This window comes from Sphingobium sp. AS12 (assembly GCF_019097845.1).
GTDB lineage: Bacteria > Pseudomonadota > Alphaproteobacteria > Sphingomonadales > Sphingomonadaceae > Sphingobium.
In genome coordinates this window covers 53972-107706 of the sequence record NZ_JAHRGM010000046.1, presented here as the reverse complement: position 1 = coordinate 107706, position 53735 = coordinate 53972, and the positions used below count along the sequence as shown (strand labels likewise).

General features: G+C 63.7%; 63 protein-coding genes and 1 pseudogene (2 of these 64 running past the window's edge). 11 read left to right on the top strand and 53 right to left on the bottom strand.

Annotation, left to right across the window (positions count from 1 at the left end; translation table 11 throughout):
* The 3 genes from KRZ98_RS16905 to KRZ98_RS16895 form a co-directional block, all read right to left on the bottom strand.
* A protein-coding gene (locus KRZ98_RS16905) for a lactate dehydrogenase (protein WP_217674605.1) crosses the window boundary here: on the bottom strand, positions 1–4060 show its 5' portion. It extends 1088 nt beyond the left edge of the window; 4060 of the gene's 5148 nt are visible here — the first part of the coding sequence; the start codon lies at positions 4058–4060; the stop codon falls past the left edge of the window.
* An 87-nt stretch (positions 4061–4147) separates the two neighbouring features.
* Positions 4148–5386 (bottom strand): hypothetical protein, encoded by a 1239-nt coding sequence (locus tag KRZ98_RS16900; RefSeq protein ID WP_217674604.1) that lies wholly within the window; start codon positions 5384–5386, stop codon positions 4148–4150.
* Positions 5387–5418: 32 nt separating this feature from the next.
* Complete coding sequence (locus KRZ98_RS16895; protein WP_217674603.1) at positions 5419–6225, bottom strand: hypothetical protein; 807 nt, start codon at positions 6223–6225, stop codon at positions 5419–5421.
* Between the two features lie 312 nt (positions 6226–6537).
* Between KRZ98_RS16895 and KRZ98_RS16890 the strand changes: the two genes are divergently transcribed.
* Complete coding sequence (locus tag KRZ98_RS16890) at positions 6538–7011, top strand: hypothetical protein (protein ID WP_217674602.1); 474 nt, start codon at positions 6538–6540, stop codon at positions 7009–7011.
* A 177-nt stretch (positions 7012–7188) separates the two neighbouring features.
* Here KRZ98_RS16890 and KRZ98_RS16885 read toward each other — a convergent pair whose 3' ends face one another.
* The 16 genes from KRZ98_RS16885 to KRZ98_RS16815 form a co-directional block, all read right to left on the bottom strand.
* Entirely contained in the window at positions 7189–7416 is a 228-nt protein-coding gene (locus KRZ98_RS16885) for a hypothetical protein (RefSeq protein ID WP_217674601.1), read from the bottom strand.
* A 148-nt stretch (positions 7417–7564) separates the two neighbouring features.
* A complete protein-coding gene (locus tag KRZ98_RS16880; RefSeq protein WP_217674600.1) occupies positions 7565–8323 on the bottom strand; it encodes a PRTRC system ThiF family protein in 759 nt (252 codons plus the stop codon).
* Positions 8313–8972 carry a PRTRC system protein A gene (locus KRZ98_RS16875; RefSeq protein ID WP_217674599.1) on the bottom strand — a complete coding sequence of 220 codons (660 nt, stop codon included), beginning with the start codon at positions 8970–8972 and terminating at the stop codon, positions 8313–8315. Before KRZ98_RS16875 ends, KRZ98_RS16880 begins: the two co-directional genes overlap by 11 nt.
* Positions 8972–9802, bottom strand: coding sequence for a PRTRC system protein B (locus KRZ98_RS16870; RefSeq protein WP_217674598.1), 831 nt, complete (start codon positions 9800–9802; stop codon positions 8972–8974). The genes KRZ98_RS16875 and KRZ98_RS16870 overlap by 1 nt, the downstream gene beginning before the upstream one ends.
* Before the next feature lie 7 nt (positions 9803–9809).
* Positions 9810–10757, bottom strand: coding sequence for a hypothetical protein (locus KRZ98_RS16865; protein WP_254798588.1), 948 nt, complete (start codon positions 10755–10757; stop codon positions 9810–9812).
* Complete coding sequence (locus KRZ98_RS24215; RefSeq protein ID WP_254798587.1) at positions 10750–10974, bottom strand: hypothetical protein; 225 nt, start codon at positions 10972–10974, stop codon at positions 10750–10752. Before KRZ98_RS24215 ends, KRZ98_RS16865 begins: the two co-directional genes overlap by 8 nt.
* Positions 10975–10976: 2 nt before the next feature.
* A complete protein-coding gene (locus KRZ98_RS16860) occupies positions 10977–11183 on the bottom strand; it encodes a PRTRC system protein C (protein WP_217674596.1) in 207 nt (68 codons plus the stop codon).
* Between the two features lie 44 nt (positions 11184–11227).
* Positions 11228–11662, bottom strand: coding sequence for a PRTRC system protein E (locus tag KRZ98_RS16855; protein WP_217674595.1), 435 nt, complete (start codon positions 11660–11662; stop codon positions 11228–11230).
* A gap of 36 nt (positions 11663–11698) precedes the next feature.
* Positions 11699–13312 carry a PRTRC system ParB family protein gene (locus tag KRZ98_RS16850; protein ID WP_217674594.1) on the bottom strand — a complete coding sequence of 538 codons (1614 nt, stop codon included), beginning with the start codon at positions 13310–13312 and terminating at the stop codon, positions 11699–11701.
* Positions 13313–13642: 330 nt separating this feature from the next.
* Positions 13643–13942: a hypothetical protein gene (locus tag KRZ98_RS16845; RefSeq protein ID WP_217674593.1), complete on the bottom strand. Its 300-nt coding sequence runs from the start codon at positions 13940–13942 to the stop codon at positions 13643–13645.
* Positions 13939–14838: a hypothetical protein gene (locus KRZ98_RS16840; protein ID WP_217674592.1), complete on the bottom strand. Its 900-nt coding sequence runs from the start codon at positions 14836–14838 to the stop codon at positions 13939–13941. The genes KRZ98_RS16845 and KRZ98_RS16840 overlap by 4 nt, the downstream gene beginning before the upstream one ends.
* Positions 14839–15076: 238 nt before the next feature.
* A complete protein-coding gene (locus KRZ98_RS16835; RefSeq protein ID WP_217674591.1) occupies positions 15077–15493 on the bottom strand; it encodes a hypothetical protein in 417 nt (138 codons plus the stop codon).
* 36 nt (positions 15494–15529) lie between these two features.
* Positions 15530–15838, bottom strand: coding sequence for a hypothetical protein (locus KRZ98_RS16830; RefSeq protein ID WP_254798585.1), 309 nt, complete (start codon positions 15836–15838; stop codon positions 15530–15532).
* A gap of 91 nt (positions 15839–15929) precedes the next feature.
* The gene (locus KRZ98_RS16825) at positions 15930–16559 is read right to left on the bottom strand and encodes a hypothetical protein (protein ID WP_217674590.1); all 630 of its coding nucleotides are present in this window, start codon (positions 16557–16559) and stop codon (positions 15930–15932) included.
* Between the two features lie 106 nt (positions 16560–16665).
* The gene (locus KRZ98_RS16820) at positions 16666–17031 is read right to left on the bottom strand and encodes a hypothetical protein (RefSeq protein ID WP_217674589.1); all 366 of its coding nucleotides are present in this window, start codon (positions 17029–17031) and stop codon (positions 16666–16668) included.
* Positions 17024–17371 (bottom strand): hypothetical protein, encoded by a 348-nt coding sequence (locus tag KRZ98_RS16815; protein ID WP_217674588.1) that lies wholly within the window; start codon positions 17369–17371, stop codon positions 17024–17026. The genes KRZ98_RS16820 and KRZ98_RS16815 overlap by 8 nt, the downstream gene beginning before the upstream one ends.
* 328 nt (positions 17372–17699) lie before the next feature.
* Here KRZ98_RS16815 and KRZ98_RS16810 point away from each other — a divergent pair, with 328 nt between their 5' ends.
* On the top strand, positions 17700–18725 hold the full coding sequence (locus KRZ98_RS16810) for an IS110 family transposase (protein WP_217674587.1): 1026 nt from the start codon (positions 17700–17702) through the stop codon (positions 18723–18725).
* Positions 18726–18930: 205 nt separating this feature from the next.
* On the opposite strand, the gene KRZ98_RS16805 is transcribed toward KRZ98_RS16810, so the two are convergent.
* From KRZ98_RS16805 to KRZ98_RS16720, 18 genes are all read right to left on the bottom strand, one after another.
* Positions 18931–19224, bottom strand: a complete 294-nt coding sequence (locus tag KRZ98_RS16805; RefSeq protein WP_217674586.1) for a hypothetical protein — start codon at positions 19222–19224, stop codon at positions 18931–18933.
* A 541-nt stretch (positions 19225–19765) separates the two neighbouring features.
* Positions 19766–20566 carry an N-6 DNA methylase gene (locus KRZ98_RS16800; protein WP_217674585.1) on the bottom strand — a complete coding sequence of 267 codons (801 nt, stop codon included), beginning with the start codon at positions 20564–20566 and terminating at the stop codon, positions 19766–19768.
* 377 nt (positions 20567–20943) lie between these two features.
* On the bottom strand, positions 20944–22122 hold the full coding sequence (locus tag KRZ98_RS16795) for a hypothetical protein (protein ID WP_217674584.1): 1179 nt from the start codon (positions 22120–22122) through the stop codon (positions 20944–20946).
* 172 nt (positions 22123–22294) lie between these two features.
* Positions 22295–22603, bottom strand: a complete 309-nt coding sequence (locus KRZ98_RS16790) for a hypothetical protein (RefSeq protein ID WP_217674583.1) — start codon at positions 22601–22603, stop codon at positions 22295–22297.
* Positions 22604–22669: 66 nt separating this feature from the next.
* Positions 22670–23317: a hypothetical protein gene (locus KRZ98_RS16785; protein WP_217674582.1), complete on the bottom strand. Its 648-nt coding sequence runs from the start codon at positions 23315–23317 to the stop codon at positions 22670–22672.
* A 118-nt stretch (positions 23318–23435) separates the two neighbouring features.
* A complete protein-coding gene (locus KRZ98_RS16780) occupies positions 23436–23939 on the bottom strand; it encodes a hypothetical protein (protein ID WP_217674581.1) in 504 nt (167 codons plus the stop codon).
* 124 nt (positions 23940–24063) lie between these two features.
* Positions 24064–24543, bottom strand: a complete 480-nt coding sequence (locus KRZ98_RS16775; protein ID WP_217674580.1) for a hypothetical protein — start codon at positions 24541–24543, stop codon at positions 24064–24066.
* Positions 24544–24649: 106 nt separating this feature from the next.
* A complete protein-coding gene (locus KRZ98_RS16770) occupies positions 24650–25012 on the bottom strand; it encodes a DUF3768 domain-containing protein (protein WP_217674579.1) in 363 nt (120 codons plus the stop codon).
* 57 nt (positions 25013–25069) lie between these two features.
* The gene (locus KRZ98_RS16765) at positions 25070–25972 is read right to left on the bottom strand and encodes an ArdC family protein (protein ID WP_217674578.1); all 903 of its coding nucleotides are present in this window, start codon (positions 25970–25972) and stop codon (positions 25070–25072) included.
* Between the two features lie 147 nt (positions 25973–26119).
* On the bottom strand, positions 26120–26560 hold the full coding sequence (locus KRZ98_RS16760) for a hypothetical protein (protein ID WP_217674577.1): 441 nt from the start codon (positions 26558–26560) through the stop codon (positions 26120–26122).
* 2 nt (positions 26561–26562) lie between these two features.
* Entirely contained in the window at positions 26563–26823 is a 261-nt protein-coding gene (locus KRZ98_RS16755; protein WP_217674576.1) for a type II toxin-antitoxin system prevent-host-death family antitoxin, read from the bottom strand.
* Between the two features lie 96 nt (positions 26824–26919).
* Positions 26920–27219 carry a hypothetical protein gene (locus tag KRZ98_RS16750; protein WP_217674575.1) on the bottom strand — a complete coding sequence of 100 codons (300 nt, stop codon included), beginning with the start codon at positions 27217–27219 and terminating at the stop codon, positions 26920–26922.
* Between the two features lie 55 nt (positions 27220–27274).
* Positions 27275–27493, bottom strand: a complete 219-nt coding sequence (locus KRZ98_RS24210; protein WP_254798583.1) for a hypothetical protein — start codon at positions 27491–27493, stop codon at positions 27275–27277.
* Between the two features lie 167 nt (positions 27494–27660).
* Positions 27661–28080 (bottom strand): DUF2958 domain-containing protein, encoded by a 420-nt coding sequence (locus KRZ98_RS16740; protein ID WP_217674573.1) that lies wholly within the window; start codon positions 28078–28080, stop codon positions 27661–27663.
* Positions 28077–28601, bottom strand: coding sequence for a hypothetical protein (locus tag KRZ98_RS16735; protein WP_254798581.1), 525 nt, complete (start codon positions 28599–28601; stop codon positions 28077–28079). The genes KRZ98_RS16740 and KRZ98_RS16735 overlap by 4 nt, the downstream gene beginning before the upstream one ends.
* 121 nt (positions 28602–28722) lie before the next feature.
* Positions 28723–28917: a hypothetical protein gene (locus KRZ98_RS16730; RefSeq protein WP_217674572.1), complete on the bottom strand. Its 195-nt coding sequence runs from the start codon at positions 28915–28917 to the stop codon at positions 28723–28725.
* A 153-nt stretch (positions 28918–29070) separates the two neighbouring features.
* On the bottom strand, positions 29071–29259 hold the full coding sequence (locus tag KRZ98_RS16725) for a hypothetical protein (protein WP_217674571.1): 189 nt from the start codon (positions 29257–29259) through the stop codon (positions 29071–29073).
* Between the two features lie 114 nt (positions 29260–29373).
* Entirely contained in the window at positions 29374–30399 is a 1026-nt protein-coding gene (locus KRZ98_RS16720; protein ID WP_217674570.1) for a hypothetical protein, read from the bottom strand.
* A gap of 126 nt (positions 30400–30525) precedes the next feature.
* On the opposite strand from KRZ98_RS16720, the gene KRZ98_RS16715 reads away from it, so the two are divergent.
* The gene (locus KRZ98_RS16715) at positions 30526–30777 is read left to right on the top strand and encodes a hypothetical protein (RefSeq protein ID WP_217674569.1); all 252 of its coding nucleotides are present in this window, start codon (positions 30526–30528) and stop codon (positions 30775–30777) included.
* A gap of 33 nt (positions 30778–30810) precedes the next feature.
* Here the strand turns inward: KRZ98_RS16715 and KRZ98_RS16710 are convergent, their stop codons facing one another.
* Positions 30811–32118 (bottom strand): hypothetical protein, encoded by a 1308-nt coding sequence (locus KRZ98_RS16710; RefSeq protein ID WP_217674568.1) that lies wholly within the window; start codon positions 32116–32118, stop codon positions 30811–30813.
* 264 nt (positions 32119–32382) lie between these two features.
* On the opposite strand from KRZ98_RS16710, the gene KRZ98_RS16705 reads away from it, so the two are divergent.
* Positions 32383–32847, top strand: coding sequence for a hypothetical protein (locus tag KRZ98_RS16705; RefSeq protein ID WP_217674567.1), 465 nt, complete (start codon positions 32383–32385; stop codon positions 32845–32847).
* A 38-nt stretch (positions 32848–32885) separates the two neighbouring features.
* Here KRZ98_RS16705 and KRZ98_RS16700 read toward each other — a convergent pair whose 3' ends face one another.
* From KRZ98_RS16700 to KRZ98_RS16680, 5 genes are all read right to left on the bottom strand, one after another.
* Complete coding sequence (locus KRZ98_RS16700; RefSeq protein WP_217674566.1) at positions 32886–33584, bottom strand: hypothetical protein; 699 nt, start codon at positions 33582–33584, stop codon at positions 32886–32888.
* 606 nt (positions 33585–34190) lie between these two features.
* The gene (locus KRZ98_RS16695) at positions 34191–35426 is read right to left on the bottom strand and encodes a replication initiator protein A (protein WP_217674565.1); all 1236 of its coding nucleotides are present in this window, start codon (positions 35424–35426) and stop codon (positions 34191–34193) included.
* Between the two features lie 154 nt (positions 35427–35580).
* Entirely contained in the window at positions 35581–36669 is a 1089-nt protein-coding gene (locus KRZ98_RS16690) for a ParB/RepB/Spo0J family partition protein (protein ID WP_217674564.1), read from the bottom strand.
* A gap of 31 nt (positions 36670–36700) precedes the next feature.
* Entirely contained in the window at positions 36701–37891 is a 1191-nt protein-coding gene (locus KRZ98_RS16685) for an AAA family ATPase (protein WP_217674803.1), read from the bottom strand.
* Between the two features lie 184 nt (positions 37892–38075).
* Complete coding sequence (locus KRZ98_RS16680; RefSeq protein WP_217674563.1) at positions 38076–38993, bottom strand: hypothetical protein; 918 nt, start codon at positions 38991–38993, stop codon at positions 38076–38078.
* A 321-nt stretch (positions 38994–39314) separates the two neighbouring features.
* On the opposite strand from KRZ98_RS16680, the gene KRZ98_RS16675 reads away from it, so the two are divergent.
* The 5 genes from KRZ98_RS16675 (at position 39315) to KRZ98_RS16655 (ending at position 41953) form a co-directional block, all read left to right on the top strand.
* Entirely contained in the window at positions 39315–39518 is a 204-nt protein-coding gene (locus tag KRZ98_RS16675) for a hypothetical protein (protein ID WP_217674562.1), read from the top strand.
* 130 nt (positions 39519–39648) lie between these two features.
* The gene (locus KRZ98_RS16670; RefSeq protein ID WP_217674561.1) at positions 39649–39996 is read left to right on the top strand and encodes a hypothetical protein; all 348 of its coding nucleotides are present in this window, start codon (positions 39649–39651) and stop codon (positions 39994–39996) included.
* Positions 39993–41153 carry a tyrosine-type recombinase/integrase gene (locus KRZ98_RS16665; protein ID WP_217674560.1) on the top strand — a complete coding sequence of 387 codons (1161 nt, stop codon included), beginning with the start codon at positions 39993–39995 and terminating at the stop codon, positions 41151–41153. The genes KRZ98_RS16670 and KRZ98_RS16665 overlap by 4 nt, the downstream gene beginning before the upstream one ends.
* Before the next feature lie 57 nt (positions 41154–41210).
* Entirely contained in the window at positions 41211–41474 is a 264-nt protein-coding gene (locus KRZ98_RS16660; RefSeq protein WP_217674559.1) for a type II toxin-antitoxin system VapB family antitoxin, read from the top strand.
* Positions 41471–41953, top strand: coding sequence for a PIN domain-containing protein (locus KRZ98_RS16655; protein WP_217674558.1), 483 nt, complete (start codon positions 41471–41473; stop codon positions 41951–41953). The genes KRZ98_RS16660 and KRZ98_RS16655 overlap by 4 nt, the downstream gene beginning before the upstream one ends.
* A 362-nt stretch (positions 41954–42315) precedes the next feature.
* Here KRZ98_RS16655 and KRZ98_RS16650 read toward each other — a convergent pair whose 3' ends face one another.
* On the bottom strand, positions 42316–44997 hold the full coding sequence (locus tag KRZ98_RS16650) for a TonB-dependent receptor (RefSeq protein ID WP_217674557.1): 2682 nt from the start codon (positions 44995–44997) through the stop codon (positions 42316–42318).
* A gap of 184 nt (positions 44998–45181) precedes the next feature.
* On the opposite strand from KRZ98_RS16650, the gene KRZ98_RS16645 reads away from it, so the two are divergent.
* Complete coding sequence (locus KRZ98_RS16645) at positions 45182–46009, top strand: DUF6528 family protein (protein WP_368389842.1); 828 nt, start codon at positions 45182–45184, stop codon at positions 46007–46009.
* 322 nt (positions 46010–46331) lie between these two features.
* Positions 46332–47492, top strand: coding sequence for an ROK family transcriptional regulator (locus KRZ98_RS16640; RefSeq protein ID WP_217674555.1), 1161 nt, complete (start codon positions 46332–46334; stop codon positions 47490–47492).
* A gap of 638 nt (positions 47493–48130) precedes the next feature.
* On the opposite strand, the pseudogene KRZ98_RS16635 reads toward KRZ98_RS16640, so the two are convergent.
* The 9 genes and pseudogenes from KRZ98_RS16635 to KRZ98_RS16595 form a co-directional block, all read right to left on the bottom strand.
* Positions 48131–48409: pseudogene (locus KRZ98_RS16635) on the bottom strand (transposase); the annotation flags it as partial.
* A gap of 125 nt (positions 48410–48534) precedes the next feature.
* Complete coding sequence (locus tag KRZ98_RS16630; protein WP_217674554.1) at positions 48535–49692, bottom strand: DUF1501 domain-containing protein; 1158 nt, start codon at positions 49690–49692, stop codon at positions 48535–48537.
* A gap of 4 nt (positions 49693–49696) precedes the next feature.
* Positions 49697–51253, bottom strand: a complete 1557-nt coding sequence (locus tag KRZ98_RS16625; RefSeq protein WP_217674553.1) for a DUF1800 family protein — start codon at positions 51251–51253, stop codon at positions 49697–49699.
* A gap of 67 nt (positions 51254–51320) precedes the next feature.
* Positions 51321–51812 (bottom strand): periplasmic heavy metal sensor, encoded by a 492-nt coding sequence (locus KRZ98_RS16620; RefSeq protein ID WP_217674552.1) that lies wholly within the window; start codon positions 51810–51812, stop codon positions 51321–51323.
* Positions 51809–52249: a hypothetical protein gene (locus KRZ98_RS16615; RefSeq protein ID WP_217674551.1), complete on the bottom strand. Its 441-nt coding sequence runs from the start codon at positions 52247–52249 to the stop codon at positions 51809–51811. The genes KRZ98_RS16620 and KRZ98_RS16615 overlap by 4 nt, the downstream gene beginning before the upstream one ends.
* Positions 52236–52796 (bottom strand): RNA polymerase sigma factor, encoded by a 561-nt coding sequence (locus tag KRZ98_RS16610; protein WP_217674550.1) that lies wholly within the window; start codon positions 52794–52796, stop codon positions 52236–52238. Before KRZ98_RS16610 ends, KRZ98_RS16615 begins: the two co-directional genes overlap by 14 nt.
* Before the next feature lie 21 nt (positions 52797–52817).
* A complete protein-coding gene (locus tag KRZ98_RS16605; RefSeq protein ID WP_217674802.1) occupies positions 52818–53180 on the bottom strand; it encodes a signal transduction protein in 363 nt (120 codons plus the stop codon).
* Positions 53180–53395, bottom strand: coding sequence for a hypothetical protein (locus tag KRZ98_RS16600; RefSeq protein WP_217674549.1), 216 nt, complete (start codon positions 53393–53395; stop codon positions 53180–53182). Before KRZ98_RS16600 ends, KRZ98_RS16605 begins: the two co-directional genes overlap by 1 nt.
* 228 nt (positions 53396–53623) lie before the next feature.
* Positions 53624–53735 carry the 3' end of a hypothetical protein gene (locus tag KRZ98_RS16595; protein ID WP_217674548.1) on the bottom strand. Its footprint extends 200 nt past the window's final position, so 112 of the gene's 312 nt are visible here — the last part of the coding sequence; the start codon falls outside the window, past its right edge; it ends in the stop codon at positions 53624–53626.

Below are 53735 nucleotides of genomic sequence, written 5' to 3'. Positions count from 1 at the left end.
GGTCATTGAACAGACGCTGCTTCGCGCTGTGCTTCTTATAGTGCTGGATGAACGCGATCTGGTCGGCGGGAACACCCATCTCGATCAGTCTTTCGCGGATCCAGACGTAGGCGGAGAAGCCCCGCGTTTCGAGTGCGGCCTCGGTGCCGAGATCGGAGAAGATCATCTGCACGGCGCCGGGAAGCGGATAGGGTCTCCCGGTCTCCGGGTTCGTGTATCGGTAGTCGCGCGTCTCTGCCCAGATGCGGAAGGCGTTCTCAATCAGGAGATTGAGCTTGTTGCCCTCCTCGTTGCCCATCATCGGATCGACGAAGCGCAGATCGATCGCGGAGTGCCTGCCGTCGGTGATCACCGAGAGGAGGATGTCGTCGCCCTTTTGCGGGCGTCCGCTGCGGCTCTCGATCGCCTTGATGCGCTGGGCGAGCGTCTTCTGATAGGCTTTGAAGGGCGCGCCCGACTTAGCGACGACGATCTGCCGCTTTCCGCCCTTGATGGTCGGCAACCGGACATATTGACGCAAGTCGTCCTTCAGCACGACGTCGGCAACGGTGCGGTACATCGCCATCAGGTCGGCGACGTTCACGAATTCGGAGAAGCGCGTCACCGGCTTGTAGCTGCCGCTCGGCTGTAGTTCGAGTTCGGTCCGCGTATCGCCGAAGTTGGATGCCCAGGCGTCGAACTCGTGCAGGCCCTTTGCGTAGAGTTCGTCATGCTGCAGGTAGCGTTGCAACGTGTACATCTCGCCCAGGGTGTTGGTGATGGGCGTGCCCGACGAAAGGATAAGCTCGCGTCCGGGATTGATGCCGGCGAGATAGCGGCTCTTCACGAACAGGTCCCAGGCGCGCTGGGAACCCGACGGATCGATGCCTTTGAGGTCGCCGAGATTGGTCGAGAAAGTGAGTTTGCGGAACTGCTGGGCTTCGTCGACAAGTATCTGGTCGATACCGATCTCGCCGATATGGACGAGGTCGTCTTTGCGCGATTGCAGGTTCTCGAGCCTCCGCTTCAGCCCTTCCTTCAGCCGCTCGACACGCTTGCGCGAGACGCGGTCGTCGCCGTCGATGTTCGAGATCAGCGTTTCGTAGCTGGCCATCTGGTCTTCGATGATTCCGCGCTCGAACGCCGTCGGGGTCGGGATGAACTTGAACGCGTCATGGGTGATGATGATCGCGTCCCAGCTGCCGGTCGTTGCGCGCGCGAGGAACCGCTGACGCTTCTCGCGCACGAAGTTGGTATCGTCCGCGACAAGGATCTGCGCGGTCGGGTAGAGCATGAGAAATTCGCGCGCGATCTGGGCGAGGCAATGGTTCGGCACCGCGATCATCGGCTTGTTGGCAAGGCCGAGACGGCGCTGCTCCATCACGGCAGCGCAAAGGCTGAAGGTTTTTCCGGCACCGACCGAATGGGCGACATAGGTCGAGCCCGCGGACACGATCCGCCAGATGACGCGCTTCTGATGCTCGCGCATCCGGATTGTGGTCGATGCGCCCGGCAGTTGTAGATGCTTGCCGTTGAAGGACCGGGGCACGAGGTTGTTGTAGGCATCGTTATAGATGCGCACGAGCCGGTCGGCGCGCTCGCTCTCCTGCCAGACCCAGGTCTCGAAGGCCGACTTGATGGTTGCGAGCTTCTCTTTGGCCGCTTCGGTGTCGGTCGTGTTGAGTTCGCGGCGCTCCGAGCCGTCCGCTTCGTGGATGACATCGTAGATCTTGGGGATGCTGGAGTTGAGGGCGTCTTCGAGCAAGTCTGCGGCGCCGCGGCGCGCCGTGCCCCAGGTCGAAGTGGAACTGACGTGTCCTTGGAACGGGATCTTGTCGACCGTCCAACTCGCCAGCTCCACGGTATGATAGATGCGGGTGGTGACCTCCATGGTCTCGGCGATGAATGCTTCGATGACGTCCGTCGGAATCCAGGGCGCGCCTAGCCGCGCGGTGATCTCGCTCGGCCTGAGATCGACCGGCTGGACCGCCTCGAGCGCGGTCGCGGTCGCATTGAAGCGCGTATCGGCTTCGGCCTTATCGCGCGCCAAGGCGAGCTTGGTTCGGACAGGACCCGAAAGGGCCTCGTCGGCGGGCACCCAGTTGTCGAAATTCGGTGTGCTGCGGATGGGGTCGAGATAGATATCGTCGGCAAGATCGGCGATCGCCTCCGCCTCGGTCACGCCGAGCAGGCTGGCAATCAGGGCGATGTCGACGCGGCCGCGCTCATGCAGCGAGAGCGCCAGCGCATCCTGCGCCGAGTGAATTTCTTGTGTAACCGGCGGCTTGACGACGCGCTCGGTGAAGATCGGGCCGGGCGAGCCGGCATCGTTCTGCTCGTCGTAATTCTCGATCGAGGCAACCAGCCAGACGTCGGGATCGTCGAGGAACGGCTGAAGGTTCGGGCGGCGCTGAAACTCCTTTTCGGCGGCGGTTTCCGGATCGGTGCGGATGCTGGTGACGGTCCGGTTGATCGGCCCGTGCTTATTGGTGAACTGCTTGTAGTGGGTGAGCAGCTTCTCTTGGAGCCCGGCATAGGGCTGGTCATTGAGCTGCGCGCGCAGGATCGCGCGAACCGTATCGCGGATCGGAATGAGCGCTTTGATGATATTGGCGTGCTTGGGAAAGAGGCCGGCCCCTCCCCTGCCCGATTTCACCCCGACCCTTGTCGCGGCACCGCCCACGATCTGGTGCAGGATGCCGTCCGATACGAGATAGCTGCCTTCCTTGAATGCGGCCTCGTCGGCAGCGGTGCCGATATCGTGGTTCTGGGTGACGTCGATCCGTTCGCGCAGGGGTGTCGTGCGCTCGGCCGCGCGAAAAACGCCTGCGTGTTTGGATGCGATCGCCGACAAGGTGGCCACGAGCATCGTGGGAAGGTCGATGTCCGGCGCTGCGGCGCAGGAATATTCCATGCCGAACTGCCCACTTCGCCATTCATGCGTGCCCAGCACATGATCGGGGTTGTCGAGGAAGTAGCTGTTGATCCGCAGCGGCCCGAAGCCTTCGTCGCTATCGGGGACGTCGGCCAGGTCGATCCAGTTGGACGTTCGCCAGAGAGCCCCGGGCGCGCGCTTCTGGAAGAGAAGGATATCGACGACGACATCGGTGCCCGCCTCTTCCTTCATCGCCTTGCTGGGAAGGCGGACGGCGCCGAGGAAATCGGCGATGCTGTCGATATGGAGGCGGGCTTTGGGATCACTCTTGTCCAGCGAGTATCGTGATGTCACGAACAGGGCGATGCCGCCGGGCCGAAGCTGGTCGATCGACTTTGCGATGAAGAAGTCGTGAAGCGACAAGCCGAGCCGGCCAAGCGCGGTCTTGTCGTGGATGGTGAGGTTCGAGAACGGTGGATTGCCGATTGCCAGGTCGAAGTCGCGCGGCAGCGATGCCTTGTCGAAGTCGAGGCAGCGAATGAGCTGGTTGGGATAAAGGGCTTTGGCGACGCGAGCGGTGACAGGGTCGTTCTCGATGCCGACGAACAGCGTGTCGCTCGCCAGATAGTCTGGTCGCAACCCCATGAAGAGGCCGCTGCCGCAGCCCGGCTCAAGAACCTGGCCACCGTCGAAGCCGAGGATGCGGGCGGCCTCCCACATGGCGCGGATGATGTATTCGGGTGTGTAGTGGGCATATTGTGTTGCCCGCATCAGCGACTGGAGTTCAGCAGCGGCCGTTTCGGCGACCAGGCCCTGCCCCAGTTCTTCCCAGCCCTCACGATATTCGTTCCCGCGTCGCGCGAAGATGTTGTTGGCAAGCTCGGACGCCCCGAAGCCGATGAACTTCGCAATGAGCGCTTGCTCGGCGGCTGTCGCCGGGCGCTGCTCGCGATCGAGGAGGTTCAGGAGCCTGATCGCCTCGATATTGTCGTGCGCCCTCTCCTTCCACGAGGATGCGAGGTTTCGTCCCGCGGCGAAGCAAAAATCGACCAGTTCGGCGGACGCTGGTGTCGGGTCTACTATCGTGGGCGGTGGAAGTAGCGGAAGTTCCGGGCTATTGGAGGAACTGCGAGGTTCGACCGGTGCGGCGGGCTGATCGAAGTCGAGGCACAGCTGGAGAGCCAGCGCGGATGCACTGTTTCGCATGGGATGCTTCCTTTTTGATGGGCGCGAGGGCGCGGCAGCCCCGCTGGGATTCAGGTCCTGGGGGCGAACCGGGCGCCGGGCATCCGCTCAGCCCAGGCGAAGCGAGGCGGCGTATTGGCGGAGCAAATCGGCCATCGCGGTTCGAGCATGGCGCTTGTTGCCGATGACGATCTCGGGATGGAGCCGCTGGCCGAGCGCGGTGCGGTAACCGAACGCGGGCCCGCCGCTTGCATCATCGACGACAATGCGGTGACCGCGGGAGCCTGCCGGACCCGCGTAGCGGGCGGTGAAATCGCCGAGGCGTCCCGACAGCCCGGCGGCCATCTTGCTCCAGCGGATATGGCCGGCGGCGAACTGCTCGCCTGGAGCGCGGCCGCGAGCAAGCCAGAGGCGGAACTGTGCGCGCTGCTGGAGCACCGAATTGCGTGTCCGCTCCATCGTTCGGACCAGCGGCAGGAGACCCGCATCGGCATCGATGCGCGCAATTTCCGCGTCGTCGGCAGCGACCAGAATATCGCTGTAGTCCCCCGCGTGCAGCCGTTCACGGAGATCAGCTCCATCGTCAGGCGCTTCGTGCGCCGGCGTCGATAGCGATCGCAGGCCATTCGCGGCGCTGATCACATAGAGCGTCGCGGCATCGTGTCCGGGCCGTTCGCGCAGCATGGAGAGGATACCGAGCGTGCCGCTCGCGCATTCGGACGCGCCGAGCAGAATCAGGCGCCTGTGCCATGAAGCGGGAGGCGGGACGTCGGTCGGCATTGGCCATTGGCTCGGAAGCGGTCGTGCGGCTCGCGGGCTATCCGCGTGCACGGGCTTCGACGACGTGGCCACGAAGGCTCTCCGTGCAGCGTCGAAAATGTCGTCCGGTTGGCCGCCGCCATCGCGGAAGCCGTGGTCATAGGCGTGCCGACGTCGATCGATATCGGAGGCTCGCTCGGATCCTTTGAACCGCGAATCCCAGCCGGCCCGAGCGGCATGATGGCCCTCGGCATAGGTGACGGCGGCGTTCCATTCATAGCCATGGGCGTCGCGGGCGCGCAGAATGACGGCATAGCGCCCATCGTCGGTCCCGTCGGCGACCTGGCGCTCGGCGAAGGCGAAATTGGTGCGTTGACGTTCCGCCTCGGTTTCACGAGTCATCGCGTCATGGAGCGGACGCAACATCGCCACGCGCTCGCGGGTGCGGGTCATCCGCGCGTCCAGAGGCGCATCGTTCGGCAGATCGGGGAAGCAGTTCCACGCTTCGGCCAAAGCCGCGGCGTGGTGCGGCTGGCGGCCGCGCGCGATCCAACATCCCGCATCCGCGGGATCGAAGTTGTCAGTCATGGCGAGGTTCCCTTGCGCGACCACGTGTGGCGTCAGGCGGCATCCATGAACGGAAATTCCGGATGCGCAGGCGGGAGTTGCTTCGGATAGGGCTTGCGCGGGAGCGCTCGGCCCTGCCGCCGCGCCGCGGGGGTAAGCTCGAAGCAATAGGCGTATAGGCCGAGTGTTTGTTCGGCGACCAGGATGCGGTCGCGCCGCAGCCGAGCGAGCCAGGTGCCGGGTTCCTCGGTAATTTCCGGTCTTGGCGCGCCGAGGCGCACGAGCTGGTCGATCGCGCCGGCTGCGCCCCGTTCGCCTAGGCGGATTTTGGACAAGCTTCGCCCAGAGACCGGCACGCCATCGATGCGATAGGCGGTGCGCGGCTTGGTCCTGCCGCGATAGGCGCCGCTCAACGCGGCATAGCATTGACCGATATGGCCTGCCTGCGGGTCCGAATAGGAGACGACGGCGTCGATGCCGGGCCGCTCGCGCCGCAGCACGCGGAGCGCTCGCGAGAGGAACCAGGTTTCGCCGTTGCCAGGAATTTCCGGAAACAGAAAAAAGCGTGCGAGCGTCGTGCCCCGGGCCGGGTTGGCGAAGCCGGTATGCCGTGTGATGACACTGCCGGTCGACGGCATGGCGAACACCGCGACGCCGACCAGGGCGGCCTGCTTTCCGAACAGACCGACCGCGACCTGGGCGGCGGGATAGTTCGGCAGATAATGGTGCGCGGCAACGAAGCGGCGCGCTGGCGACGGATCGAGCTGGTCGACGGCGAAGTCGTGCGGATTGATGACCGTTAGGTCATCGACGAAACGGGCGCGTCGTTCGCGCCAGCGCTGGCTGCGGGTGGTGAGCATGACGGCAATCTCCATTGGATCGCCGACACCCCTCCCCCTTCCCTTTCGAGGCCCGAAGGGCCTGGGGAACATCGCTCGTCGGTTGATCGTCCCGGTGCGGAGGGGGGTCGAGCGGTGCCAAAGACTCCCTCGCGGTGAGGGTGACCGGCGATTGAGAGGCGGTGTCGGCCGCTGAGACGCGAAGGATGTGAGTTTTGGGGGTAGCCGGCAGGATCAAATATGATGATAGACATAGCCGAGCGCCGGGGATCAGGCTCTGCGCGCCACTCTATCGGCGCAGTGCGCGCTCGACGGCGAAACCTGGAGGGCGTGATGGCCGACGACGATAGTGAGCAACATGCCGGTGGCGCGCAGGCGAGCCCGTTTGTGCTGTTTCGTCGAACGGACGCAGATCCCGCGCATATTGAGAAGCTCCGGCGGTTGATCCTCGAGCTCGTCAGTGTGCCGGGCCAATCTCATTCGGCAGCCGTGGAACGAGTCGTCGATGAAAGCTTGGAAGAGGTTATGCGCCTGCCGGCCGAGAAGCGTTCCCTCGATGCGCTGCGCGTCGTGATCGGCCGGGGCTCGGAAGATCTGGCTGCGCGGCTCGGGAGATGGTGCGCAGGCGGCTCCCTATCGTGGGTTTTCCAAATCGGGGAGACCGGACCATCGATCGACATGGAGTTGCTCGATTTCGATGTCGGGAAACTCCTTGCGCTGGACGGGAAAAACCCACCCATCAGCCTTGATGATCCGTGGCTGCGCGAACCCATCGACCGGGCTGAGCTGCGGTCTTTGCTGTCCTGACCGACGGTTCAGGCAGCTGTGCTCCCCGAGCGGGGGACTGCTCGGTCACGCCGGTAGCTCCGACCAACCGCAAGCAGCGCTGATCCAGACCATGAGCGTGGCGATCTTCTCCGGATCGCCGTCGCCTACCCCGCTCCCCTTTTTGTGGCCCAACGCCTGCCGTCACGAACTGGTCGGTCAGTTCCACTGAACTTCGACACGTTCGACGTATTTGGGATTTATGAAGTGTTGAATTCCGCTGCGGTCAGACAGGTTGTACTGCGCATCCGAACGGATCTGACGCGCACAGCCGCCGCTGGTGAAGTAGACATCCAAAGTCCAGTTAAGTCTGCAACTATCTTGTTGCTCCTCGACAATGGAGCAATCGATGGCAGCAATGATGGGGTTGTCGGATACATGGGTCATTGATGAAGCTCCTCAACGTCTCGAGTTCGGCTGTGGCTGGCGAGCAATATGTCAGGCGGGCTGGGCGCTCGTCGGTGCGGATGCACGCGAGCGTTTTGTGACAAGGGGGCGGTGAGCCGGCACGATACGGTTGGTCTTGGGCGCTGTTTCAGTCGTCGCGCGGCAGCGGGATCGGAACGGCCTGACCACTGACAAGGTTGATGAATGCGCCGGCGTGGCCGATGGAGCCGCGCCCGAGAAGATCGAACAGCAGCGCGAGGGCGTGGCTCGCAACGACACGATTGACGAAGAGGGATTGGCGCTCAAGCGCCTCGGCGACCGAGCAGGATGGGGCATCGTCGTCAGGCACGCTGTCGTCGGCGAGTTCTGGAAAATACTCAAGTACGGTCGGAAGGCGCCGGTTATCCGCCCTGCCCGCGCGGCTCGGGCAGCCAATCAGATATTGTCCGTCGCGCGCGGCATTGCCGAGATCGAGCCAATAGACAGGTATGCCCCTTCCCTCCCCCATCGCCGCGCCGAGCGCGCGTCGGGCCGACGCGGTGTCGACGCAGCTGATGAGCATATCGGCGCCTTCGACGCTGGCCGCTTGAGGCGCGCGACCGTGGACCGCTTTCCAGGCAAGGCCGTGCGCGAGGTTGATGCGTTCGGTCAGCGTGCGCGCTTTGGAAGCACCGAGGTCGCATCGATAGAAGGGTTGGCGGCCGAGATTGGCTTCGGTGACGATGTCGTCGTCGACCACGGTGACATGCAGCGACCGCGAGGAGATCGCGCGCAAGGCGGTGTCGAGCGAGGCAAGGCCCATCAACATCTGCGCACCGTTTCCGCCGCACCCAACAAGCAGGATTTTGATCGTGCTGTTGTCGAAGCCGGCGGGCAGATAATGGCGTTCCATTGTGTCAGGCTGCATGATCATCTCCGGAAAATGGGCTGCGCGGCAGCGGCAGAAACATGCCGCCGGCGCAAAGGCGCGAAGCGGTCGTTGGAGCCTCAGGACGGTCGAGGTTGCCGAACACGAGCGAGATCTTCGTCGTATGCGCGTCATCGACATCGTCCGTGGCGCTGAAAAACGCGCGCCCGGCTCCATGACTGTGGATGTCGCAGACGAGGTGCCAGTCTGGATCTAGGACCGGGGCGCGGTAGACGAGGCGCGATGGGCTTGCCTCGTCGATGACGGGCAGATGCACTGCAAATTCGCAGGTAACTTCGTTCCAGAGGATGAATGCGGCGTCTTCATTGGGCAGAGCCGCGCGGAAATGATCGAGGATCTGATCGAGATGTTCGCGCGGGATCAGCCCGCAGCGCAGGTCGGCCTTGGGTGCGCCGGCGTTGCCATAGGGTAGATGGGCGGCAATCCGCGGTGTGAGAGGAACATCGAGCGCGAGCCATGGCCGGCGCAGGATGAGCATGACCCCGTCCTTCCCGATGGCGAGGCCATGGCCCCCGCGGGCGGCACGAAGCGCGTCGATCGCCGGTGATCGCCCATGCAGCGGGACCGGATAGCAGGGAACGGCGTCGAGCAGCGCGGCGGCTGTCGGATTATCGGTGAGCATGGCCATCACCGTGCGATTGCCGCAATGAGTTTTCCGACGGTTATCGCGGCGGCCACGGCCGTCCTCGATGTTCGGCGCGGTTGCCGACCGCTGGGATGGAAGGGCTTGAGACGGCCGACCGGAAAGCGGCGCGCCCCGCTCGCGGCCAGATCGTCCCAGAGCCTGACGAGGCCGCCCTTGCCCGAGACGGTGAGCTCCTGCCCCGGGTTGGGGTGCGTCGACCAGCTATCGAACACCGCGCGCTCATAGTCGGGGATTGAAGCGGTGGTGAGCGCCTTGGGCTTGTCGATATTGCCCCAGCAGAGCGTCCCGTTCACGTAGACGTTGAGGATGGGCGAGTGGAGCAGCCGGGTGTCGGCGTCGGGACGCCGGCTTGCCGGCAGGGCATAGACGCCAAGGCCGGAACGGGTCGCAACGAACAGGTGCGCAGGGTATGGAACCGACACACTCGTTCGTTCGGACAGGCGTTGGAGGCCGGCGGGCGGTGACGAGAGCGCGAAGTGGGCGGGACGCACCTGCGCCGGAACCCACCAGGCGATGAGGTCGGGATGCGCAACCAGCACGTTGGCCGGCAGGATCTCCGGGCGGACAGTCCGCCCCAGCGCCTCGCTCCACTGGCGCAGATGCGCGCGAGTCAGCGGCGCGCCGGCAGCGATCGTCGGCCTGCCCTCTTCGTCATGCTCCACCGCATGGATGCTCGCGAAGGCGGCCGCGTCGTCACGCGGCGTGCCATAGGGCCGGGGGCTGCGGGGAGCCTGGTTCCGGTAGAGCAGGATGGCACCGGCGAGTATCAAACCCCCGCCGGTGTCTTCGAAGACTGTCGTATGGTCGGACATGTTGGCCTCACATCTTCGCGGGATCGAGTTGGATCAGGGCCTGGGCGGCGAGAAGGAATTGCGCGCCGAGGTGCAAGGATGCGAACCAGTGGTCGATCCGGCTCGCATCGGGCAGCGGGCAGATGCCGGCGATGTCCATGAAGCCCATTTCCATGCCGTGCCGCCCGACGTCATCGAGCTCGCGCGCAAACTGATCGAAGGGCACGAGCGTCATTGCCGGCAGTCTGGAGCATTCCTCCATCTCGGGAACATATTCCTGGATTTGCTCCCACTCGAAATGCCAGGCGCTCTGTTCCGGCTCGAGCGTCCTGAGGGCGCCATGGGCATGGCAGAGATTGTGCAGCGCCTTGCGCAGGCCAGCGGGAAGCTCGGTTGCCGGGGCTGCGTTGTCGGCGAGCATCCATTCCGGGCGCTTGGCGTTCATCGTCGATGGCATCGAGAGTTCGTCGAGAGCCTCGGCGTCCGCGCCGTGATATTGGATCAGGGCTTCGCGCGCCGCTTCGTCCTCGGTCTCGCCGTCCCAGTAATATATCGAGATTTCGTCGAAGAGATCGTCATAGCCGAAGACCGGAAGCGTGAGCCGCAAGGTCTTCTCGAGCGTCTGATAGGCGGCGGCGCGCCAAGGGATGGGAGCTTCGCTGGTCTCGATCCACCCGAGGTCGAGCTGTCCCAGGCTCTGGCAGAGAATGACGATCGCCGGCGGCCCATTTTCCTCGCTGAGCAGGACGGCCGCACGAAAGTCGGCCAGTTCGATGGGATCGAGGATTTCGAGGACAGCGGCATTGAACAGCAGCTCGATATGCCGGCGGGCCTGCACGCGGGTGTAGGTCCGCCCCGCCTGCTCCCGCTTCGCCGCCCAGCGGCCGATCAGCTTGTGATGGGCCGCGAGCGGCGCGTCGAAGATGGCGGGGACATCGCCTGAGATCGCGACCGATCGCCCGGCGAGGTCAGCCAAGCGGCGGGAGGCGGAGGCCTGCGGGCGGCGGGAGCCGAACTGCGGCATCGCCTTTGCCGCCGTCCGGGTTGCAGGTGATGCGGGCGTGAAGAGCCTTGGCCTGAGGGCTGCAGGCAGGCGGGGTGAAGCTGGTCGTGTCGCCATCGTCGAGCTCGATCCATTCCATGAGTGTCTTGCGGGGAGCGACCGGAATGGTCGCGGTCGGGCCGCGCGCCATCGTCAGCCCTTGGTTCCGACGGTGCGCCGGTATTCGATGAGATGGGCACCGTCCGATACGCCGGCATCAACAATCTCGGCGTTATTGATCGGCGGATAAAGCGTCGCGTGATAGGCGCGCAGCGCTTGGCGATCGTCCGCGAGATGAGGCGGCACGGGCAGGTCGATGCCGTCATAGCGGTACGTGCGGGCGAGTTGAGTGATTTGCATGGGGTGCCTCCTGGGCATCTGATCGTGGAGAGATTGGAGCGAAGTCAGTCCCAGAGGCTGGCGGGCTCCTCCGGCGTGGCGCTGGCGGGGGGACTAGTCGGTGCCGCAGCTTTCGCAGGAGCAGCAGGCGCGGTCTTCTTGGGCGCGGCCGCGGCAGCTTTGGCCTTCGCGGCCTCCGCGGCAGCCGTCCGGGCGGCTTCGGCTGCTGCCTGCTGTTCGGCGATCTGGTCGGCGAGCGTCCTGCGTGCGGCGATAAGGTGGCCGAGAGCACCCTCCCCGCCTTTGTCGAGTTCGGCGTCGATTTCCGCGGCGCTCGCCGTGATCGAGATCGGTCGGGTCTCACCGGCTTCGAGATTGCTGATCGCGCCTTCGGCCTTGCGGGGAAGGATGGTCAAGGTGACGGTGTCGTCGGGGCCGGCGACGAGATCGAAGCCTAGCGAATAGCGCGCAAGCAGCGGCAGCAGGTTGGTAACCAGCATGGCAAAATTCCTTGTCTGAACGGTGGGAAACGGGGATCAGGCGGCGAGTTCGGCGATCGGGGCTTGAACCTGCGGGGCAGCGCGAGGCGGCGGTGGGCCATATTTTCCGTCGAGCGTCATGGAGCTCGGCAGGCGCCCGGCCCAATCGAACCCGGGCCGATTGAGCATGCCGGCGACGAGTTCGACCTTCTTGGAGGCGAGGAGCTTGGCGAACCTCTTCTCGCCGGTGTGCGCTAGGAGGCCGCATTCCTGGGCGATGAATTTGAGCTCGGGTTTGGTGTACCGATCGAGAAACGCCTGATCGACCTGCCAACTATCGCGCAGATCGATGGCGAAGGTCCGGGCGAGATAGGCGACATGTTCGAAGGCGAGCACGTCCTTGGCGTAGGCCGCGCCGATGGCGGACAGCACTTTCGACGCCTGCGGGGCGGACAGCGCGCGGATCGCGTCGATCTTGGCGCTGTAGTCGAGGGCGGGAAAGTCGCCGCTGACCAGCAGGCCGGCGCGGGCTGTGAGCGTATCAGCCTTGATCTGCGAGAGCGTGCCGGACATTGCCGCGACAAGGATCGTCGTATGGGCGTGCGCGGCGTTGCCTGCCAGAGAGCGCGCTAGAGCTGTTCGCCAAGTTGCCTCGCGAAGCTCGATCGTGCGGCTCGCGATCGATTTGACGGTGACGGCCGGCTTATGCGCGGCGGACGCATTGCTCGCGGATCTGACCGGGTTCGCCGGTGTGGACGCGTTCGTGTCGTCTTTCGACCCTGGCTGGGAGCCTGTCGACGACAAAGTATCGTCTGCGGAATCATCCGGTTCGGCATCCTCGATGTCATCGCTGTCGGGAGGCACCGCAGCCCTTGCGGCCTTCTCGGCGCGCTCCTGCTCCTCGAAACGGATCATTTCGGCGGTTTGGGTTTTCAACTCGAAGCATGTCGGATTGGTGCAGTGGCCATCGTCGACGTGGATCTCGAAGAGGACGCGTTGGGTGGTGGAGTTGAACGGACAGGCGGTGCATTCGGTCTTGTCGAAGATGGCGGCGGCAAGGTTCTGCGTCACGCGCGCAAGCAGCTCGCGGGTCTTACCGACGTCGAGGCCGGCGCGCAGGATCGTTTCGAGAGCCTTGTCCTGCTTGTCCGCGGGGATGGCGGAAAGCAGTTCGGCATGGCCGACCTTGATCCGGCGTTCATCGAGCGCGGTTTTGACTGTGTCGGAGAGCTCGGCGAGCGCAAGGCGGCGGTCGAGCTTGCTCCGCGACCAAGCGAGCCGACGCGCGGCCTCGGCTCGATCGCCCTGACACGCCGCGAGATGACGGACGGCGGCATCCGCCTGCTCGGTCTCCGAAGGGTCGTCGCGGTCGTCGTTCTCGGCGATCGCGGCCTCCAGCGCTTGCTGGTCGGTCATCTCGCGGATGATGACGGGGACCTCCCCTCCGGGCCCGTAGGCCTCCTGAGCGGCCCTATAGCGGCGCTCACCGGCGACGATGGCGTAGTTCTCGCCCTTCGGACGAAGCAGGAGGGGCTGTAGTACGCCGTGCTGCCGGACCGAGATTACCATTTCGGCATGCTTTTTGCGGTCGAAGTAGCGGCGGGGGTTATCGCCTTTCACGATCCTGGAGAGGGGCAGCGTGGTCGGATAGCTTGGTTGTGGCGCGTTCAAGGCTGATCTCCTTGTGGAAGAGGCGGGCGCGTCTTTCGCGCGAGCGCTGGCTGCGGGTGGTGAGCATGACGGCGATCGCCATCTGATCACCAACAGCCTCCCCCTTCCCTCTCGCGGCCCGGAGGGCCTGGAGGAGGGGCAGTTGTTTTCAAGCGGGTTGAGTGTCTCGACGCCGAGCGTCCGCGAAATTTCGCACGTTGCGGGTCGCCACGGCGAGACCATGGACATGCGCGGTCGCGGCTATCGCCGCCCATTTCATGGATGGAACCGATCTGCGTCGACACATCTCCGCACCGGGCCGTGTTCAGAGGGCCGGGGCCGGGTCGACGATTACGGTCGCGCGACCTTCCTGACGCCATTGCAGTAGCCGCCACCCAGGACGCGGGTGCCGTTTACTGGCGGCATGAAGATGGCCTCCGCCGGGAGCGTCAGTTCGCGACCCGACCAGATGCGTCGATGGCCGCGGATGACATAGCGCGGGCAACCCTCGACGATCTTTCCGACCTCGTCGACCACGCCTTCGACATAGCAATCGGCATGTGCCTCGAAGTCGTAGGACCGGACGAAGTCGCCGACCGCGATGACCTCCGCCTGCGCGGGATCATCGACGCGAAAGTCGGGACTGCTCATGGTTCGCTCCTTGGCAGAGCGGAAGCGGATGCGCCGAACGTCTCGTCGGGACCGTGATAGAGCGCTGAGAGGAGCGCGTCGCGCAGCGGGCAGGCTTCGCGCAGCATCCGCACGGCTACGGGGCAGGCGATGATCTGGCCGAGCAGGCTGCGAATATGATCGTCGATCCCGGTCGCGCGCTCGTCATCGGCGTCGATTTCGATGGCAAGCGCGGCGGCCAGCTCGGCGATCCGCGATCGTGCATGACCCGCGGCCGTGCCCGTTGTCAGGTCGGGCCGATCGAAGATCGTCTGAAAGCGGACGCCGTCCACGTTGGTGCAGCTCTGCTCGAAGATCGTCACCGAGAGATGATTCCAGGCGTCTTCGGAGAAGCTTTCCTGGGTAACATAGGCGTCGAACGCGACCGGCAAGCCCTCGAGGACCAGATCCCGTGCGTTCGCTTCCGCGTCGGCGCGTTGATGGCGGTGCTCGAACGCAACGGCCAGCGAGACTTCCACCTCCATCATGGCGATGAGTCTGGGACCGTCCGCAGGGCCATTGGGAAACAGGCCGCGCTGCTCGACCAACATGTCGACCAGTGTGTCGGAGAGTTCGTGCGGAGGCACTTCGAACATCTGGGCGGCGATCCATTGCCAGGTCGAATTCTCGAGGCTGCCGAAGGGCACGACATGGCGGGCCACGTTGCAATCGTCTTCGGCGACCATCAATTCGAACTGCAACCTGTCCCAAGCGTCGGAACGCTGGTGGCATTCGTAAAGCTGACCGCGAACGAGTTCACAGCTGGACAGGGCGATATGATCGGGACGCGGGCTATCCGCATTGGCGCGGCGATCGGCAGCAGGCTGCTTCGATCCGGGCGACGGGAATTGGAGCGTGAGCACGGGGCGCTTGGACATCGTCATATCTCCTGAAGACGCGAAAGCCCGACGCGTGGCCGGGCTTCGGATGAGGTGGCAGAGGACGCGGATGTCGCATGCGCTGGCGAACTGCTCGTCCGCGCCCTCCAGGCGGCATCGTCAAAATCCCTCTCCCCTTTCATGCCTGTGCGGCCTTGGCCGCTGGCGAATGGGCGGGTCTGTCAGACCGGGGAGGCCGGGATTTCGCGTAAGCAATTCCGCCTTCGCATGCCGCCGGTTACTCGCGGAGTTCCTGCCGAGCTGGTCGTTCCCAGACGTTCTTCTCGGCGTCGGCATGGATCGCGGCGAGTCCCTGCGCGTCGATCTCGGCCTGGACATTGCATACGAGATCGCCGACCTCGCCAATGCCAGGTCGCTCATAGATGTAGAGGTCGAACAGCGCCTTGCCGTTGGCGAGTTCGTGTCGATCCCGAATGCGGCGCCACTCATGGGTGGTGAATAGGTCGGTGTCTTCCCAATCCGGGTCGTTGCTGATCGACCGGATGTTCATGGCCGTCCGCCCGGTGTTCAGGCTGCTGCGTTCGCCGATTTCGATCGCGAAGCGGCGAGTGCCGTTGTATCGCCGGGCGATGCTCTCTGCGGTCCTGCGCAACTGCCTGACATCGCTTGCGGACAGGCGAATGGTGGTAGGCATGGTCAAGTTCCATATCGAATGAGGCCGCGCACGGTGTCAGCGGATCCATGGCGACCGCGGACGACTTCCCTCCTTGCTTCGATCGGCACAAAGCGTTGCGGCCAGACCTTCCAGGATCGCCGCGAATGCTCGGATCGCGTCGGTCGCGTTGTCGGCCTCGGCGACCTCGCCGTAGCGTGTTCCGACCCAGACAAGGTCGCGCGCCTCGTCAGGAACATCGTCGTCGTCTCGCAGGACCATTGCGAAGAAGGTGTCGAGGGGTGCATCCCATCCGATCGCGATGCAGAGGTTGCCATGCGCAGCGACGGCGTCGGGGCGCGGTTCAAGATCGTATCGGCTCATCATGTGCCCTTTCTGTTGGCGCGTACTTGCCGCATCAGCGCGGCAGTTTCGGCGGCGGTGACGGGAACGAGATGGCGGCCACGCGGCGTCATCGTCACACTGTCTCCGCGACATCGAGGCGCAGAGTTTGCAGCATGCGCGCAGCCAGCAGTCCGGGTTCCATCAACTCATCGACGCTCGCCCAGTTGTTGGCTCCACCGCAATAATCCTTGCGGCCTTGCACGCTGCGGAACATGATCTCGCGACCGGGACCCAGGCAGCTTTGCGAGAGTTCGACGTAGATTCTTTCGCCGTGGAGGCTCACCTCACCCGAGACCGCAATTCCGCCCTTGTTGGATCGCAGGGAGTAGCTGCCGCGGGACAGCCCAAGCGCGCACGCGAGCTTTCGCATTGCTTTTTGCCCTTCCTGGTGAAACGCCGCCTTTGCCTGCGCGTCGTAACCAATGCTGCGTCGCATGAGCTGAGGTAGCATTGGCAACCCGGATGCGCTTGCTACGGCGTGGGCGCAGGCGCGTAGCAGCGCTTGATCGTCCGGCTTTCCCTCGCCAGCGATGGCGCCAAGGCGACGTGATAGGAGCAGCACGGCCGGGTCATTCGCCGGATTTAGTCCGAGGCGTTGGCAGTCCTCGATCGCCGAGTAAATTGCGGCGACCGCCCCGTTTATCGTTGTTACCTGCGAGGATTCCAGCGCCTGCGTTTGTCGGCGGCATGGGTTGTAGGTCATGGGCGGGGTCCTTTTTCCCAGGAAGTTGCCCTAGTCGCTCCCCCCTCTCCTCTGCCCCCATGGTGCCGACCGCCCAACGGGCGGTGGCGACGATGGGCCAAGGCCATCAAGGTTGCTTCATCTTGGCCTTGACCTTCTCGACCCAGGCCGCGGGGTTGTTGTGATGCTCAAGGAATTCATCCGCCCATTGGAACACCGTTTCCGTGTCCATTTCGACCGTATCGAGCGCATCGCCGTAGTCGGGGTGGTTTGCACCCTTGCAGCTGTTCTTCATGAAGATGAGCGCGCCAACACACATCGCGCGAGCCTCGGTCCCGTCGCCGAGGATCGTCTTGTGGCAAGGCAGAGGCGGTCCGTCGAATTGTATCTGTCTTGTGAAATCCTCCGGCTGATAGCCGCCGAGCCACCCGGCCGGGTGCTTGCGGCGCCATGGGCATTCGTTACAAGGCTGCTTGAGAACGGCTTTAGTCACGGTCGCCACCATTGGCGCCGTGCTCGCCGCGATCCAGATGCTTCTCGTCCCATGCCGGCGTGACGATCTTTGCCGAGCTGTCGTCGATCTGGATACCGGGAGGATTCTCACCGGCAAAGATCAGAAGGACGCATTCGCCGATATCGGGTTCATCGCGGTTGCCGCAGATGGCGACGAACCCGTCATGAAGCTCTTCAGCCAGGAGGGTCGGCTCCCCAGGATCGAAAATCTTGTAGCGAAAATTCACGCCGGCATAGATTCCAAGGGCGCGGTCCCACATCGCCGGGGGATCGAACACTGCGACATTGAGTGTCACGGTGACGTTGGTGGCATCCGCCATAGTCAAGCTCCTGCTCGAAGGATCTGAAGCGCCTCGTGAAACTCGCGCAGCAGCTCTGCCTCATCGGGATATCGGTTCTCCCATTCGGCGCGAGGGATCAGGAAACCGACGTCTATCAGCTGACGCCGAAGCTCTTGGGTCACCAAGTGCTTGGCCGTCTCGGGAATTTCGAGCGGGAACGCGTGGAACTGACACATGGGGTAATCGCGGGAGCGAGTCGCTGAGATGCCTGTGAAAGGCATTGAACAGGAGGTGGCTGCCCCCCGATAAGATGGAAGTACGGGCTCACGACTGGACGCCGGGCCCAAGCATCTAGCGGAGAACAGCCATGGAAGAGTATATCGGACTCGACGTATCGATGAAAGAGACCGCCGTTTCTATCCGTCGTGAGGGCAAGCGGATTTGGCGCGGCAAGTGCGCGTCAGATCCCGCAGCTTTGGCAAAACTTGTCCGTAAGCGGGCGCCCCATGCGAAGCGGGTTGTATTTGAGACCGGGCCGCTGTCAGTGTGGTTTTTCCATGCCTTGAAGTCCGAAGGGCTGCCAGCGATCTGCATCGATGCACGGCATGCCAAGGCGGCCCTCGACATGGCGCCGAACAAGACCGATGCGAACGACGCCGACGGACTGGCGCATCTGGCCGAAGTAGGCTTTTTCCGAGAAGTGCGTGTGAAGGGCTTCGAGAGTATGATTTCGCGCACGCGTGTGGCCGCACGCAACAGGCTGGTAAGGATTTCGGTGGAGCTTTCCAACCAGATCCGCGGGCTGATGAAGACCTTTGGCTTGATCATCCCCTCAGCAAAGGGAGGAAAGTTCGATGAACATGTCTGCCGTTCACTGGATGGGCGCAATGATCTTGCATCCATTATGATGCCGATCCTCGAGGCGTGGCGCAGCATCCGGATACGAGCAGCAGAGCTTGGACGTCAACTCCTTGCTGATGCGCGGCAAAGCCAGGCGTGCCAACTGCTCATGTCGATACCAGGCGTGGGCGCCATCACAGCGACAGCGTTCACAAGCGCCATTGAGGATCCTGCCAACTTCAAGAAATCACGGTCTGTTGGTGCGTGGATCGGTCTTACGACCAGACGTTACCAATCAGGCGAAGTCGATTACGATGGCCATATCTCCAGGCGCGGTGATGCTCACCTGCGCGGCCTGCTCTATGAAGCGGCAACGGTCATCATGACGAGAGCGGCGGCAGAAAGTGATCTGCGATCTTGGGGGCTCAAATTGCGCGAGAAAATCGGCTTCAAACGTGCTGCTGTCGCCGTCGCGCGTAAACTCGCTGTTATCATGCACGCCATGCTCGTGTCGGGCGAGTTTTTTGAAAGGAAAGCAGCCGCTACGGCTTAAAACCTTGTCAGCTCACATGCCCCTGGGTGTGTAGAGGCGTCCTTGCCAGGACGTGGCCGAACCATTCCGCCGAGGCTGTTGCACTTCCGTTATTGGATCGTGCGTCTGACACATTGGAAGGTTCTCCCGCGAAGCCCCATCATGCGGCAACAACTGTTGACCGCGAAGACGACCGTGCTCCTGGCAAGTTCATCCCTACTACGCTTTAGGCCTTGCAATCTGGCCCGCTATTAGACGACAGCCAAGGGACCTCGTCCGGTTCCTGATGGTGTCGAAAATAGTCGGCGTCGAACAGCAGGTCGGCGCGAACGACTGCATCGTTTCTGAGTTCGATGACGAACTGACCGCCGGGTGGAGTTTCGGTTTGCGTGGAGGCGATCATGCGATCGAACCAGGTGCGAGCTGCGGCCAGCGCGACACCGTAGCCTGACCCATAAACCGCGTAGAGCGTCCAGCTAATGGGGTGGCCAGCGGCGCCGAAATGAAAGGTGATCTCCATATAGGTGGCTCCTGAATTGGTGTTTCGAAGAGGAGTGTAAGGCCCGCGGCCCGAAAGCTGCTCGGAGGCCCGCAACCGGTCTCGGATAAGTTTGATCGCGATTGTTCATCGGTCGACGCAGGCTTTGCGTCCGCTTTGGGCGTGTGCGCGGGAGGTTCGTCAGCCGCGTGGGTGTTCTTCGCGGGGATCCAGATCAAAGGTCCGCTTGCGCCCTCCCCCTCTGCTCGGGGGACGGGTCGTCCGCCCGAAGGGCGGTGGAGAGCGAAATGATCTCATGGGGCGTATCGTTGGCTTACCGCTTGTCCGCAGCCGGGGGCGCGCGGTGGTGTGGCACATGCTCCGATCCGCGCCCGACAGAACGCGATCAGGTCGGAAAATCCGGGTCGAGGATGTAGCTTCCGCCCCTGCCGGCTACGGCGATCGGCTGCCGGCGTAGTGCTATGATGAACGTCCGGAACCGGATACGTCCTCTTAGCAACCAGTAAAACGCGTTCGATGCATATCTTATCGTCCAGATCATGAGCTGCTCCATCCATGCTGATCAGAAGAGGCTCAGCTGCTGTGGGCGCTGGGAACGGCCGGACGGTGGGGCGCTGACGCGTGTAATGACGGCCGGTTCCGGCGGCATCTCGGCAAGCGCCTTCGCTGCCGCTTCGGCGTCGCGGCAAGCCAGTCTCGCCGACCATCCACCGAGAATATGCGCGGGCGTGTGCCAAGCTTCTCGCATTTCCAGCGACAGTGAGTCGCCAACAAACACGACTGCGGGAATATGCAGCAAGGCGAACTGGATGTAGGCCATTTGGGCGACGTGACGATCGATATCGACGGCAGTCACATGAAGATGCCGTTGATAGTTGATGTCGCGCGCGCGCATGGCCTCCGCGAGAGCGATGACCATCGCGCCGGCGCCGCACGCCGGTTCCATCGCGCTTACGAAGCCCTTGCGTTCGATCCGCTCTCTTATTGCATCGGCGTCGCTAAGCGTCACTTCGGCCATCATTCGACAGACCGGATACGGCGTGAAGAACTGTCCCTTGTCGGTGCTCCCTAACTCGAGATCCATATAGATGGCGCCGAGCGCATCGCTGGGCTCTTGTTCGAGCGCCATGACGATTTCGGCGAATACCTGCGGAAACACGTCGACTATCTTGCGCTCATAGGCACCGACGATCTCGAGATAGCGTCTCTCGCGCAATTCCCGGTTCCGGATGTCCACGCTGTTGGAGACGGAAATTGCGGCCGCTTCCATGCAATCACGGAACAGCGCGTGGAGATTATGGTGATAGGCGGAGGAGCGCAGCAGCTTGCTGGCGGCCTTGATGTGCCTCTGATGTGGTGTCATCGCGCGTTCCCGGCCGGCAAACGCACGACATCGGCCACCCATCCGGATCGGGCGGGCGTGACGTGTCGTGCGGGGCGGCATTCGGTGGATGGATCTCGGCGGCTGTCGAGATGGCGTGCGGACGGGGAAGATAGGGCGATGCTATCCGCTTTGGGGAGGGGGCCCGCTGGCCTTTCGGATCGCTACGCGGGCATAGTGAACCAATGCCTCCCGCGCCTTCGCGCTGCTTGTCTCACCGTGGAGAGGATCGCCGCAGTGAAGCCAGCGGCCATCGTGCCGGACCTCGAAATAGGTGAGACTGCGGCAGCCGGGACGTCGTGAACTGCTAAGACGAAGCGTCAGGCCCGCGATTTGAAGCTCCCTGCCGCGCCCGGTCACTATACCGGCTCCGGTGTCGCACCTGGCACGCTTGCCACCGGTTCGGGCAGGGCAATGACCATCAGCTGCAGCGCGCTGAACAGTTGCGTCGACGCGAGGCGCTCGTCGTCGAGATGGACGAACACGCCGACGGCAGACTTGAAGCGAACCTCGCCTTCGTGGTCTTTGAAGCGGGGTGGGTCGATGATGCGCACGCGCGCGCCCACAACGGGTTCGCACAGGATTGCCGGTGCGCCATCGGCGGCGACCCAGCGCACGAGGTCGTCGCCATCCGCATTGCACGCCTCGCAGAAATCGCCGACAAGCACATCTGCCAGCGTCCATCGTCCGGTATCGGCGTCCCAGCGCGCGCAGGCGTCCCGGACGATTCGGTCATTCGCACAGTAGCGGCATGCCGGCTTCAGCGAGAGAGGGAGGTCGGCATTCGGAGAAAGAGCGATCGGCTCCGCCCGCGCCAACGCCAGATCAATCGCGCCTCGGGCGGCGTCGTAGATCGCGTGGCAACGAGCCTCGTCATCGAGCGCGTCCGACGCTATCGTGGCGCAGGCCATGCGGATGTTATCCTCGGTGATATCGGTCCGCGTCACCCGCTCGTCGACGCGGAGAATATCGTCGATCGTCGAGCGCACATCCGCCTCGACCGGTGAGATGATCCGTGTGTTCGGAGCAGGCGGCCAAGACCGATCGAGCAGGTCGACTTGAAGATCGATAAGGCACTCGTCGAGCGATTTGGCCGCGAGTTGGTCTGCGGTGACGACGGTGGCGATCCCGCCGAGCGCGTGGGGATAGCGCCCGATATCGTCGCAGGTATAGCCAGCGACCACGGCAATGTGGTCGAGTTTCTCCGAGCGTCTGACGATATCCTGAAGCAACCATTCCCAGGCTGTGATGCTGAGATCGAACCCGACATGTGGGCCGTGGTCCGTCGCAAGGTCGAACGTCGCTCGCAGCACGTCCAGCGCGGCGGGGGATTGGCCGTTGGTCTGTTGGACGGCGGTCCGGAGTTCGGCAAGCGTGAAGGCAACGCGCTCGCGGAGGCCGGCCTGGCTATGGAAGTGGATACCGTGCTCGTCGACGCGGTGGTCGAACATTGCGGTGAGCAGGAGTCGCTCGAGCGGTGTCAGATCCTGCTGCGGGATGGCTGGAAGGATAACGATTTGGGATTGGAAGTCGGTCATGATGGTTTCCTCCTGTCAGAACCACCGGCCCCCCTCCCCCTTCCCTTTCCCGTCGGCGCGTCAGCGCCTGGTGCGGGATCGGGCGCAAAGAACAATTCGGCGACAATGACGTTCGATCGGAAGGAGAATGCTGCCAGCTAGGCGTTCCCCGCGTTGCACAGACCGCGACATGTCATTGCTCCTCGCGCAACGCGGCGTAGATTTCCTCGCGGAAGAGACGAGCGACCTGGATACCGGCATCCCAGAAGTGGTTGCCGGCGCGAAGTCTTGCGGAGACCGAGAGCCCTTCATCCAGGGTGCGCCATGTGCCGACGCTCGTCCAAAGGCCGTGCGGCGAGAACTCAAACCAGAGCCGCCGGCCGAGCTGGTTGCACCTCATCTCGAACGCCCAGCGACCGTCGTCCGCGCGTTCCGCTCGGACTTCATTTCCCGCGTAGAGGCCCGGCATGAGCCGCTTCATCGTCTCGCCGTAACGCTGCATGAAAACATCTCCCGATCGGCGAACGCGTTTCCCTGCCCGCTTTTGTCCCGCCTGCGGACCGACGCATCATTCCGGTCCGTCCGGGTGGGAGAGGACGTCCAGGAAAGGTGCCTCAACCAATTCGACCTTCTGGACCCGTTCGCGCGGGGTCATATCGAGGCGAAGGTAGAAGCCGAACGCGCTTTGGCGGACGATTTCGCCTTCCCGCCCCTTGAAGCGATCACCCCCGATCCGCGGGCGTTCGAGGATTCGCGCGCGCGCACCGATAACCGGCGGGAGCGGCGCGGGCGTCGGTTCGAGCGGTTGCCAATTGCAAAGATTGTCGCTTTCGGCGCCGCAGCTGTCGCATGTTACGGAATCATACACGGCCGTCAGGCTCCAATCCTGCAGGTCCTCGTCCCATCGGGCCGTGGCATCACGCCCGATATCTTCGCTTCCGCAGTCCCGGCAGACAGGCTTTACAGGGTCGCGGACTCTGGCCGTGTTCGCCGCATCGCTTGGGCGACTGCCAGCATCGATGCATCTTGCCAGCTCGTCGCGCTCACGCAATAGGGACAGCAAGGCGGCCGCGGCCTGCCGCAGATCGGGGGCGGTCCGGCTCTCGGGTCCGAACACCTTGGCGAATTGTTCGGCCTTGGCGAGAAGGGTATCCGCAATAGTCCCTATGTGCTTCGATTGGAGCGTCGTGGCTGTGCCGGAAGGTTCCTCGGGCATGAGATTCTCCTGTGATTGTGAGGGGCTGACAACCGATCTGCGCGCGGCGACGCCCTAGTCGGGCGTGTTGCAGGTCGGACAATGTCGCTACGGCGAGGCGCGGCCATTGCGCGTCGGGTCAAGAGTGGCCGGCGATGTCGTCCATGGGCGGAATGACGCGAAGCTCGACGTCGCGGCCGAGCATGTCGATGAAGCGGGCGGTCTCAGTGAGGAGGTCGCCACGATCAAGGAACGTCTCGGTCGTATAGGCGCCGCGTGCGAGCAGATTGGGATCGGTCCCTGCAAGCGATGCGTAGGGTCGCGGCCAGTGGCAGAGCAGCAGCCACGGCCAACCCGGCGCAGGCGGCGCGAGTTCGAAAAATGTGATCGCGCTTGCTTCCCGGTTGCTCGGCCGGTGATCGAGTAGGTCGGGCGCAACGAGATTTGGGCGATCCGCGTCGAGAAATGATTCGAACTCGGTAAGTTCGTCGTTCGTCTCGATGATCACGGGATAATAGCGGCCTAATGCCAGACTGCGACTGCCAAACGGGGCGGGAATATCAATTACCATGAGCGCGGGTGCGGTGATTAGCGGTAGCGAATAGAGACGCCGACGGGCGGCAAGTTGATCGGTAAGACGCATGGGCGTTGTCCTGGTATGAGGGACGGTGATCCGCAAAGGCATCGGAGCATCATAAAGGCGAGCGCCCCTCCGCTCCCCCTTCCCTCACCGGCGGCGCGTCAGCGCCTGGAGCGGATGCGGCCGATCAGCGGGGATACGCGGCGGGCGCATAGTGTCGTGCGCCGCACAAGCAGACGCCGTCATTGCCCGGTCCGCCATCGCAGATCATACAGATGCGCCGGTCAGTTGCCGTCGATGGGTCATGATCTACCGAGCGGGTGGTTGCGGGTTCTTCCAACGCGCGCTCGGCGAGGAACATGGCAAGGCACGTCGCAGCGCCATGATCCGCGGCGGAGGTGACGCACGCGCGCGCCAGGCGAGTCCATGCCGCCTTGTCCATGTGGCTGCCCGGCAAGCGATAGTCCCAGTTATCCGGTCCTGTCGCAATCGTATCGCTGGTCCCGGACAGCGCGCCGGCCGGCAGGAGAGCTTCCGGATCAAAGGCGAAAATGTTGGCGGCATCATACTCAGCTTCGCTAAGCGCGACGGTCAAAACCGGGAGCTGGGAAATGAGGTCGAGGTCTGTTTCAACCTGCGCTTGGCGGCTTGTCACCTTGTCGGGCATGATCCGGGCTCCTTTGTCTGGACAGCGAAGGCCTGGGCGCGACGGCGCTATCGGGCTTCGCGCGATCGCTGGGGCGGTCAGGTGAAGTGGACCTGCGAGCTGGGCCTCAATCCTCACCGTAGAGCATGATCGTGATGACGCGCACGGTGATCGAAGCGTTGGCCGGATCCTCCGATCCGAATTCGAGCGCGGGATCATAATAGTCGATCTTGAAGTGGAGGCGGTGGCCGTCGACGTAGATTTCGGCTCGGTCGCGCTCGGGCGATTCCTTGGTGAATGTCGCTTCGCGGAGCGCTTTTTGGAGCTTGGCTCGAGCCCATATCAGCTGGAGTTGGGTATTGTCGGGTGCCAGAGTTGCAAGACAAGTGGCAGTAACGACATGGCGCGTCGTCGGGTCATAGTGCCAGCGGGCATTATCGTTGAGGCGCGCGATCTTCTCGGTGCGTGGGATAGCATTCGTCGAAGCCATGGGACTTCTCCATTTTAGTCGAGTTGAAAGGGTGCGGTCCGCCTCGGCGGATGCTGTTCAAGCCGCGACAGCCGCGGTGTCGGTCTGCTGTGCCCACATCCAGTCCGCCGCCTGCTGGGCTTTGCTGGCAGCTGTGAAGATCGCGCGGGGATCGTCTTTTAGGGCCTCCAGCCAAGAGGCTACGTATGCGGCATGATCGGGTCGCGGATGGTGGGCAATGCCGAGGTCGGCGAGCACAAACGACGCGGTGAGCTCGGCGCAGGCTTCTTCGATGGGCAGCCAGTTGTGCGCGAACCGATCTTCGAAATTGCGGTCGAGCCGGTGCTTCGCCCCGGTCGCGTGCGCGCACTCATGCAAGGTCGTACCGATCTGGGCCGCGGCGTCGCGAAACGCCGAGAAAGGCGGCATGAAGATTTGATCGACATCGATCCTGTAGTGGGCGTCGTAGGCGCCTTCGGTGATCGGAATCTTCAATGCCGCGATGAAGGCCTCGGCATCCGCAAGGCGCTCGCTTTCGGGTAGCAAGGTCGCCGGTTCCGGTTCATATCCATCGACCTGCGCTGCGTTGAACACTGTGAACGCGCGGGCGAATACGCGGCTGCGTCCTTCCTCGCCTTCGTCATGATCGTCTTCGGCGCGCGAGGCAGCCTCCTTCCATAGCACGACGGTCGCGCCGCGTTCACCTTTGCGGACCTGGGCGCCCGCGCCCTGCCATTGGCGATACGTTCCCCAAAGGCCGCTGGCGTAGCCTCGCACCTCGGCGGTGATCCAGAGGGCGAGCACATTGATGCCGCGGTAGCGCCGACGGGAAGCGAAACTCTCCGGTCGGGTGACAGCGCCGCCGCTGTGATGCCAGGGCATGTGCCAGGTTCCTGCGCCCGCTTCGATCGCTGCGATGATTTCGGAGGTGATGCGGGTGTAGACGTCGGCGTGGTCAGCCGAGGCGTTTGATCGGGTCATGGGGATTCTCCGCGAGGGCGAAGCGGTGCAATCCCGCTCCAGCAGCCCTTCACTCGGCCGATCCCCCTCCTCTTTGCCGCCGCCCGTAAGGGCGGCGTGGCGCTGGGATGAGCGTTACGTCGCTCATGATCTGGCTCGTGCTGCGAGCTATTCCGTCCGCGTCACCTGAGCGGCCTTGCGGGCGCGAACGGCGGCGATGAACTTGTCGCGCATTTCGTTGAAGATGCCAGCCGGAAGCAGTCCATAAGCGACGCTCGCGGGATCGCCGGGCCGGGCGAATCGCACATCGGGTCCGGGCCAGATGAAGCGGTTAGCGTCGGTCACGACGATCCAGGACCGCGCGTCGTCGAGGCCGAGACGCTTCTTCGTGTCGTGGGGCAGCTCGACGGCAAGCCGCTCATCGCGCGGCGGCGTGTGGGTGACGGGCAGAACAGTGACGAGCGGCCCGTCATCCTCGTCATCCTGCGTGACGAGGATGATCGCACAGGGGCGATCCTTGCTGCCTTCTTCCTGTCCGCGATCGGCCTCCTCGCGCCATAGGAAAGCGTAGCGGAGCACAAGCCCCGCTACGGGCGTCGGGAGCGACATCGTCAGTTTCGTTCGTCGTCGAACGCCGCTGCCTCGGCGGGCGCCTCACTCGCGGCGATCGCGGCGATGTCCGTCTCGGTGAAGTCGTCGAGACCCATCACCCGCCGCTCGCGCCGCTTCAGGCGCCGAAATTCGTCCGCCGACATCAACACCAGGCTGTCGCGGCCGTGATTGGTGATGGTGACGGGCTGTCTCAGCGCCGCTTCGCGATAGCGCCCGAAGCCCTTCTGAAACTCGACCGATGTGATGCTCAGATTGGCCATGCGAACCTCCAATCTCCGTATAATCCAAATTATCCGGATTTTCAATGTGCCGTGTCAACTACGGTCCGGCTTATACAGTGTTCCACCAGGAGATGCTCACAGGTCGAGGTTCGTCAGCCGCGCGACATAGTGATTGCTGCACGCGCGATCGCGTCCGAGATGTTCGCGGCAAGCCTCGACGATGCGATTCCAGATATGTTCCGGCATGTCGGAGTCGCTTCCCTCGCCGTTGAGGCTCGGATCGACGAGCACGATGACGTCCGACCATTCGTCGATCTCGCCACCGTCATGCCAGGTGAATTTGTGGTCCCCGTTGGCAAGCCATTGCTGAAAGGCGGGGTCCACGAAGAATTCGGGGGCGTTGATGACGATGCCCCGGCAAGGCTGGATGTCCATGTTTAGCTCCTTGTCGATTGAGATGTGGGAATGGCGGCGCAATCGCGGCACAACCTCAACGATATTCCTCGGGTATATCCTCCTCGACGCCCTGCCAGGCGATCCGGTCGCCTTCCCAGACGGTCACGAACCCGCCGCGTCGGGGGATTTCGATCGGCGGCCGCGGCTTTGCCTCAAAATTGAGGCAGGAGAACTCCGCGACCGTGGCCGAGAAGGCGAGCGGCTTGTTCGGTGCCATCTTGACCCGGTCGCAGGCGCCGGACGGCCGCTTCACGCGGCGGCGAGACAGGCCGAGACGGAAATATTCATAGGCTCGTTCCTCCCACTCGGATGGGGGCGACCAATGCCGGCACCACCGGCATGTCCGAATGGTCGAGGGAGAATCGTCGTCGAGCGGCGGCCCGCCATTGTGTCCGATGGGAGGGTCGCCGCTCTTCACGATCAGGCCCCGGAGGTCGTGGTCAATTGTGTCGGTGATTGATCCGGGACGATGGATCGGCTTTCCCGCTCAAGCCGGGCAATGATGCGCTCGGCCGACCGGATTCCGCCGGCGTCGTCCGCCGTCGCAAGCCACACCGACAGCGGTGTTCTGGTCTTGAACAAAATGTCGCGCTCGATGCCGAGGCCGAGGCCGACCGCGAGGCCCTGCAGCTCGCTGTGGCTGAACGTGCCATATTCGACGCAGTCCAGGTCAAGATCGGCAATCCCCCAGAGAGTATCGCCGTCCCCATCGAGATGGGTGGCGAGCCAGACGCCGGGTCCGAGTGGGTTGAACAGCTTTGCCACTGGGACATGGTCGGCCTCGGGATCGCGACCATTGGCTTCTAGCTGCGCGCGGATTTCGGGGGTCAGGAGGATCATGCCGCCCTCCCGACAGGTTCGGCACCCGCCCCTTCCTCGCCGACGATCTCGACGACGGCGTTCAGATAGCGATTGTTCGCCATCCAGGCTTCGGCCGCCGCCATATTCTCTGCGAGATGGTGGAGTTCCTCGCGTTTATCATCGCGGGTTAGCACGCGAACCATGCCCGGTGCGGGCCGCTCGATCACCTCGAACCGCAGCTCGGTCGTGACCGTCATGGTCTGGTTCACGATTAGGGCAATCACGCCGCCAGAACCATAGTTGGCGAGGTGGAGCGTGAAGGTTGCGGGGTAGCGCGAACCGGCCGTCGAGTTGTCGAACGATTTCTCGATCAGGCGGCCGGTGCCGTTGCGGTTCTTCCATGCGGACAGCTTGCGCGTGAAGCGGGCGGGCGGGCATGGCTCGCCGTCGAAGTAGCGCAGGAGCGTGCCGAGGGGAACGGACGTCAGGACAGCTTGGCCGTCGAGCACGATTGCAGGAGCGCCGCCCGCGGCGGACGGCGTGACAATGTCGGTGGACATGATGGGGTCTCCAAAGAGGGGCGAACGATGGCGGCCCGGCGCCTCTTTTCCACCGGGCTGCCATCGCCTCCCCCCTCTCCTTTGGCGCGCCGGTCCCTGTCCGGGACCGGCCGCCGCATAGTCAGTCGCTCAGTTCGCCGTCCGCGATCGATTCAATCCAGCCTGCCGCTTCGTCGAAGTCGGCATCGTCGTCTTTCACGAGCCGACCGAGTGCGACGGCGCCATCGCGACCGAGTTGACCGAGGCGTTGAAGGGCCGCGAGAAGCACCGGGGCCAGAGCGTCGGGTTCGGCCCGTTGAATGTCATCGATGTTCATTGGAGGTCTCCGTTCGTGGGTTGAGGACGTCGCATCACGGCGGCCGGGGCACGAACCGCGCCGACAGGCCGAATTTCGACACCCTCTCTCGCCCCCTCCCCTTCAAATGCGGCGGCGACAGTCCGCCTGGTGTTTACGGGCGGGTAGCCGGTCTCACTCGATGTCGAGTTCTTCAGCGACGCCGAGCGCCCTCAGCCGATCATGATCCTCGATCCGAACGATCTCATAGTCGTCCGAACGCCCGGCATCGCCGCCGCGCCACAGTTCGTCCAAGGTCATCCACCAGCCGTCAGGCCAGATCGCGATGTCGTCGGGATGATACTCTCGCTTGGGATTGGCCATTGGTGCGCCTCCAACTCCCGGGAGTGATTTCCCGAGATTGCCATACCAAACTCTCCCCCATCTCTCTCTCGGCGGCCTCGCCGCCTGCACGAAGATGGCGCCGAGCCAAGGCGTTCAACCGTTTTCGCTGTCCAGCAGCTCCGCGGCCCAGCTCGCGATCCATTGTTCGGTGATCTGGTCATGCGCGATCTCGCCGACCTCGATGAGGCTGCGTATCTCGTCGCGTGCCACCGCAAGCGCTCTTTCCCAGCCCGACGACGCAATCGTGGGCGATGGGAGGAGAAGCTGGTGCTGGAAGTCGGCACGCCCGTATTTGACCCGCTGATGCTGTGAGATCGTCCACCGATCCATGTGGTCGGCGACCAGGACATCGGTCTTTGAGGATCGTGCCGCATGCGCCTCGCGCCGTGCCGCAACGCCATAAGCGGAGGAGTCGATGCTCGCGATCCGGTCGGCTAGCGGAGCGAGATGCGAAAGTGCCGTCCCTTTCACACCGAACCCGTGCAGACGGATATCGCGTGGCAGCGCCCGGTCGAGGGCGCTGAACACGGCAAGAAGACCTTCCGGACCATGGACGGGCCGGCGGCACATCGAGCCGATTCCGATCACCGCGCTGCCGCGCAGGAGCCCCGCGACGCCATCGAGGCAGCGAAGATAGTCATGCGGCGTTCGGCCTTGGAGAACCGGCATGAAGTTGTCGACGATGCCAGCGTCGAGACCCCGTGCGTGGCACGCATGATTGAGGGCGATCGTGCGGGAGAGCCGGTCGAGCACTTCGTCCCGGTCATGGGCGATCTCTTGCTCGGTGCAGAGGTCGAGGCTTGCCCATCGTCGGAACGGATGGCTGGCGGCGAGCGCGACATAGTCGTCAACGGACCAGGGCAAGCCCCGGTAGCGGGACGCGAGCACGAACCCCGCGGAATCGAGGTCGAGCGATGCGAGCCCCGCTGCGTTGGCGAGTGGATTGAGGTTCCACCCGCGCCAGACAGGATATCCGGCGCGGCGATCCCACCGCGAGAAGGCGTTGGCGGATACGAGGACCGGATAGCCGCGGGCGCGGGCGCGCTCGAGTAGCGGGCCGTTTCTGAGGTGGGGCAATCCGATGACGATTTCGATCGTCGCGCGGGTCGATTGCGACATTGGAGTGCTCCCTTGGGTCACTGACGCACGTCCGACCCGGCGGCAGACGCTTGCAACCGGACGCGGATTGGCGCGTAATAGGGTCGCAACCGGCAAGCCGGAGACGAAGCGGTGCAACATCAGTCGATGGTCGATTTCGAGAACTGGGCGGCGCTCTATGCGGCGACGGCGGCCTGCTGCGTGATCGCCGCGATGGCGGCCGCGATCGCCGTTGGTGTGGAGCTGTATCGCGAGCGGGCGTGGAACGAATTCAGCACGGCGCGCGGCGCGATCGGATTCTTGCCGCGCACGTGGTGGAGATGGCAGCGCCGCTATCTGCTCGCGACGCCGATGATCCTAATGATCGTCATCGCCTTCGGCGCTACGCTCGACTGGTAACCCGGAGTGCGCCCGGCGACGGGGTGTTCTAGATCAGTCAACCGTATCGGCGATGGCGAGTGCGCCATCGAGCCGCGCGGTGAGCAGGCCGCGATCCAATTCGGTGGGATCGATTGTGATGACCGGCGCGATCGTCGCCATTCGCGGATGGGTGGCTGCCTTCGCGTTCTCATATTCGACGGTCTCGAATCCGAGTGCTTCGACAATTACGGATCCTATTGTGCCGGTTTGCCGCGACACGCTCTCCACAAAGAAGTCCGGGCGGCAACTGCCGAGCGGGGTGAGTGTATCGAAGACCGGCTTGACCACGCGGCAGTCATGGCCGCAGCCCGCGAGGCGCCGCTGGTAGCGCAACAGTTCGGCGGCTGTCGCCCGTTCGAAGGCGGAATCAACGGGAACGAACCAGCGGCCCGAGCAGATGGGCTGTGCATACGCGCGCAGTGGCGAATAGCCCTTGGCTTCGGGCATTTGACCGACGACGATCAGCGCCAGATACGGGCCCTCGACGCGCCTGCCGTGGACGGACGGCGATATCACCTGGGTCGCGACCGGGATCGGATCGGACCCGGCGGCTATGACTTGATCGCCACGCACCTCGTCGGCGAACACCAGGAGAAAGCCCTGTGGCTGATGCCCTCGCGGCCAGGTACGGGCTTGCTCACGCAGGCCGGCGAAGAGGCGCCGGCTGTGATAGGCGCGGCCATGCGTCCAGAGGACACGCGCAAGGGCGATACCGGGGGCAACTTCGATATGCTCGGCTGCCGCCATGATCGCCCGGAACTCGGTGGCGATACTGCGCTCCGGCGCGTCGGCGGTGGGTGGCGGCATGATATTGCGCGCGGAGAGGTCGAGCAGGCGCCAAAGCAGGCGTGCCAGGCGGGGCACAGAGCGGTTGTGCGTGCGCTGTGCGGCGTTGTCTACGACCGGTTGCTGCGCCAAGCGCTCGGGTGCTGGCTTTAGCACCGAGAAATAGCCGTCGGGGCGCTCGAGGACGGACAGCCGCTCCTTCTTGCCGGGCCTGATGATCGCCTGCTCGCGGAAGAAGGGGCAGGATTCAAGGTGCTCGGGCCGTTTCGCAGCCGTAAGCCGCCGGAGATAGTAGGTCTCGCTCTCGCTCAGATAGGCGGGTGTCAAGATCGGGGGGTCACATTCGGCGCCAAGGCAGTCGCAGGCGATCCATTTCTCACCGATCCGTGCTTGCTGCACCAAGACGATGCTGGCTTGCTCGTCGGCGCGAACGCCCTCCCCCACATACCAGCGAACCAGTGCCTGGCGGACGGGTTCGGGCAAGGTTATTCGAAATCCTAAGCGCCCTGGCGAGTATCTGTCGATCAGCCACATGGCCGGTGCCCAAGCCTTCCAGGCGCGCGGTCGGCTTGCGGAACGACGTAAAGCGCAAACAGTGCGGTGCGGTAGGCAACCTGCCGATCGGAATGCGTGATGCCCCGCGGGATCGACCCTATCTTCGGGGCAAAATGAGGTTGACGTCAAGCCGAACTCGCTCGCGCTGACTTTGAGTTTATGGCCGCCATGGCGCAACAACTCTTGCTCGGCACATGTTGTTCACTGTATGTTCAGAGCAATCATTCATTTCGGATTTGCATCATGACCTTTGCCCAGGAACATCTCGAACCCATCGATCTCGACATCGTGCTGACCGATGCGTCGACCGATGCCGCAATTCGGCCGGAGCGGCGTGCGATCGCTGCTCTCTCGATCGGCGTCGGCGCCAATGACGCTTTTTATTCGGTGCTTGAATTGGAGGACGTGCTGTCGAGCATCGCCAAAGGCATCCCGGGCGGCCGTGCTCGCCTCTCGACCGTTCTTGGCAATCGTTGCGATGATTATCAGCGCGCAATCTATTATGCGCTCGCCGGCCGAGGCGCTACGGCGATGATTGAGGATCTGGTCTGGCTCCTCGAAGTCCTCGGGGCTCGCGGCACGGTCGATGCAGATCATCCAGTGAAAGCGCCGATTTCGCCTTATGTTTCGTCCCAGGCGGACGGTCCCGTTGGTGTGTTCCCCGAGGAATTCGCGTTGGGCCCGTCGTGGCAGACCAAGTTGGATTAATCGGGGATTCTCGCGCGTGAGGCGTCCGCCTTCGTGCATCAATCCGCAATGCTCAACACGATTTCATCTGTCGGTTTTGGTGAGGTCGTGACCCGGAATGGCTGGTCTGGAAGGCCAGTCCTGATGATGGCGAGGTGACGAACGCCCGCGTCCGCACGGCGACAGGCGAATTCGTGCGCCTTGGCGAAGCCGTTGAGGCGGGCGGCGGGGTCAATCTTCTGTCGCATCGGAATGATCCGGTCTTGCGTGGTGAAGTGAGCGGCGGCGAGGTTCTGCGGCCGAAGGGGTTTGGGCTGTGGGGCTCGGCTTTTGACTGTCAGGCCTCTTTGAGCGCACGCCCCGTCTGCCCTATCAGGAACGGAGATTTCCGGCTCCGCCACCGTGATGGCGTCCTCGACCGTATGCGCTTCGGGTGCTTCTTCGGATGTTTGCAAAGGATCGCCGTCCGCGGCGCCGAGGCGCATCTCCACGGGCACCCAGCTAACAGCGCCTTGCTGGATCTCCAGTTCGACGATCGCTTTGTCTGCGATCCGCCGTTCGCAGGTCGTGCTGAGCTCGGATTTCTGTCCGGCGTTGAAGTTTGGACGCGGAGATGGCTCGCGGGATGGCGCTGTGATGGCGGTGCTCAATCTCGCGCGTCTGATTTTCTGGTCGGCAACAACTTGGTCAGCGATGTGTTTATCGCCGTCATGGATAAGGGCGGCCTTCGAATCGGCGGGTTCGCCTAGGTGGGGCATAGGGGGGCTCCGTAAACAACCGCTGGCATTGCGGCTCGGAGTCTCTACCCCCCTCCCCTCTTGAGCCGGCGCTTGCGCCGTGGAGCATCGTTCTGCCTTTGTTCTTTCAGTGCTTTCGGCTGGTGCGTGCGCTTTAGCTGGTGTGCTTCGCTCAAGGCTGGAACCCTTATCCCCCTGTTCCTCAAAAATAATGATCTCAAATCGAGCGTTAGAGAGGTTTATTCTAGGGTTACGGAGTTACGTGGCGTTCGCTTTGCGAGTCGCGGTCCGGAAACGGGCGAGTCGCGATCTTTGGGGTGTTCCTGATGTGTCGGCGAATCGTTCTCGAAGTGTCGATCATGCCGTTCCCGAAGTGTCGATAGTGCGTTCCTGAAGGGTCGAACCTGGTTCCCGATGTGTCGATGGATGGTGCGTCGATGGGGGCAAATCGTGACGATTGAATCATTTCTGCTCGGGAATGCCCAAATGACGTTCAGCCCGCGTCGATTTGAGCGGTGTTTATGTCGCATTGGAGTCATGCAGGTCGACCGGTGCGCGTTGGACACGACACTTCGGGAACGCTGAGGGAGGTTGTTCGTGGATTCGTGAGGTGCGGCTCGACCGCGGTTACCGGCGCAGCGTGTGCCGGTTGTCGCGGTCATATTTGCGCACGAAGCCGATGAAGGCATTCTGGTAATTGGCCGGCGTCCGGCTTGGATCGGCGTCGATATATTCGCGGAAAAGCCCGTGAAGATTATGATAGTCCCAGCCCGGGCATTCATTGCGGAGAAGAGTGAGCGTAGCGTCGGTGACCTCTCCGGTCGTGACGCGCGTTGCCAAGCTGGTCACGGTGCGGCGCACGAGGCGCGTCATGTCGGCCATGTCGAGCGGGGTGTCATTAGCGGAGTCGGGTGCGGTCGCAGCGAGTATGCGCGCGCGGGTAGCAGGTTTGGCTGGCGCCAGCTCGGGAGTGGCAGCAGCCGGCTTCAATGTTTTGCTGGCACGCGGCGTGCTCGTGAGTTGAGCATCGGTTCGGCGAACCATGCGGAGGTGTGGTTCGCGCTTGCCGGGTGGTTGCTCAAGAGTGAGCGCGTAGCCGGGGAGTTCGTTGCGGTCGACGATCTTCGCGATCTCAAACTTGAAGCGGCGATATTGTCCCTCGGCGCCCGATTTCTCGAAGAGCGTCGGTAGGCTGATAGCGAAGCCGCCCTCGCCTGCCCCGCCCGCATGTTTGCGTGCGACGCGATAGAGCCAGCGTTCGCGCCCCCCCGAGATCTGGAAATAGGCCCGGTCGATTGAGAGTATGCCGCCCGACATGAGGACGCCTTCGTAGAACCAGCTGGAAAGCTCGATCGTCATGCCGCGCGAGCGCTCGGTGCGTTCGTCCACCAGCTGGGTCCAGCCGTCGAGCCAGTTGAAGGTGGCTTCACGGCGGTTTTCGGCGCGGATATTGGTCTTTACAGTCGTCGAGACGAGCCGGTCCAGCGTCTGGCCGAGCAGTTCATAGGAGCGGCCTGTCGTGGGGCGACCGATCGCGCGCAGCAGGTCGAAGGGCATGATATGGAGCTTGCGCGGGATGTCGTTGAGGCCGCGGCGCTGCATGTCGGCGAGCGTGGATGCGCAATAGATCAGGATATCGGCGTCCCAGATCGTTGCCATTCCATATTCCGGATTGGCCGAGACATGCACCCAGGTTTTGCCGTCGGGCGAGTGATAGTCGATCGGTTTGATCCGCTTGCTCTTGGCCAGTGAGAAGAAGGGGCGTTCCATCATCTCGCGCTGGTCGCGCAGCGGCAGGTCCTCGATGTAAGGGAGGAACAGGTCGAACTGGTCGCTGAAGTAAGTTTTGTTGGCGCGGCTCACAGGCGCTCGTTTTCCTCCAGATATGTATCAGGGCAAAAGTTTCTTTGAGGAAACTTTCCTGAGTTGATCATGGCGATCGTGGGCCGAGCCGCTTCGCGGGCCGGGCAAAAGTTTCCTCGAAGAAACTTTTGATCCCCATCCCGGACCAACATGTTCATGACTGCAATCCGTGGCCGGTCTCGTCCAGATAGGCAAGGGCCTCCCGGAGCGCAGTGACGAGAGCCTCCTCGTTCGCGCCGGAGCCTTTGTGCAACCGGATCGTTGCGCCCTGTCGGTTGACAGAGAGCACACTGAGCGCTTCGCGGCCGAGCTCGCTCTTGTAAACGAAATGGCTTGCTTGGGCGCGTGGCGACGTGGTCGCTGCGAGCAGTCGGCGGATGACCTCGGCCGCCGGGATCGCAGGGGCATTGTCGCGATGGCGATCGGCCTGCTCTCGGGCAAGCCGCTTGGCGGCGTCCCCGATTGCTTTGGCCTTGGTCTTGTCGTCCAGTGCCTGGGCAAGGGGATAGGCGGGGGCAATCTGGATGTCGTCGGGCGAGGCGAATGCGGCCAGCACCGCATCGGGGATCTCGGCGACCTTGAGCATCTTGGACAGCCACCCCTTGGAAACCTTGAGGCGCTCGGCCATCCGAACCTGCTTGCCACCATAGTGGGAATCGAGCGCAGCGCGGTAGTTTCGCGCTCGCTCGATGTCCGAAACATCCTTGCGGGTGCGGTTCTCGATGTCTGCGAGGCGGAAGGCGGCTTCGTCGTCGATATGCACGATATCGACGAGCAGCTGGAAGTCGGGGTAGCTGTTGGCGCGAAGCCAGCTAACCGAGAAATGGCGGCGAGTGCCGAAGATCAGCTCAAGGTCATGATCGGGATCATCCTCGACGCGTCGCGCTACAGCGGGGATACGCTGCGCACCTTCCGCGATCAGCCCGTCGATGAGATCGTGGCAATTTTCCTCGGAGAGCCGGTCGTAGCGGCGTGCGTTGCCCTCCCAGATGCGCACCCGTGCGGGATCGACTACTCGCCGCGTTACCTGCTGAATCTCGCCGCTGGCAATGCGCGCGAGTGCGGAATCGCGGCCAAGTAGCGTCGAGCCGGCCATGCGTGAGACGCGCGCTGCAGGGGCAGGGGGGGGGGCGGTCTCGGTTGCACCGTCAGCCGTCTCCGCGGGAGAAGCAGCAAGGGGTGCCGCCTCGGGTTCGGTGGAAAGCAAGTTGGCTAGATAGGCCTTTTGTCGATTGCCGGCCATTTACTGCCTCCCGTCATGCTGTGCGGCTAGGTCAGACCGCCTCATGGATGATCTCCTGCGGGCTAGCGGGCGAGACTCGCCCCCAGGAGCTGCGGATCAATTGCTCGACCTGGCCGAGCGCTTCGTCGAGATTGGTGCGGCAGCGTTTGTGGGTCTTGGGTGCGCCAATCGGCTTGTCAAGCTCGTAGACGGTCATCATCCGCATCGCTGCATGGCTGATCTCGGCTGATTCAAAAATTGGAACGGGCAACAGGGCAGGGCCGAAAGTCTGCTCCATGATCTGGCGGACCATCTCATGGCTGGGGTCGCCGCTGTTGAACTTCGAGCAAATCAGACGGACGAAATCGAAGTTGACTTCAATGTTGCCGAGTTCGAGCTGTCCTATAACCTGCTCCATCATCGAGAGGAACTGGACGGTCGAGCAGAAGTCGGGCGTGGTCGCCGCGAGAGGCACGAGCAGCGCGTTGGCAGCCTGCATGACGGCGAGGCTGATCGTGCCGAGCGCGGGTGGCGGATCGAGCAGAACGACGTCATAATTGCGCGCGAGGTCTTGAAGTCCCGCCTTGAGCTTGCGGAAGCGGGTGACGAGGACAGAGTTGCCGTCGGCGCCCTGGGCTGCCAGTTCGTATTCGACGTCGAACAGCTCGAGATTGGAAGGGATGATGTCGACATTGGGCCACGGTGTCTTTTGAACCGCGTAAAGTAGATCGGCTTGGGTCGGGTCAATCGAGAGATACGGGTAAAGCGTCTCTTCTCGGCTCACGTTGAAGTGCGGATTGAAGCCGAACAGTGTGGTGGTAGTGGCTTGGCTGTCGCAATCGACGACGAGCACGCGATAGCCGGTGACAGCGAGACTATGGGCGAGGTGGGTTGTGACGGTTGACTTGCCGACGCCACCCTTGAAGTTCTGGACGGCAATGATTGCCGGGCGGTCGTTGGGACCGCGTCTGGGCGAGGCGTCGAGCACCTCACGCATGTTGAGGACTTGGTCGATCGAATAGCCCTGCCGCCGGCCATCGGGAGCAGGGGGGAGGCGGCCGTCTGTCTCGGCTTGCCGGATCCGGTTGGTCGAGCAGCCGAGAAACTGGGCGACCTCAGCGATGCCCCAGGTGACAGTCAGCGTCTTGCGGGTTTCTGGCAAGATCGACTGGTGGCGCAGGCGCTCGACCATCCTCTCGCCCGATGCAGCAAGTTCCGAGATGCGCGCCGCTTCTGAATTCAGTTCGACCATAAATATCCACCCTGAAGCATTTTGACGCTGGGATGCCGCAAATCGCTTCAATCGTCAAATTAAACCGCTAACGACGCGAGGCGCGTGTATGGTCAGGCGGCGAAGGAATGAGCTATATATCAATGGGTTATCGAAACCTATAACCACGGCTTGCCCTGACGAATCTTCCCCGGCTTCAGGCAGGAAAGTCTTGCTGCGGGCCGTTGGAACCCGAATCATGGTTCGCGAGCATGGGCGCTAATGCGGCCATCTCCCTGTCGAACGCTGCGAGCACGGCATCAAGGTCTGGCGCGAGGGCAGGTGCCTTGCGCGGGCGGCCGATGGGAGCCGCGGCATATCCGAAATGGATCGCCAGGTCGGGGACGATATAAACGCGCCACGAGCCCCGCCCGGTCACCTCGCGCACCAATCCTGCGGCCGCTGCCTTGGTGAGCAGCTTGCCGGCCCCGGAAACGGTCAGTCCAAGCATCTGAGCTGCCTTCTCGGGTGAAAGGACCGGGTGGTGATGGAGCAGCGCGAGGAGCGGCATCAGGGCTCCAGGCCGGCGGTAAGCGGATATCGCCTGGACCGAACGCAGCCGATCGACCTCAAGAGCGCTGAGCCGATCGAGGCCGTTGTTCGCGAGGCGAGCGAGTTGGCGGAGCTGCGCCGTGACTGTGCTGGCGGCGTCGAGCCGATCGAAGCGGAACGCCTTGGCGCCGCTCACAAGGCAGGGAAGGGGCGTGACAGTGATACCCAGACGTTGGAGGAGGAGCGGCAGCTGTAACCACGGTCGGGCAGTGCGGTCGGCCCGCGCGTGCTGGCGGGTGATTTCGAGGACCCGGCTGAGGGCAGGGGCGTCCTGCCAGGTGTCGGGCAGGTCGACCGTGAAGGGCAGATCTTCGCGCCAGTGCCGCCCTTTTGCATCGAGTGCTTGCCGCCACGCGGAGAAGCCATCGAATGGATCGTCGACGGACGGGCGCAGCGGCCGATGGGGCAGGGCGACGCCGATCGCCCAGGAGAAAGTATCCGCTTCGTCGATTTCGAGGCCCTGAAGCTGCTGAGCTGTGCTATAACCCGTCCAAGACGCGCGCAGCGACCAGGCTTCGCGCATGGGACTGGCGGAGATACGCGCGTCCAGCCTTGCTATCGCGAGCGAAGTTTCTTCAAGGAAACTTGCCAGGCGCGGGGTCCAGGTGACCGATGTAAGGGCAGGGGAGGCGGCTTTCACGCCTCAATTCTATCCGCTAACGATCTTTCCGTCCATGTTGCTGCTATGCCTAGTGTTGATAATGGATGCTTATCACCACTCTATACAATAGAAAGTCCGTTGGTTATGTTCGCTGCCCGACGGAGGCAGGCGTGGATTTCCCCGATCTCCGTGCCAGATGTGAGATGGATCGAACGAACGCGACTTTATGATCAGGAGCCAAACGTGACCGCTTCCGGACGCCAGGGATCCCCGCGTCGCCAACAACGCGCCACTACCATCCGTTCGGATCGTGCGTTTACGCGCCTGGAACTGCTGACCCGCGACGGGCGCAGCAAGATCGAAATCATCGAGGAGGCGCTCGATCGGATGCCGCTCCCGGCGGAGCGCGATGCGGATCTTTATGACGAAAACGGTTTTCCACGATGATCGTCGACGGGCATCACGCTTCATGCGGCGAGCCGGTCGTGGTGAGACCGCTCCGCCGCCTTCGCCTCATCGGCATCGATCCCGATGGAAGCCCACTAGCGGCTTGGAATGACGGTTGAGGGGAGACGCCATGATCGCGGCGCGCGAAGTTCTGAGCGGAACCTTCAACGGCCTGGAGCGGCTCGACCTTTGCGTTCTTAATGTGCTTTCGCGGTCTCCCGAAGGCGCGCTCTTCAGCATGGGCGACGAATATCGTCCGCGGCTTCGCAAGTTCCTTCGCATGAAGCCGCCGCTCGCGGCGCGTTCGCGCGCGCTGCTGCCGTGGCATGCCCTCTGGACGATCACGCCGGAGGGTCAGCGCCGGTTCGCGGAGTTCGGGCATAATCCGCATTTCGACTGGGAAGATGTGCCGGGCGTCGTCGGCATCGATCCGCGCGACCTCGAGCCGGACGAGGACGGCGTTGGCGCGGCGCGATGACGACACTTCCACAAATCTCCGGCGCGGGCGCGACGGACCCGGCGGAGCTCGCGCAGGAGGTCGTGAGGTTCGCGGGGCCGAGCGGCACGATCGACTTGGCCGTCCTCGATGCCGTGCTGCGCGCCTGGTCGCCCAATACCCGCCGGGCCTTCCGCTCTGACCTGACCCTGTGGGACGATTGGTGCCGAAGGCAGCGCATCGATCCGGCGAAGGCCGGTGCGGTGGACGTGGCGGCGTGGATTCGCGCGCTCGCCGGGACCGACCCGTCGGCCGAGGAGATCCGCGCGACGGCGACGATCGAGCGCTACCTCGTCAATGTCGGGTGGGCCTATCGGATGGCTGGGTTTGCCGATCCGACCGCGGCGCCGTTGGTCAAGCTGGAGAAGAAGGCGGCGCGCAAAGCGCTGGGCGTGCGCCAGCGCCAGGCACGCGCGATCCGGTTTAAGGGCGATATCGCCGACTTCGACAGCCCGGCCTCGGGAGTCTGCCTGGCGCATCTGCTGAAGGCTTGCCGCCGCGATTTGCTGGGCCTGCGCGACGAAGCCCTGTTGCGGACTGCCTATGACAGCGCGGCACGCCGCTCGGAGCTCGTCGCGATCGATATCGTTCATGTCGATGGCCCGGACGGGCAGGGGGCCGGAACCTTGTTCTTTCCGGACAGCAAGACCGACCAGGAAGGGGAGGGGGCCTATGCCTATCTCTCGCCGGCGACGATGAAGTCGATCGCCCGCTGGCGCGATGGTGCCCATATTGACCGCGGCGCCCTGTTCCGCAGGGTCGAGACGCATTTTGACGGGTCGGTGGCCGGTGTCGGGCGTGAAGCGCTCCATCCCAACAGCATCACGCTGATCTATCGGCGGCTGATCCGCGCGGCGCATGCCAAAAAGCTGCTTGGGTCCATGAGCGAAGCCGAGCTCGAACGCTGGGTTGCCGCGGTTTCCAGCCACTCGATCCGGGTCGGGGTGGCGCAGGACAATTTTGCGGCCGACGAAAGCCTGCCGGCGATCATGCAGGCCTACAGGTGGCGGGATCCCAGGACGGTTATGCGCTATGGCGCCAAGCTCGCGGCGAAAAGCGGCGCGAGTGCGCGCATGGCGGCACGCCTCTCGGCAGAATCCAGCTCCGCACGACCGGGCGAGGAAGATAGCCATAATTGAATCTGGCTAGCCAAATGGCGCTTGCTCCGCTATATCGGTGCACAGCAGGAGTCGCCCATGTCTCGCGCCGAGCATATCCAGTTCAATGTCCGTTCCGCCTTCGCTCGGGCCCGCGCCCATGAGCTGGCGAAGCTCACGGGCATGACCGCAACCCAGGTCGTTGAAGATGCGCTGCGCGGTTATGTGCCGCCCGGCGCGGTCGCCAAAGTCGGCCGGCTGGTTCAGCGCGGACCGATCCTGGTTCGGCCCGCCGGCGGCGCGCGGGTGAGCCTCGAGGAAGCCAACGCCGCGCTCGAGGCGGCGCGCGAGCGGGACGCTTGAAGCCCGATGCGCTGCTCGACAGCAACGTGCTCATCGCGATGCTGGCGGAAGCCCACGAACATCACGTGCCCTCGCTGGGCTTGCTGATCGGCGAGCGGCGCAGTGAGTACGCTGTCGCGGCGCACAGCTATGCCGAAGCCTACAGCACATTGACCCGGCGGGGCGAGCGGGCGCCGTTCCGGTTCTCGGCCGAGGAAGCCTGGGCGGCGCTGGAGAGCGTGCGCGCGGTGACGGTCCTGGTCGGATTGACGCCGGCGCAGTCGTTCGACGCCATTCGTGCCTACGCGCAAGGCGGCGGGATTGGCGCGCGCCTCTATGATCTCCTGATCGGCGAGGCCGCGATCGTTCATGAAATTCCGGTGATCGTCACCTGGAATATCGGTCACATGCGGAGTCTGTTTCCTTCGCTGACCATCGCTACGCCCAAGGAATTTGGGGCCGGGCCGCAGTCGGCCGGAGCGGCGGGAACCGACGGATAATGCGGTTGACACGGTATAGGCTCCGCCGCACTGGAGTTCGTATCCTGCATGGTGTCCCGCTGCGGAGGAGAAATCCTCCAGCATGGTCGGAACGTCGTCCCGCACGTCGCCGACCGCCTGAGTGCCGCGCTGCGTCGCCAGCAGTTTGCGAGTATCGCGGAACGTGCGCCGGTCGGCGTCGTAGCGCGGACTGCCGCGCGTCGGCGCAGGCGGCAGCACTTGGACCAGATCGACGCCAAAACCGGAAAGGTAGCGCTCAGGCCGGCTTGTTTGTGCTGCCGCGGTCGTGCCCGCCGACAGAAGCGCGGACACGAGCCGCCTTATTCGCTTTGCCAAAAGTAAATATCGTGCATCTGTCTCCATCAGAACTTAAATACTGCGCCGACATAATAGGCACGGCCATTGTCCAACTGTTCGCGCAGCAACCGGAAATCGAGTCCGGTCTTGCGTTCCGGCCGTTCGTTGGTGATGTTCTTGATTTGACCCACGACGGTCACGTTGCGGTTGAACTTCACGCGAAGTTGAGCGTCGAACTTGTCGCTCGTGTCGTAGCGGATGTCGTTCAGCGGATCGCTGGTCGACACCGTGAGAAGCATCGGAGAACGATGGTTCCAGGCGCCTTGCAGAGTAACCGGGCCGACCGTGTAAAAGAGTTTCACGTTCGCGACGGTGTTGGCGCTTTCAACCAACGCTGAAAGCTGGCGACGGGTCACGTCGTCGGACATGGTGACACTCGGCGGCGTCGGATCGAGCAGGGTTAGGTTGGCCGAGAAGCCGAGACCGTTCAGCGGCGCCGGGAGAAAATCGAGCTTTGAAACGATGGCGTTCAGTTCGATGCCGTTTATGGTTTCCTTGTCAGCGTTGACCGGCTGCACCCGCGTAACCGAAACCAGCTGCCCGTCGAACATTTCATCCGACTGATTGCGCACATTGATAATCTCGTCCGAAATCTCCTTTCGGAATAGTGCGACCGAGAAGAGCGTCTTGCGGCTCAGATAATATTCAAAGCTGAGGTCATAATTGTTCGAGCGGCGCGGTTTCAGGCCGGGGTTTCCGCTGCTGATCCGAACGTCGCCGGTATCGCTGTCGGTGGTGATGGTCGCGCGTTCGGCGAGGTCATCATAGTTGGGGCGGCCGATCGTCTTGCTGAAAGCGGCGCGGACCCGCAGCCTCCTTGTCACATCGTAGGTGAGTTGGGCTGACGGTAGCCAGTCACCATAATGCTGAGTCCGCTGCCCATAGACGAAATCGCCATCCTGGAGGTTGAACGAGGTGGTAGCGAGGTCGGTCTTCTCATAGCGGAGGCCGGCAGTAAGGGTCAGCCGATCCGTAGCGAAACGGCCCATCGCGTAGGCGGCATAGATATCCTCCGTGAGACCATAATCGGACTGTATGCTGCCCGCCGCGCTGCTGGGATTGGGAGCGAACCCGTTCGGGTTGGAACTGAAGAAATCCTCGGCTGCGCGGGGATCTACAAAGAGTATCTCCTGACCACGCCCGTTATAGGGCGCGTAGGGGACGTCGCTGAACACATCGGAGAGCAGGAAATTCGTTCCTGAGACCGGACGGTAGTTGTCCACGCCCTTGTCGTATTTCCGATCGAGGAACCTGGCGTATCCGCCCGCTTGGATTCCGAAGCCGCGATCACCATCGTGCGAATTGAACCCGGCATTCGCCTGCGCGGTCAGGGCATTTTCCTTATTATCATCGAGCGTCGTGCCATACTCGTACTGCTTATAATTAGCGGGATTGAACGCAAAGTCGGGGTTCTTCATATCGAAATAGGTGAAGCCGCCCGGCGTCAGATCATAAGTATAGACCAGATTATTGTTGTTTGCGATGCGGTAGGTCGCGAGCCGCGCATCCTGATAATAGGTCGCCTGGGCGTAATTCAGGTCGAAATTGAGAAACAAGCGATCCGATGGGGTCAACTCGGCATGGAAATCGCCATAGCGGATGGTGCGCTTCTGGTCATATTCGACCAGATCGACTTGCGCATTTGCCGAATTCTGCGTGCCGCTGGTCGGCGTGATGGATGCGGCGACCGGATTTCCGTTCGCAACGAGAATATTGCTCTGCCGTTCCTCATTGTTCCGGTGCTCGAAATAGCCGCCCGTCAGCGAGGCGCGGAAGAAAATGCCGTCATTGAACTCCAGCTTGCCGAACAGGCCGTAACGCTGACGCACATTGTCGTAGTGCAGCCAGCGGCGCCGCGCCGGCGCGGGATTGGCGTCGGAAATGTCGACCTTGAGCGGGTCCAGCTTCGCGCCGGTAGTGGGGTTGAAATAGTTATACGAGTCGATCGCGGAATTGAGTGAGGATGAATCCCTGCGGAAGTAGCTCCCGGAAACGACGAAGCCGAATTTCCGATCGGGGCCAAAGGTATCCGAAACCACAAGCTCGGCTTGGCCGGAGGGCGTGCTGTCGTGCCGGACGCGCTCATTCTCCCACTTTCCGATATCGAACCGGCCGCCGACAAAGAGATCGCCCTTGCCGTCGAAGGCGCTGCGGGTTCGGAGATTCGCCGTGCCGCCTACCGCGTTGCCATTCATGGTCGCGTTGGTCGACTTGTAGACTTCGATCCGTTGCGCGAGCGACGACGGGATCACGTCTAGTGAAACGTTGCGACGGCCCAACTCGTTGGCCGGAAGCGGCACGCCGTCAATCTCGACCAGATTATAGTCCGCGTTCAGACCACGGATGGAGAGGAATTGCGATTCGCCGCGCCCGTTGTTCTGAATGGTGGAAACGCCGGGCACACGGTCGAGTGCTTCGCCGAGGCCGAAATCGGGCAATGTACCCACCTCGTCCGAACTGATGCTGTCGGAGATCACCGAAATCTGGCGCTTTGCGTCGACCTCGCGTTCGGCTTGCAGGCGCGCGCCGGTGACGACGATGTCGTCGGGCCGCCCTGCCTCAGCGGTCCCCGAACCGCTGCCAGCGTCCCGTGGGGGCGCGTCAGCGGTTTGGGCGAACACAGGAGTCACAGACAGCATCGAGGTGCAGAGAAGGGTAAGGCGTAGCGAAAATCGGACGGTGCTCATGGATGATTCCCCCTTGGAAGTCTCGGTCGGGGGGCATTTATTCACTCTAAGTGAAATATATATGACATTGAAGGGAGCTACCTGCAACCGGCACTGACAAATGGAGATACACTCGATGCGATGGCTTATCCGATTAGCGCTATTGGCCTTGGCCTCGGCGTCCCAGGTATCCGCTGCCCCTTCCGTGACGGCGCAGCTCCTGGCATGTGGCGACGATCAAATCCGACTGTATGAGGGCGCCGACAACGGAATGCGGGAGACATGGCGTTGGACCGCGCAGACGGCCCCCGGCCTGCCGGCTGTCTATCGCACAACGCTCTTGAGGAAGATCGACGATTGCAAGGCGGTCGACGGCGGCAAGGCCATTCTCGCGACCGCCTCGACCGGCGCGGTTGTTCTCGTCGACCGCGCGAGCGGCAAGGTGTTGTTCCGTGCCCGAGCGCCGATGGCCCACTCGGCCGACCTTCTTCCCGATGGACGGATCGCCGTCGCGCTTTCGCTGCACGAGGCGGGCAACAGGCTTGAGATTTATAGCCGGACGAAGAATGAAAAGCCGCTACTCCACCTTGACCTGTATTCAGGGCACGGAGCGGTGTGGGATGCGCAACGCCAGCGGCTGTTCACGCTGTCGCACGACATGATCCAGGCATTTCGCCTTGAGGATTGGGCGACCCGAAAGCCTCGGTTGATCGAAACGCAGCGCTGGCAACTTCCGGGCAAGCGCGATGGGCACGACTTGTCGCTCGATCCCGACACGCACGATTTCGCCGTCACGACGGAAGACGGTAGCTGGCGCTTCTCACCAGAGAGCGGAGAATATGTGGCAATTCCGTTCTTGAACCCGGCTCGCCAAGTCAAGGCGATCAATTTCAACGGCGACAGCGTTGCCTGGGTTCAGGCCGAGGATAGTTGGTGGTCATATGGCTTCACAGTTGCCAAGCGAGACGGGTCTGCTCGCGAGCGGATCAACGTCACTGGAATTCATCTCTACAAGATACGCTGGTTTCGTTAGCCAACCGCTCAGTGGCGCGATTTGGCAATGGCCAGGTTGCTCGATCCTGTTCCGAGCGGAGTCGGTTATGCGAACCTCTGTGCGGGGACGATGAAGCACACGGGTCCAACACGCACTTCGGCTAGTCCCGCCAGCTCGGATCATCTAGCTTGCGCCACCCGCTCTCGTGGGCCAACACGTCGGCGAGTGGTGCTGGCGATGCACTTGAATCTACTCGGAGCTTACTGATGAGGGATGTGTCTGCAATCTTCAACCATCGCCGAGCTGCGATCTCCAGCTAAGCCCATGCCCACGCCAGCCAAATTTGTCGGTGCGTAGATTGATGAATGGTCCTTCGGCGCGTTCGGTGCCCCCTCAGTTTTTCAGAGACGATCGCCGCCGAACGGCCACTCCGACCGAGCGGAGTTTCCTGGCGCTCTTGCAACAACATGGATCGCTTTCCCAAGCCGACATCGGTAGGGCGACTGATCTAACCGCACAGTCGGTCATGCGAATTGCCGATGCCCTGATGGCGCGCAACTTGATCCAGGAAGGCTCCCGAAAATTCGCAGGGCGGGGAAAGCCTGCCACTTTACTCCACCTCAACAGCGAAGCGATGTTCAGCATTGGGTTGTCGCTAATGACGGACGCGCTGTCATTGATTTTGCTCGATTTTACCGGGGAAGTCCGCTGGACCGTTACGGAACCACTCCTGGATGCCAGGATTGATCCGACGCTGGCGCAAATGAGACGGATGATAGATGCCGCCCTTAGCGCCCTTGGTATCCCGAGAGACCGTCTCGTTGGCGCAGGCGTTGGAATCACCGGCTATTTTGTCAACGAAACCTCATTCATGAACCCACCCGCGCTCCTGGAGCCGTGGGCACTTGTTCCGATCGACGAAATCCTGACCACTGGACTGGATCTCCCGGTGTGGATCGACAACGATGGCAATTTTGCTGCGGTAGCCGAAGCGATGTCCGGCGTTGGCCGGACCACCCAATCCTTCGCTTATCTCTTCTTCTCGACTGGTTTTGGTGGCGGCATCGTCGTTGACGGAAAACTCTCCCGCGGCCAACATGGAAATGCTGGCGAATTTGCGTCTGTTCTGCCGCACGACTGGCCACAGCCGAATCTGGAACGCCTCCGCCAGACTGTGAACGAGCATGGCGCATCGTATGAGAGCATAGGTACGATGCTGGAGGGTTTCAGCCTGGAATTGCCCGGTGTCGCCGCATGGATCGGCGACGCGACGCGATCACTCAATCTCGTCATATCGGCTATTTCGGGAATTCTTGATCCTGGCGCCATCGTTCTTGGAGGGCGCCTTCCGCAAAGTATGGCCGATGCGCTCATTCCCCATCTGCGCTTCACCAATCCGCCGCGTAGAGGCAAGCCCAGGCCAGTGCCGACTATCCTGGGGTCTGCGATTCACTATGACGCAACAGCTTTGGGTGCAGCATCAACTCCGTTGCGCGATTTATTTTTTACGTTGAGCAAGTGAAAGTTTACAAATTCATACTCGCAGGAGCCAGTAGGCCAACCGTCACATATGTCGGTTCTTAACGATCGAAATAATGGCAGGAAGCGTTCCAACGTTGTCGCTCAAAAATGGAGGATCGCCAGTCAGCGTGACTACGAAAACATTTGTCACGTCTGACGGTGTTCGGTGAGATTGATCTGCGCTCCGGTGACAGCGACACTCCCGCAGCGCGGCGTAATGTTGGCAAAACGAGCGCAACGGTCGGTCGCAGGTGGCGCACCACCAGCACCACGCTGCGACCAAGATTTGACTCCGCCTCTATCTCGCCCGAACTGATGCTGTTGGAGATGACCGCGATGTTGCACTTAGCTCCGATCGCGCAAACCACTTGCAACCGTGCGCCAACTGCGACGGCCTCCTTTTCAGCTAGTCGCGCGGCAGGCGACGCATCCCGCCGCCGTGTGAGGGGCGATGCGCGGTGGAAAGTAGCGGCGCCGCGTGGCGGATCAGGCGAGGTTCTATGACAGTCCTCCCTTGAGCGGAGGCCTTCCATTTTAATCACAATAGGTGACATAATAGGGACTGTCGACATAAAGATGTCGTTAGGCCTCTATCGAACGGCTGGCGGATGGGCGGGCGCTAGGGTCAGGAGTCGTTGATTAGAGCCAGAAGATGACGGTGGCGGCGAGAGCGATGGCGGAGAGGAACGCGACCGGGCATCGATCGTAGCGCGTAGCGACGCGGCGCCAGTCTTTGAGGCGGCCGAACATGATCTCGATGCGGTTGCGGCGTCTATAGCGGCGCTTGTCATATTTGACGGGCTTCGCTCGGGATTTTCGGCCGGGGATGCAGAGCGTGATGCCCTTTTTCTGCAAGGCGTCCCGGAATCAGTCGGCGTCATAACCCCGGTCGGCGAGCAGCCATTGTGCCTTCGGCAACTAAGGCCGAACGGGCCTGGCAAGCATTCCTGGCCGGAAGTTTTTTCTCCGATCCTTGATGGAAAGCCGGACGCGGTGCGTCCGCGACCGAAATCGCCGTGGTCGATGCCGGATATCGTCCGAGTTCAGGCACGCACCAGTCCGTCGATAAGGCGTGCGCTCCCGGTCTCGGGAAACAGTCCGGCCATCGCGCGCGGTCCCTCTATCCCGAAATGCCCGGCGACCGCGCTGCCGATCAGCGCATCGAGCGCCATCGTCGGCCTGAGATCGCGGCCTTCGTAGAGCGCGGCGTCCGCCAACCCCGGCCAGTCGGCGATCACGCGCCCGCCCTGGACCGCGCCGCCCAGCAGCATCGCCATCGACGCCGTGCCATGATCGGTCCCCTGTGTGCCGTTGATCTTGACGGTGCGCCCGAACTCGGTGGCGACCAGCACCATCGTGTTGGCCCAGAGCGGCCCCAGCCCTTGCTTGAGCGCGTCCATCATCGCGTCGAGCCCGCGCAGCTGCGCCGCCAGGCGGCCGCGCTGCTGGGCATGCGTGTCCCAGCCGCCGGTCTCGATCATCGCGATGCGGGCGCCGCCCTGTTCGCCGAGCAGCCTGGCCGCCAACGCGCCGGTCGCGGCGGCATTGCGGCCGCCGCCGCTGCCCAAATCCCTGGTCAGCGTCCGTGTCGCCATCGCCTGTTCCCAGACGGCATGGAGCCGGGGATCATTGGCATAGAGCATCGCGACGCGGGCGATGAGATCGTCCGAGGCATCAGGCAGCGCGGAAGGCGCATAGCTCGCCACCTCAACCTTTCCGCGCAGCGCCATCGGGATGGTCGCCGCGACGGCGATCCCCTTGGCCTCCTCGCGCGGCAGGAGCGCGAGCAATCGGTTGAGCCAGCCGTCCTTGACGCTGTAGGCGGCGGCGGCGCCGGTCTCGAGCACATTCTGTCCGTCGAAATGCGAGCGGTCGCGATAGGGCGAGGCGACCGCGTGTGCGAACAAGGCTTCCTTCGCCGCGTACATACGAGCGACGTTGGCGAGCGCGGGATGCAGCGCGAACATCGCATCGAGCTTCGACGCCTGCGCGAAATCCTCCGCCAGCACGCCGCGTTGTCCGACGAACGCCGGATCGCCGACCGGCGCCAGCGTGGCAAGGCCATCGGCCGCGCCGCGCTGGATTACGAACACGAAGCGCCGCTCGGTCGCCGCCCGGGCGAACACTATCGTGCCGCCGAGGCCGGTCGAGAGAACCAGGGTCGTGCCCAGGGCGGTGACGAAGCTACGACGGGTAAGCATATTCCTATCTCCACATCGATTCAGGCGAGACCAGCAGCAGCGCCAAACCCTGCTTGGGGCTTTCGGCGTGCGCGATCGCCTGTGCGGTGGCGTCGCTGAGCGCAGCGGGGAAGATCTGCACGGCGCGCCGGCGCGCGTCGATCATGTCGCCCGTCCGCCCGGCCATCCGCTCGGCCGCCTCGACCCGGCGCATGATCGCGTCGGGCCCGATCCAGCTCGCCGCGACATCGTCCCAGCCCGCCGGCGAGCCCGGCCGCCAGACCGGCTGGCCGAGCTGCGTCAGCAGGCCCGTCACCGCCTGGGACTGCATCTCACGCGTGCCCAGCGCCCGCATCGCGCTCATGCTCCATTCCCACGGAGTCTTGAACTTGACCGGCTGCGGGGTCCAGCATTCGGGCGCCTCGATGAGCAGGCGGTATAGGCTCCGCAGATCGCCGCCGGTCTTGAGGAACGCAGCCTCGAGCCGGGCGACCAATGGCGCGGGCGGGTCGTCGCCTGCGAAATGCCGGGCGAGCTTGGTGGCGATATGCCTGGCGGTCGCCGGATGGGTCGCGAGATGGTCGAGCACGGCCGAGGCCTGGTTTTCGCCTTGCTGGGCGAAGGACCGGTCCATGATCGTGCGCGTCCCAGGTTCGTGCAGGCGTTCGGCGAAGACGAAGCTGCCCGGCTCGCCGTCGATCCCGGCGAACCGTACGCCAGCGCCGCGTCCGAGACCGGCCACCGTCCAGCCGGTGAGCGCGCGGGCCAGCTCGGTTACGTCGCCCTGGCCGTAGCCAGTCCGCACGCCCAGCGTATGCAGCTCGAGGATCTCGCGGGCGAGATTTTCGTTGAGCCCCGGTTTCTGCCGACGCTGGCGGCCTGCTGCGATCTGGCCGCCGGCCGAGTTCGGGCCGATCGAGGTGACCTGGTCGAGATAGAGCAGCATCGCGGGATGGCGCTCGACCGCCTGGAGCATGTCGCCGAACCTGCCCATCACATGCGGGCGGATCGCCTCGAACTCGAGCTGGCCGGCGAGCCCGATGATGGTGAGCTTGTCGATCGAGACCGCGAAATGGTTCGCCCAGAAATGCACCAGCCGCTCGGCGAACGGCGCCGGGCTGGCAAGCGCGGTCTGCGCGCGCGCCGCGACCGCGCCCATATAGTAGCTGCGCGCCTGCTCGCGTGCGAAGCGGCGCGCCTGCGCCACCGGATCGCGGCGTTCGGCCTGATCGCCCGCGCCCGCCTGGCCGAAGCCGGGCATGCCCTGCATCGCCGCACCGCCCGGCGCAGCTTCGCCGTCCATCGACAGCGGCGCATAGCCCGCGGCGCGTCGGCGCGTCGGCTGTCCGGGCATTCCACCGTCACTCTGCCGGCGGTTCTGGCGCTGCATCTGCAGATAGTCGCTGAGATTGCCCGCGATGGTGCTGGTCGCCGGCAGCACCGCAATCGCCGCGGGACGCGGCTCGAAGCAGTCGAACTGATCGAGCAGCCACGCTTTTGGCCGCTCGGGCGCGGGCTGATCGGGACGCGCGCCGAGACCGAAGCGGTTGAGCGCGATGGCGGTTGTCGACGTTGCCGACATGGGGCGATCTCCTTCGCCTGTTGAACGCAGCCGGCGGTCCATTCCGTCGCTGCCCGGAAATTTCCCGTCAGCGCTGATCGCAACCCTGTCGCGGCTCCCTCGGCCGGCGCATCGCGCCCGATCGATCCATCGCGTCGGCAAGCGCGACACGCTCCTCGACGGGCAACTTTGCAGCCGCATCGACGACCGCTGTCTCGAGCCGCGTGCGGATGGTGACATCGGCGGTCCTGGCGCGCGCCAGCGCGGCTTCGAATGCGGCCCGGTCGAACTTGGGTTGGACGAGGAGCCGCCCGGCCTCGCGCCGCGCGGCGCGCGCCTGCTCGGCCTGGGGCCGCAGGGATTGCGCGGCGGCGCGCACCGTCTGGCGGAGCATGCGGCGGTTCGGCGGTGACAGCGCCTGAGCGGCCTCGCGCAGCCGCGCGGGTCGGCCGATACCCACCAGCGGCCGCTGCGCCTCGACCCGTTTCCACATGACCGCGGCGCCGACGAGCCCGCCGATCACGAAGACGTTGAGGACCAGCGAGACGATCAGGACAATGCGCAGCGCCCGTTCGCTCATCGGCTCGTTCCATCGAGATCGACATCGCCGAAGATCGTCTGCCCATCGGCCCAATCGGCGGCGCGATGGTCGAGCAGCGCGGGCGTCGCCAGCGACAGGGCCAGCGCCCCGGATACGGCGCCGGCCAGCCCGACGCCGGCCAGCCCCAGCCCGGACCACCACAGCTTCGCGCGCGACCAGAGCAGTGCCGGCCGCGGCGCGGCGGCAAGAATGCGGCCGACCAGCGCCGCCGAGGGAAGAGGCGTCCGATAGTGATCGAGCAGGCCGTCGAGGCGTCCCGCGCAGCCGAGAATGCCGTCGGCACGGGCCGCGTCGCTCGCCAGCAAGGCCTCGGCGGCGTCGCGCTGCACAGCGGGCCAGCGGTAAAGATCGGCGCCATAGCTGTCGGCGAGCGCCGTGAAGCGTTCCCATGCCATGTTCGGCTCATCGCGCATCATCGTTCTCCTCGAGCAGGGTGCGCAGCTTCCGCCGCGCACGCGACAACAGGCTTTCGAGCGCCTCGACGCTGATATCCATCGCATTCGCCGCCTCGATGTTCGACAGCTCCTGATAGTAAGCGAGCACGATCGCCTCGCGCTGGCGCTCGGGTAGCGCCTGCAGGGCGGCCGCCACGCGCGAAGCTGCGTCCGCTTCGTCCAGACCGGCATCGGGCGCCGGCCCAGGATCCGGGCGATCGGGAACGGTCTCCACCACGATCTCGCGCCGTCGTCGCAGCCGGTCGTAACAGAGGTTGAGCGCGACGCGGTGCAGCCAGGTGTCGAAGCGCGCCGCGCCAGGCCGCCAGCGCGCGGCCTGGCGCCAGAGCCGCACGAAACTTTCCTGCGCGACATCCTCGGCTTCGGCCGCGTCGCCGAGCATGCGGGTCGCGAGCGCAAGCAGCCGCGGCAGCTTGCGCGCCACCATCGCGCGCGCGGCCTCGGCGTCGCCGCGCCCCACGCGCACCAGCAATGCGAGATCGGGATCCTCGCCCGGCGAGGCGGTCAAGGACCCGGTCTCCGGACGCTCTCAATCGTTCGCTCTCCCGCGGGCGGCTTGCCGCTCCTCGGCGGTGAGCGTGCCGTCCCGATTTGCATCCATCCGCGCGAAGCGGTGCGCCAGCAGGGCATCGATCTCGCCTTGGTCGAGCGCGCCGTCCTTGTTGGTGTCGAGCCGGTCGAACATTCGCGCGGGATCGCCCTTCGCATTCGTGGCGCCGCGCGGGCGCGCGGTCCATTCCGCCCTGGCGATCCGGCCGTCACCGTTGGTGTCGGCCTGCATCAGCCGCGCCCGGCCCGCCGACTGGAAATCGGCGAGCGCCATGCCGCCGGTCTGGGCGCGCGCGGGTCCGGCGATGGTCGCGCCGAGCATCAGGATGAAGAACATACGCATCAACGGCACCTTCCATAGCGATCGGGAGACGCGCCGGGACCGCCGCGCCAGCCCGGGGGATTTTCCCAGTTGGTTCCGGGCCCGCCGCGCGGGCCGGGCGGGTTGCCGTCGCGGTCGAGCCAGCAGCGGCGCGCCTGGTTCCACCAGCCCCAGCGCGGATGCCAATAGCCGTACCCGGCATGATAATAATATCCGCCCGGGCGGAGAACAAACACCGTCGGGCGCCCGCGGATCACGAAGCGGCGACGGTCGGGCGACGCCCCCGGGCCGCCGCGCGGACCGGGTGGATTTTCCCAGTTGGTCCCGGGCCCGCCGCGCGGACCCGGAGGATTATTGTCCCGATCCCGCGCCACGGCCGGCGCCGCGGCGATCAGGCCGGCCGTCATCGCTACGCCGAGCCATGTGAACAGTCTGGGCATATTCGATCTCCTTGCGTCAATGCCTTACCAACGGTCGCGGCGATTGTGGTTCCTGCCGTAGATGCTGGCGCTCGCCCGGTCCTGGCGTGCGTGCAGCCGCGCCCGCTCGCGTGGGCCCAGCCCGCCGCCGTCGGCG

What these genes read in the sequence shown, in the direction of transcription:
- KRZ98_RS16840 (WP_217674592.1), bottom strand. Translation starts at nt 14,838, where the DNA reads ATGTCCAAGCGCCCCGTGCTCACGCTCCAATTCCCGTCGCCCGGATCG.
- KRZ98_RS16665 (WP_217674560.1), top strand. Translation starts at nt 39,993, where the DNA reads ATGACGACACTTCCACAAATCTCCGGCGCGGGCGCGACGGACCCGGCG.
- KRZ98_RS16755 (WP_217674576.1), bottom strand. Translation starts at nt 26,823, where the DNA reads ATGGCCAATCTGAGCATCACATCGGTCGAGTTTCAGAAGGGCTTCGGG.
- KRZ98_RS16750 (WP_217674575.1), bottom strand. Translation starts at nt 27,219, where the DNA reads ATGGACATCCAGCCTTGCCGGGGCATCGTCATCAACGCCCCCGAATTC.
- KRZ98_RS16615 (WP_217674551.1), bottom strand. Translation starts at nt 52,249, where the DNA reads ATGATGCGCGATGAGCCGAACATGGCATGGGAACGCTTCACGGCGCTC.
- KRZ98_RS16875 (WP_217674599.1), bottom strand. Translation starts at nt 8,972, where the DNA reads ATGGCCATGCTCACCGATAATCCGACAGCCGCCGCGCTGCTCGACGCC.
- KRZ98_RS16640 (WP_217674555.1), top strand. Translation starts at nt 46,332, where the DNA reads ATGAATGGTCCTTCGGCGCGTTCGGTGCCCCCTCAGTTTTTCAGAGAC.
- KRZ98_RS16700 (WP_217674566.1), bottom strand. Translation starts at nt 33,584, where the DNA reads ATGCCCCACCTAGGCGAACCCGCCGATTCGAAGGCCGCCCTTATCCAT.
- KRZ98_RS16830 (WP_254798585.1), bottom strand. Translation starts at nt 15,838, where the DNA reads ATGATGAGCCGATACGATCTTGAACCGCGCCCCGACGCCGTCGCTGCG.
- KRZ98_RS16845 (WP_217674593.1), bottom strand. Translation starts at nt 13,942, where the DNA reads ATGAGCAGTCCCGACTTTCGCGTCGATGATCCCGCGCAGGCGGAGGTC.
- KRZ98_RS16800 (WP_217674585.1), bottom strand. Translation starts at nt 20,566, where the DNA reads ATGACACCACATCAGAGGCACATCAAGGCCGCCAGCAAGCTGCTGCGC.
- KRZ98_RS16765 (WP_217674578.1), bottom strand. Translation starts at nt 25,972, where the DNA reads ATGACCCGATCAAACGCCTCGGCTGACCACGCCGACGTCTACACCCGC.
- KRZ98_RS16710 (WP_217674568.1), bottom strand. Translation starts at nt 32,118, where the DNA reads ATGTGGCTGATCGACAGATACTCGCCAGGGCGCTTAGGATTTCGAATA.
- KRZ98_RS16725 (WP_217674571.1), bottom strand. Translation starts at nt 29,259, where the DNA reads ATGGCCAATCCCAAGCGAGAGTATCATCCCGACGACATCGCGATCTGG.
- KRZ98_RS16885 (WP_217674601.1), bottom strand. Translation starts at nt 7,416, where the DNA reads ATGACCCATGTATCCGACAACCCCATCATTGCTGCCATCGATTGCTCC.
- KRZ98_RS16795 (WP_217674584.1), bottom strand. Translation starts at nt 22,122, where the DNA reads ATGACCGACTTCCAATCCCAAATCGTTATCCTTCCAGCCATCCCGCAG.
- KRZ98_RS16620 (WP_217674552.1), bottom strand. Translation starts at nt 51,812, where the DNA reads ATGAGCGAACGGGCGCTGCGCATTGTCCTGATCGTCTCGCTGGTCCTC.
- KRZ98_RS16825 (WP_217674590.1), bottom strand. Translation starts at nt 16,559, where the DNA reads ATGACCTACAACCCATGCCGCCGACAAACGCAGGCGCTGGAATCCTCG.
- KRZ98_RS16625 (WP_217674553.1), bottom strand. Translation starts at nt 51,253, where the DNA reads ATGTCGGCAACGTCGACAACCGCCATCGCGCTCAACCGCTTCGGTCTC.
- KRZ98_RS16705 (WP_217674567.1), top strand. Translation starts at nt 32,383, where the DNA reads ATGACCTTTGCCCAGGAACATCTCGAACCCATCGATCTCGACATCGTG.
- KRZ98_RS16680 (WP_217674563.1), bottom strand. Translation starts at nt 38,993, where the DNA reads ATGCGCGAAGCCTGGTCGCTGCGCGCGTCTTGGACGGGTTATAGCACA.
- KRZ98_RS16670 (WP_217674561.1), top strand. Translation starts at nt 39,649, where the DNA reads ATGATCGCGGCGCGCGAAGTTCTGAGCGGAACCTTCAACGGCCTGGAG.
- KRZ98_RS16660 (WP_217674559.1), top strand. Translation starts at nt 41,211, where the DNA reads ATGTCTCGCGCCGAGCATATCCAGTTCAATGTCCGTTCCGCCTTCGCT.
- KRZ98_RS16760 (WP_217674577.1), bottom strand. Translation starts at nt 26,560, where the DNA reads ATGTCGCTCCCGACGCCCGTAGCGGGGCTTGTGCTCCGCTACGCTTTC.
- KRZ98_RS16740 (WP_217674573.1), bottom strand. Translation starts at nt 28,080, where the DNA reads ATGATCCTCCTGACCCCCGAAATCCGCGCGCAGCTAGAAGCCAATGGT.
- KRZ98_RS16855 (WP_217674595.1), bottom strand. Translation starts at nt 11,662, where the DNA reads ATGCTGGTTACCAACCTGCTGCCGCTGCTTGCGCGCTATTCGCTAGGC.
- KRZ98_RS16785 (WP_217674582.1), bottom strand. Translation starts at nt 23,317, where the DNA reads ATGCCCGAGGAACCTTCCGGCACAGCCACGACGCTCCAATCGAAGCAC.
- KRZ98_RS16810 (WP_217674587.1), top strand. Translation starts at nt 17,700, where the DNA reads ATGGAAGAGTATATCGGACTCGACGTATCGATGAAAGAGACCGCCGTT.
- KRZ98_RS24215 (WP_254798587.1), bottom strand. Translation starts at nt 10,974, where the DNA reads ATGGCGCGCGGCCCGACCGCGACCATTCCGGTCGCTCCCCGCAAGACA.
- KRZ98_RS16730 (WP_217674572.1), bottom strand. Translation starts at nt 28,917, where the DNA reads ATGAACATCGATGACATTCAACGGGCCGAACCCGACGCTCTGGCCCCG.
- KRZ98_RS16690 (WP_217674564.1), bottom strand. Translation starts at nt 36,669, where the DNA reads ATGGCCGGCAATCGACAAAAGGCCTATCTAGCCAACTTGCTTTCCACC.
- KRZ98_RS16860 (WP_217674596.1), bottom strand. Translation starts at nt 11,183, where the DNA reads ATGCAAATCACTCAACTCGCCCGCACGTACCGCTATGACGGCATCGAC.
- KRZ98_RS16890 (WP_217674602.1), top strand. Translation starts at nt 6,538, where the DNA reads ATGGCCGACGACGATAGTGAGCAACATGCCGGTGGCGCGCAGGCGAGC.
- KRZ98_RS16815 (WP_217674588.1), bottom strand. Translation starts at nt 17,371, where the DNA reads ATGGCGGATGCCACCAACGTCACCGTGACACTCAATGTCGCAGTGTTC.
- KRZ98_RS16770 (WP_217674579.1), bottom strand. Translation starts at nt 25,012, where the DNA reads ATGGCTTCGACGAATGCTATCCCACGCACCGAGAAGATCGCGCGCCTC.
- KRZ98_RS16835 (WP_217674591.1), bottom strand. Translation starts at nt 15,493, where the DNA reads ATGCCTACCACCATTCGCCTGTCCGCAAGCGATGTCAGGCAGTTGCGC.
- KRZ98_RS16735 (WP_254798581.1), bottom strand. Translation starts at nt 28,601, where the DNA reads ATGTCCACCGACATTGTCACGCCGTCCGCCGCGGGCGGCGCTCCTGCA.
- KRZ98_RS16650 (WP_217674557.1), bottom strand. Translation starts at nt 44,997, where the DNA reads ATGAGCACCGTCCGATTTTCGCTACGCCTTACCCTTCTCTGCACCTCG.
- KRZ98_RS16780 (WP_217674581.1), bottom strand. Translation starts at nt 23,939, where the DNA reads ATGCGTCTTACCGATCAACTTGCCGCCCGTCGGCGTCTCTATTCGCTA.
- KRZ98_RS16880 (WP_217674600.1), bottom strand. Translation starts at nt 8,323, where the DNA reads ATGCAGCCTGACACAATGGAACGCCATTATCTGCCCGCCGGCTTCGAC.
- KRZ98_RS16870 (WP_217674598.1), bottom strand. Translation starts at nt 9,802, where the DNA reads ATGTCCGACCATACGACAGTCTTCGAAGACACCGGCGGGGGTTTGATA.
- KRZ98_RS16775 (WP_217674580.1), bottom strand. Translation starts at nt 24,543, where the DNA reads ATGCCCGACAAGGTGACAAGCCGCCAAGCGCAGGTTGAAACAGACCTC.
- KRZ98_RS16790 (WP_217674583.1), bottom strand. Translation starts at nt 22,603, where the DNA reads ATGCAGCGTTACGGCGAGACGATGAAGCGGCTCATGCCGGGCCTCTAC.
- KRZ98_RS16605 (WP_217674802.1), bottom strand. Translation starts at nt 53,180, where the DNA reads ATGCGTATGTTCTTCATCCTGATGCTCGGCGCGACCATCGCCGGACCC.
- KRZ98_RS16900 (WP_217674604.1), bottom strand. Translation starts at nt 5,386, where the DNA reads ATGACTGACAACTTCGATCCCGCGGATGCGGGATGTTGGATCGCGCGC.
- KRZ98_RS16715 (WP_217674569.1), top strand. Translation starts at nt 30,526, where the DNA reads ATGGTCGATTTCGAGAACTGGGCGGCGCTCTATGCGGCGACGGCGGCC.
- KRZ98_RS16895 (WP_217674603.1), bottom strand. Translation starts at nt 6,225, where the DNA reads ATGCTCACCACCCGCAGCCAGCGCTGGCGCGAACGACGCGCCCGTTTC.
- KRZ98_RS16720 (WP_217674570.1), bottom strand. Translation starts at nt 30,399, where the DNA reads ATGTCGCAATCGACCCGCGCGACGATCGAAATCGTCATCGGATTGCCC.
- KRZ98_RS16630 (WP_217674554.1), bottom strand. Translation starts at nt 49,692, where the DNA reads ATGCTTACCCGTCGTAGCTTCGTCACCGCCCTGGGCACGACCCTGGTT.
- KRZ98_RS16805 (WP_217674586.1), bottom strand. Translation starts at nt 19,224, where the DNA reads ATGGAGATCACCTTTCATTTCGGCGCCGCTGGCCACCCCATTAGCTGG.